Source organism: Sporosarcina sp. P16b, assembly GCF_002743065.1.
Classification (GTDB): domain Bacteria; phylum Bacillota; class Bacilli; order Bacillales_A; family Planococcaceae; genus Sporosarcina.
Map to the genome: position 1 here is coordinate 288,358 of NZ_PDYO01000001.1, position 57,671 is coordinate 346,028.

The following is a 57,671-nucleotide window of genomic DNA, read 5'->3' on the forward strand; positions in this document are numbered from 1 at the left end:
TTCCTTTGGGGAAGTCTAGAGGGGATAAGTACGCCACTTCTTTATACAGACGGCTTTAATTTCCCAGATAAGAAAGCGCGCTTTGCATTATCGGATTGGATTGAACCAGTAAAATTCCCTGAAGAGTTTGATCTTCATATCAATAATGGTCGTATGCTTGAACATTTCCATGAAGGAAATATGACGAACAAGTCAGATGGTATTCAAGAGAAAGTTCCCAATATATTTGTAGAGATTTCTCCTGAATTAGCAAAAGAACGTGGTGTAGTCACAGGTACTTATGTAAGACTCATTTCTCCATATGGTGCGTTGAAACTGCCCGCACTTGTCACGGACAGAGTACGAAAAAATGAATTATTCTTACCGATGAACTCAGTAGAGAAGCAATCTGCAATCAATTTCCTAACAGGGCCTGCTACAGATGAACGCACGAATACACCGGCTTACAAGCAGACAAAGGTTCGCATGGAAGTACTTGAAAAGCAAGGGGATAATCCACTACCTAAGAGTAACCACCGTGATAAGAAACGTCATCCGCAAAACGGTGTAGAAGTGGAGCGGAAGTGGAATCGACCAGGATATGTCCAATTAACAGATCAATAATTAGTGAGGTGAAGATCAATGGCGGCACCCATAACTTCGATTAAAAGAAAAGAACGATCCGAACTGGAAATACAGCAAGATAAGTTGGATGAACTGCAGAAAAAAATTGCTGAACAGGAAGAGTCTTTGCAGAAAATTATGGAGATCACGGGTGAGTTGCATAAGATGGGTGCGTTAGACGCACTACAAGCAATGCTTCATTCAAAGGAAAAGATTACGGGCATAGCGTTAGACCAAGTATCAAGAGAACCTGTTACAAACATGCTCAATAATTTAATGGCGGGTGCAGGAATTTTGACGGCATTAGATCCAGCTACAATTCAGCAACTCTCAAAAAGTGTTCAAAACGGATTAGCTGAAGCCGAGCAAGCAAATGAAGAAGGTCAGAAAACAGGTGTTTTACAACTGATGAAATCCATTCACGATCCTGATATCAATCGGGCGTTAACATTCGGTATGAACTTCCTAAAAGGGATGGGCAGAGGTTTAGAAAAACCACAGGAATAAGATTTTTGCGAAAAGCGTCACTTTGCTTCATACTGTATTAGAAGAGTTCACCCGATCCCTGGCCATTCTGGCTGGGGAACTTATTCTTTCAGTAACATTATTTGTAGGAGATGAAAACATGTCAGCCCAAAGTAAAATTGCAACACATTTAGAAGAACAATCAACAGCACAGAAAAACATCGGAAGACTGCTTATACAATGCCCCGATAAACCAGGAATTGTATCCGCAGTCTCAACATTTTTGCTGCAATACGAAGCCAATATCGTAGAATCTAGCCAATACTCAACGGATCCAGAGGGTGGCACGTTCTATCTACGTATCGCTTTCCATTTAGACAATTTATTGGATAAAAAAGAAGAAATAGAAGAGGATTTCAAGTACATTGCGAAACAACATGAGATGGACTATCGCTTTTCATACGCAGTGGAACTAAAGCGAACGGCCATTTTCGTTTCCAAAGAACCGTATTGTTTAATGGAATTACTATGGGAATGGCAGAATGGTGATTTAAATACTGATATCGTTGTAGTGATCAGTAACCATGAAGATGCGCGCGGAATGGTTGAAGCACTTGGTATACCTTTCCATTACATCCCGGCGAACAAGGACATACGTCAAGATGTAGAGAGACAGCAAGTGAAGTTAATGGAAGAATACGACGTAGATGTACTCGTGTTAGCACGCTATATGCAAATACTTACACCTGAATTCGTCCGTCACTTCCCGAATCAGATTATCAATATCCATCATTCCTTCTTACCAGCCTTCATCGGTGCACGTCCTTATGAAAGAGCATTTGGACGCGGTGTAAAACTGATTGGGGCAACGTCACATTATGTAACGAATGACTTAGATGAAGGTCCAATCATTGAACAAGATATCGAGCGTGTGGATCACCGGGACGATATTGTTCAATTGAAGAAAATTGGCCGCACTATCGAACGACGTGTTCTTGCACGTGCAGTAAAGTGGCATCTTGAAGATCGAGTAATTGTAGAGAACAATAAAACCATTGTCTTCCACTAAGAGACACGAAACCGCCACTCGAATGAGTGGCGGTTTCTTTAATGTATAGGTGATTTGAAGGTCGCTCCATGCGTTTCATGTGTATTCATGATGGTCAGAAAAGCATTAGGGTCTATATCAGTAGTGATTTGTTTAAGCTTGGAAATTTCTAGCCTTGTCACGACTACATAGATCACGTCTTTTTCATTGTCTGTATAGCCGCCGCGACCGTGCAACATGGTAACGCTGCGGCCGAGTCGCAGACGAATCGCCTCCTTAAGCTCATGGTATTCATCGGAAATAATAAAGACAGCCTTGGTTTCGTCTAAGCCTTGGATCACAATGTCGATCGCTTTTGAAGCGATATAGTATGTAATGATCGAGTACATCGCTTTTTCTGGTCCGAGTACAAAGCCTGCCCATCCAAAGATGAAAAGGTTGAAGAACATCACGAATTCCCCAACACTGTAGGGGATTTTTTTTGTAAGTAAAATGCCGAGAATCTCCGTTCCGTCAAGCGCCCCGCCATTCCGTATGATGGTTCCGACACCCGCCCCTAGCAACAATCCTCCAAAGACTGTAGCTAACAGTGAGTCTGTTACAAATGGACCTAGAGTTTTAAGTGGGAATTCCACAATGGCAAGCAAAGCAATCGAATAGGAAGAGGAGAAGAAGAAGTTCTTGCCGATATGTTTATACCCGAAAAATAAGAAGGGCAAGTTTAAGATCAAAATCAAAATCCCAAAAGGTACTCCAGAGATGAAATTCAATATGAGTGCGATCCCGATTATGCCACCGTCAATTACGGAGTTAGGGATTAAAAATAAATCTAACGCAACTGCTGTAATTACGACACCAATTGAGATGAATAAGTAGCGTCTAAGTATATGTCCTACAGTTTCCTTTTTATGTTGTTTGCTCATAAAACTCCCCTTTTTCAAACGTGTTTATTCTATCTTAACGGAATTTTAAAAAAGAAAGTAGTGGCAATATAAGCTTTTCAATTTTTCTTCCAATGTACGTGATGAATCTTTTACACTTCATGAACATAAGATAATACATCATAGCCTAATTGGAGGAGATATGTTGGATATCATTCGTCAGTTGCATAATTATCGCAAAGAAGAAAATCAGTTGAAGTGGGAAGGTACATTTTTGGAATATCTGGAATTAATAAAAGAGCGGAAAGAAGTTGCACAGACCGCTCATTCTCGTATTTATGAAATGATAAAAAGTGCAGGAATTGAAAAAAGAGACGGCAAGAAAATTTATAATTTCTTTGATGAAGAGTTATTTGGTCTGGAAGAGTCTATCGAACGTTTAGTAGAAGAATATTTTCATCCAGCAGCAAAGCGTTTGGATGTAAAGAAGCGTGTATTGTTATTGATGGGACCTGTTAGTGGTGGTAAATCTACTATTGTGACGATGTTAAAACGTGGGCTAGAAGCCTATTCTCGAACGGATGAAGGAGCGGTTTATGCTATTAAGGGGTGTCCGATGCATGAAGACCCTTTACACTTGATTCCGGAATCTTTAAGGAAGTCATTTTTTGAAGAGTATGGTATACGAATCGAAGGTAGTTTATCTCCTTTAAATCAATTGCGACTGGAAGAAGAATTTGAAGGTAAAATTGAAAATGTACTAGTGGAACGCATTCTGTTCTCGGAAGATCGCCGTGTTGGGATTGGAACATTTACACCATCCGATCCGAAGTCACAAGACATTGCTGATTTAACCGGAAGTATAGACTTCTCTACAATTGCTGAATATGGTTCAGAGTCAGATCCACGTGCGTACCGATTTGATGGGGAATTGAATAAAGCGAATCGTGGCATGATGGAATTCCAAGAGATGTTGAAGCTCGATGAAAAGTTTCTTTGGCACTTATTATCCTTAACACAAGAAGGAAACTTTAAAGCAGGAAGATTTGCGTTGATTAGTGCAGATGAACTAATCGTTGCCCATACAAATGAAACGGAATATCGTTCATTTATTAGTAATAAAAAGAACGAAGCGCTTCATTCAAGATTGATCGTCATTCCAGTTCCATATAATCTGAAAGTAAGTGCAGAAGAAAAGATCTATGAAAAAATGATTCGTGACAGTGATATGGCTCACGTCCACATTGCGCCGCATGCATTGCGAGTGGCTGCTATTTTTTCTGTTTTGACACGTTTGAAAGCGTCGAAAAAACAAGGCATCGATCGATTAAAGAAATTGCGCCTGTATGATGGACAGAATGTTGAAGGGTTTAACGATGCAGATGCGGTAGAACTGAAGAACGAATTTATAGATGAAGGTATGGACGGAATCGATCCACGCTACGTCATCAATCGTATTTCTTCAGCGATTATCCGAAAAGAAGTCCCAAGTATCAATGCACTAGACGTATTACGTGCGTTAAAAGACGGCTTCGATCAACACGCCTCCATTTCAAGTGAGGACCGTGACACGTATATGAATTATATTTCAATGGCGCGTAAAGAGTATGACGAAATCGCGAAAAAAGAAGTTCAGAAAGCTTTTGTTTATTCTTATGAAGAGTCTGCAAAAACTTTAATGGATAATTACTTGGATAACGTCGAAGCATACTGCAATAAAAATAAACTACGCGACACGCTGACGGGAGAGGAAATTAACCCTGATGAAAAGTTGATGCGTTCGTTAGAAGAGCAGATAGGAATTTCGGAAAATGCGAAAAAGGCATTCCGTGAAGAAATCCTTATTCGTATCTCCGCATACGCTAGAAAACACCAGCGCTTCGACTACCGTTCCCATGACCGCTTGCGTGAAGCAATCCAGAAAAAATTATTTACCGATCTAAAGGACGTCGTGAAGATTACTACAACATCTACTACACCCGACGAGACACAATTGAAGAAGATGAATGAAGTCGTAGCGCGCCTAGTAGACGAACATGGCTACAATTCCGTCTCAGCAAACGATCTTCTGCGTTACGTTGGAAGTTTGTTAAATCGGTAAGCCGAATAGGAAATATGAATAGAATTAATGTCTACGTTGGGGTTGCAACTACAGCTTGAAAAGCTTGCCGCTCGGCGTAATGACTTAAACTAGTCATCATAGGTAGTGTGTATTTTTGTTGTGACTATACTTATTACAAGTCATGTCTAAGTTCAAGTCGGAAAACGAACACAAGCCTAGCTTTAATACACATCAATAAATTATTACCCAAATCCACTGCCTAAGACTAATTCCAGCTAATGAACTTTGAATTCAGAGACCTCAATACACGAGGTCTCTTTTTAGTTTTGTTGCCGTTTTGTAAATATTCAATCAGCTGCCGCATATGATAAGGAAACAAATTGTTCGAGAGATAGGCGGGGATACGAGTGGAAGAAAACCAGAAAAGTCGATTCGTTGTCACTGAAGAAAATTGGTCTCTCCATCGCAAAGGCCACCAAGATCAGCAACGCCACTTAGATAAAATAAATGAAGTACTAAAAAGTAACTTACCTGACTTAATCAGTGAAGAGAACATTATACTATCAAATGGAAAAGACATGGTCAAAATACCAATTCGCTCATTAGATGAATTTAAAATTCGCTACAACCACGACAAGTCCAAGCATGTTGGCCAAGGTGATGGCGACAGTGCGGTAGGGGACGTAGTGGCGCAAGGAGAAAAGAAAGCACAGCCAGGTGAAGGAAAAGAAGCGGGTGATCAACCAGGGCAAGATATCTATGAAACAGAGGTCTCGATAGAAGAGTTGGAAGAGATGTTCTTTAAAGAATTGGAGCTACCGGACTTAGAGCAGAAAGAACAATCGGTAACAACGCTTGAAGACATTGATTTCACAGACATTCGTAAAAAAGGATTAATCGGTAATATTGATAAAAAACGGACATTGTTATCTGCCATTAAACGTAATGCGATAAATGGGAAAGCTGAGGTCGCACCGATTCTGGAAGACGATCTACGATTTAAAACATGGAATCCCGTAGAGAAACCACAATCTAAAGCGGTTGTCATCGCCATGATGGACACGAGTGGTTCAATGGGCAAATTTGAGAAATATATGGCACGAAGTTTCTTCTTTTGGATGACGAAGTTTTTACGGACAAAGTATGAGACGGTAGAAATCGAATTCATTGCGCACCATACGGAAGCTAAAGTAGTATCTGAGGAAAATTTCTTCAACAAAGGGGAAAGTGGCGGAACCAGATGTTCATCAGCTTATAGTAAAGCATTGGAAGTTATTAAAGAATTTTATCCACCCACTAGTTATAATATCTATCCTGTCCACTTTTCGGACGGGGAAAATATGACAAGTGACAATAAGAAATGTTTGGAATACGTGGATGAATTATTGGCGATATCGAATATGTTTGGTTATGCCGAAGTCAATGAGCATCGTAGAATGTCCACGTTGATGTCCGCGTATAAATCAATTGAACATCCCAAATTCAATTATTATATTTTGCAAAAAAACCGCGATGTCTACTTTGCGCTCAAGAAGTTCTTCGAAAAGCGAACGGAGGGATTACGCTGACTGATCAACAGGCATTATATTATGCAATTGATGAGATCACGGAGATTGCCAGTGGATTTGGACTCGACTTTTATCCGATGAGGTATGAGATTTGTCCAGCAGATATACTATATACATTTGGCGCCTATGGAATGCCTACGCGTTTTACACATTGGAGTTTTGGTAAGCAGTTCCATAAGATGAAGTTGCAATATGATATCGGATTAAGCAAGATATATGAGCTCGTTATCAATTCAAATCCGTGTTACGCATTTTTATTGAATACGAATAGTTTAATTCAAAATAAATTAATCATTGCGCATGTATTGGCGCATTGTGATTTCTTCAAAAATAATACCTATTTTTCAAAAACGCGTAAAGACATGGTTGAAAGCATGGCAGCTACAGCCGAACGAATTGCGGACTATGAAGTACGCTACGGTAAGAAATGTGTGGAAACATTTCTTGACGCGGTATTAGCCATTCAAGAACATGTGGATCCAAGTATGATGCGGGACATCATTCCGTCATCTTTTATTGACCAACAACCCCGAAGAAGCGCATATGAAGATTTATGGGACCTTGATCAACGGAAAATACCTGGACAACAAGCGATTGAAATGCACAAAAAGAATCCGAAAGAACCAGAAAAAGACATCCTATTATTTATTCTTGAAAACAGTCGTAATCTAACGGAATGGCAAGCGGACATTCTGACGATGTTACGCGAAGAGATGCTTTATTTTTGGCCACAGTTGGAAACGAAAATCATGAATGAAGGTTGGGCATCTTATTGGCATCAAACGATTCTTCGACAAATGGATTTAACGCCTTCAGAGACAATTGAGTTCGCAAAACTTAATGCTAGTGTTCTGCAGCCTTCCAAGACTTCAATTAATCCATATTACCTCGGTGTCAAAATATATGAAGATATAGAGAAACGGTACGATATACTAGCTAAGGAAGCTACTTCACGTGGTGAAGAGATGGTGACGGGACGCGAAAAAATATTTGAAGCGCGTGAAATTGAAAATGACACATCGTTCATTCGAAATTATTTGACCGATGACCTAATCAAACAAGAAGATCTGTACGTGTTTCAAAAGCAGGAAGACCAATACAAAATCTCTGATAAACAGACCGATGCTGTTCGGAATCAACTAATTGGACAGAGAGTGAACGGTGGCTTTCCTTATATAGTAGTAGACGATGGAGATTATATGCGAAATGGGGAATTGTATCTTGTTCACCGCTATGAAGACACTGAACTTGATCTCCCGTACTTGGAACATGTTTTACCGCATATTCATCAACTGTGGGGACGTATCGTGCATATCGAAACAATACTTGAGAACAAACCTTTGGTCTTTTCATACGATGGGCACAAAGTGTTTAGGAGAAGTAAATAACAAAAAAATAGACACAGATTATTCGTAGACTGAAGATAACTCCAGACATATGGAGATTACCTTCAGTTTTTTCATTTTACTACTTTTCATTTCGTGCATCTAATGTTATTTTTATAGTATACTAACTCATTAACGTACTAAAGAATTAAGAAAAGAGGAAAAATAATGAAAAAGACAACCATTGCTTTATTATTTGCAGCATTATTCCTACTGCTGGCTGGATGTTCGGGCAAGTCGTCTGAGGGGGGCAAATCACCCGCTGATGCAGATAACAAAGAAACGAAAGAAATTATCATCGGTGTAGATGACAAATTTGCACCTATGGGATTCCGTGACGATAAAAATAATTTAGTAGGTTTCGATATTGACATGGCAACAGCAGCGGCTGAGCATATGGGCGCTACTGCAAAATTCCAGCCTATTGACTGGAAAACGAAGGAAACAGAACTTAGCAGTGGAAGAATCGATTTAATTTGGAACGGCTATACCATCACAAAAGAACGTCAAGAAAAAGTATTATTCACGAAGCCTTATTTGGATAATAATCAAGTCGTTGTGACGTTAGTAGATTCTGATGTGAAAACAATTGAAGACCTAGATGGAAAAACTGTAGGTGTTCAAGCATTATCATCTGCCGGACCAGCATTAGAAAGTCACCCAATCCACGAAAAAATAAAAAACATCACAGAATTTGCAGACAATGTTCTAGCGTTAACAGATTTGAAAACAGGTCGTCTAGATGCAGTAGTACTTGATGAAGTCGTCATTGATTACTATATGACAACTGAAGAAGGGGTCTTTACGAAACTTGACGGATCATTGGCAGTGGAAGAATATGGCGTTGGAGTGAAGAAAGGCAATGAAGAATTGCTTGAAAATCTTCAAAAAGCATTGGATACGATGAATGAAGATGGTACTTCAGCTGAAATCTCCACAGAATGGTTCGGAGAAGACAAAGTTCTTCGTTGAGTTGTAAAATAAGTTATGTCAACGGAAGTTGCATTTGCGACTTCCCTTGGTATGCGTATTGTAAGAGAAGTACATAAAACCTTGAATGGTTTTTCGGAGGAATTTACTAATGAGTTATGAATATTTTATGTCTATGCTGATTCCTATGTTGGAAGGGGCTAAAGCGACTGTACTATTATTTGTAATAGCGATTGTCTTATCTATTCCACTGGGATTCTTGTTGACACTTGCCGTAAGAAGTAGTATTAAACCAATTTCTTATTTGGCGCAGACTTTTATATACGTCATGCGTGGGACTCCTTTGTTATTACAGCTATTGTTTTTTGTTTTTGGTTTACCACTTCTGCCGGTAATTGGTGAGTACTTAGTTCTTGATCGTTTTGTAGCAGCTACACTAGCGTTCATTTTGAACTATTCAGCCTACTTTGCTGAAATATTCCGAGGTGGTTTGATCTCCATTGATAAAGGGCAATACGAAGCTTCGCAAGTACTTGGATTATCGAAATGGCAAACGACTGTGCGCGTCATCCTACCACAGATGTTTCGTGTAACGCTACCACCTATTGCGAATGAATCGGTATCTTTAGTAAAGGATACGGCGCTATTATATGCGGTAGCGGTTCCAGAACTTCTACACTATGCGCAAACAGTCGTAAACAGAGACTTCACAATCATACCGTTCTTCATTGCGGCTGGGATCTACCTGCTGATTGCATTCGGATTGACTGTAGTCTTCAAGTATTTAGAAAGAAAGCTGCAATACGAATGAGGAGAGGAAATTATGTCTTTCATAGAAGTACGCAACTTACAGAAATCATTCGGTCCATTAGAAGTATTGAAGGATATATCGTTTGATGTTCAAAAAAATGATGTCATGGCAATTATCGGACCTTCGGGTTCTGGAAAGAGTACAATGTTAAGAAGTCTAATTCAATTGGAGCAAGTTGGTGGCGGTAGTATTATCGTGGATGGAGATTACCTAGTTAAAGATGGCATTTACACAAATCCTACCGATAGTAAAATGATCAACTCCAAAATGGGAATGGTATTTCAACAATTTAACCTATTTCCTCATTTAACTGTAAAGCAGAACTTGGAACTAGCACCAAAACTGGTGAAGAAAGAAAAAGCCGAAGATTATGGGCATAGAAGTATCGAATTGCTAGAAAAAGTGGGGTTGGCTTCAAAGGCTGATGAATTACCTTCGAGACTTTCGGGTGGTCAGAAACAACGTGTTGCGATTGCGAGAGCGTTGATGATGAATCCGGATATTTTATTATTCGATGAACCGACTTCCGCTTTAGATCCGCAATTGACGAAAGAAGTATTGCAAGTGATGAGAAATCTCGCGGAAGAGCATATGACGATGATTGTGGTGACGCATGAGATGGAATTCGCAAGCAATGTGGCTAATCATGTGATCTTTATGGACGATGGAAAGATCGTTGAAGCGGGTACTCCAGATGAAGTAATCAAATCACCGAAAGAATTACGTACAAAGAGATTCCTGAATTACGAGTTAAATAAATAACCAAAAATAGTGATGCGAATGGTATAATCGCGTCACTATTTTTTATGTAGATTAATTTGTTTTCCTGTAAGTTATCTTAATATATGGAGAATTATATCAGGTAGTTCATTAACTTTTGAGAATTCACACAAAATATTGAATAATACATTGACGAATAACATTGTAAAGGGTACGATTACGTATAATTATTATCTTTTCTACATACATCGAAAGGGTAATAGATCATAGTCGAGGGGGATTTACATGAAGAAACATTGGGTGACTTATGCAGCAGCACTATTTAGTATTGTGCTCATTCTCGCTGCGTGTGGTGGAAAAGGGGAGTCATCTGATCCTGTAGCAGATGATAAGAATAATGATAAAGCAAGCACTGAAGAAAAATACATAATTGGTGTGACACAAATTGTTGAACACCCGTCTTTAGATGCGGCGTTTGAAGGGTTTCAAAAGGCAATTGAAGATGCTGGATTGAATGTAGAATACGATAAGCAAAATGCGCAAAATGATAATAGTTCCAACTCAACCATTGCAAACAACTTGGCAGGCGCAGGCGTCGATTTAATATTTGCTAACTCTACACCAAGTGCACAAGCGGCAGCTAGCGCGACACAAGACATTCCGATCATCTTCACATCAGTTACAGATGCAGTAGCAGCGGAACTTGTTGCATCCAATGAAGAGCCAGGCGGCAATGTTACAGGCACTACTGATAATCATCCTGATGCCATTCCAAACACAATGAAGTTCTTGAAAGAAAACGTTGGTGCAAAAAAAGTAGGAATGATATTTAACTCAGGGGAGCAAAACTCTCGCCTACAAGTGGATCATGTAAAAGGAATTCTTGCAGATATGGATATGGAAGTTGTAGAAGCATCCGTTGCAACTTCAGCAGATGTAAAGCAAGCAGCCGAATCTTTGATTGGTTCAGTAGATTCATTTTATATCATTACGGATAATACTGTAGTATCAGCACTTGAATCAGTCATCTCTGTTGCGAATGACAATAAGATTCCGATGATGGTGGGTGAATTTGATTCTGTGAAACGTGGTGGACTTGGAGCATACGGCTTTGAGTACTACGATATCGGATATGAAGCGGGTGAAATGGCAGTAAAGATTCTAAAAGGTGAAGAAACGCCTGAATCATTACCTGTCCAATTACCACAGAACTTGAAGCTAGTGATGAATGAAGAGACTGCAGACGCAATCGGTTTGAAGATTCAAGATGAGTGGAATGCCGAGATTGCAAAATAAAAAATAGGAGATGATCTTGCATGTTTTCAGCTGTATTTGGCTCAGTTGAGCAGGGTATCATCTATGCGATCATGGCACTCGGAGTGTATCTAACATTCCGGGTGCTTGATTTTCCAGATTTAACAGTGGACGGAAGTTTTGTAACAGGCGCAGCAGTAGCGGCTACGATGATTGTATTTGATTATCATCCACTTGTTGCAACACTTACCGCAATCCTGGTTGGCTTTTTTGCTGGGTGTATAACTGGTTTATTACATACCAAAGGAAAAATCAATCCACTTCTATCCGGAATCCTCATGATGATAGCTCTTTACTCGATAAACCTTCGGATAATGGGACTGACGACAGAAAATTCAGTAGGTCGTCCGAATATTCCGCTTTTAAATTCAGAAACGATTTTCAGTAAGTTCCAAGGTTTCTGGAGTACTCTTGGAATTGATGAAACCATCAATGGTTTCCTATTGGGACTTGGCTTGGAACATTTACCATCGACTTGGGGAACATTAGTTTTGATGATCCTAGTTGTGGTTCTCATTAAATTCATAGCGGACTGGTTTTTGCAAACCGAAGTTGGTTTAGCCATCCGTGCAACTGGTGATAATAAAAAAATGATTCGTAGTTTCTCTGCCAATACAGATACTCTTGTTATTCTAGGATTAGGAATTTCCAATGCACTAGTTGCTTTCGCAGGTTCATTGATTGCACAGTATGGAAAATTCGCTGATAATGGAATGGGAATTGGTATGATCATCATCGGATTGGCTTCTGTTATTATCGGTGAAGCGATATTCGGGACGAAAACCATTTTCCGTACAACAATGGCCGTCGTGATTGGTGCCGTAATCTATAGAATCGTACTCGGACTGTCATTGAAAGTGAAGATTCTCGATTCAGGTGATATGAAATTAATTACTGCAGTCATCGTAATTGCGGCATTAATTATTCCGCAGATTCTCGAAAAAAGACGGGAAAAAGCGCGTAAAGCGAAAAGACAATCTGAACGAATGGCGATGAAATCATCACAAGGAGGTCATAGCGTTGTTGAAACTGGATCAAGTCAATAAAGTATTTAATGAATCGACTCCGGATGAGAAAGTAGCGCTGGACCAAATTAACTTACATTTACAACCGGGTGATTTCGTAACAGTCATAGGGAGTAACGGTGCAGGAAAATCTACCATGATGAATATGATATCCGGCGCATTGACACCGGATTTTGGTTCTATTTATATCAATAACAAAGATGTTACACGTTTGGCAGAGTTCAAACGATCCAAAATGATAGGACGAGTATTCCAAGATCCGATGTCAGGTACAGCACCGACGATGACGATTGAAGAAAATTTGGCGATGGCTTATTCTCGCAATCGACGGCGTTCATTGCATCGTGGAGTAGATAAGAAACGGAAAGACTTATTCCGAACCTCACTGGAAACATTGCATTTGAATCTTGAAAATCGGATGACAGCGAATGTTGGACTATTGTCCGGTGGTGAACGTCAAGCGTTGTCATTATTGATGGCGACCTTTACGCAACCTTCTATTTTGTTGTTGGATGAGCATACCGCAGCACTCGATCCGTCCCGCGCAGAGTTAATCACCGATTTAACGAAACGATTAGTTGAGAAGGATCGGCTGACGACGTTAATGGTAACGCATAACATGCAACAGGCACTTGACCTTGGAAATCGCTTAATTATGATGGATAAAGGCCAAATTATTCTTGAGGTAGAAGAAGAACAGAAACAGCATTTAACTATTGCGAAATTGATGGATGAATTTCAGCGTATTCGTGGAGAACAACTTACGAATGATGCAGCTTTACTTTCTGTATAAACAACAGCCCCCGCTTTCCAGTTGTGGAAAACGGGGGCTTTTCAATGTCTTAAGCAAGCCGTGCCATACGTTTCTTAATTTCATATACCCAACCAAATGGATCTTGTTCTTTGCCTGTTTGGATATTCGTTAACGTGTTATATAGACGAGTAGATAGTTCCCCTGTTTCACCGTTGCCAATGATCATTTTATAACCATCCCAATTCAGTTCGCCGACTGGAGAAATAACAGCAGCTGTGCCTGTACCGAATACTTCCTCAAGTTCACCGCTTTCATAGGCAGATCGGATTTCATCCATTGAGATTTGACGCTCTGCAACTGGCATATTCCAATGTCTTAGCAACTGTAAAATGGATTTTCGTGTAATTCCCTCAAGAATACTGCCGTTGATTGCAGGCGTTACAATTTCACCGTTGATCTTGAAAAAGATATTCATACTTCCTACTTCTTCCACGTATTTACGCTCGACACTATCGAGCCATAAAACTTGTGAGTAGCCTTGTTTGTCTGCTGTCTCCTGTGCCTTTAAAGCCGCTGCGTAGTTGCCAGCAGTTTTAGCGCTACCCGTTCCGCCTTTTGCAGCACGGACGAATTCATTTTCGACGAGGATTTTAACTGGATGAATCCCTTCTTTATAGTACGAGCCAACAGGGGACAGAATCATGAAAAATTGATATTTTTTAGCTGGCGCTACACCTAGGAAGGCTTCTGTTGCAATGACAAATGGGCGGATATATAATGATGTTCCTTCTAGTGTAGGAATCCAATCCTGCTCGATTTGCAACAATTGGTTCAGCGCGTACAATGCGTTCTTTTCATCAATCCGTGGCATACATAGACGATCGAGCGAATAATTCAAACGCTTCATATTTTGATCTGGACGGAACAAACGAATGGTTCCATCTTCTGAACGGTATGCCTTCATTCCTTCAAAAACCGTTTGACCGTAATGTAAAACGATTGCAGCTGGATCGAGTGTTAAAGGTGCGTAAGGAGTAATGCGATGATTATGCCAACCTTTGCCTTCCTCATAGTCTATAATGAGCATGTGGTCTGTAAATGTTTTCCCAAAAACTAAAGTGCTAGGATCTGGCTTTTCTTTTTTATTTTGTGCTAGTTGAATTTGCATAGGTAATCTCGTCATAATCATCAAAACTCCTCAAGATATAGAATATTCCGAAAGTTCAATTCCGAATAGTGTAATTATACTGCTTTTTTAGAAAAAATAAAGTGAAAAGTTTGTCGGTTTTAAAAACTATTATATAAAGGAGCAAATTTTCATGAGAAAAGTATTAATTATAGGCGGGGGTATCGTTGGTGCTTCCGCTGCTTATCATTTATCCGACCAACAAGCAGAAGTCGTACTAATCGATAGGCAAGAGCCAGGACAGGCTACAAAAGCCGCAGCAGGCATTATTTGTCCGTGGGCATCTCAAAGACGAAATAAAGCATGGTATGCCCTCGCATCAGCTGGTGCTGCGTATTATCCTGAATTCATTCGGTCATTAGAAAAGCATGGCGAAGTGGAAACAGGATATAAGAAAGTGGGTGCCTTGGCGATTCATACTGAGTTAGATCGTTTGGAGAAGAAAGTCGAGTTGTTAAATATAAGGAAAGAACAATCTCCTGAGATCGGGGAAGTGGAATTACTGGATACAATACAGCTCGCTAGCTATTTTCCGATTTTATCTGAGGAATATTCAGCTGTTCGTATTTCAGGTGCTGCCAAAGTAGAAGGGGATCAACTACTTAAAGCAATGGAGCGTGTGGCAGTTCAACGTGGTGTTCAAAGTATAAAAGGCTCTGCATCGCCGTACATAAAAGAAGGAAAAGTCTGTGGTGTTATGGTCGGGGGGCAAATTATTGAGGGAGATCAAATCATCGTAGCGTCAGGTGCCTGGGCTAGTGAATTTACAGAGCCCTTAGGTAAGAAGCTGCAAGTGACAGGACAGAAAGCACAAATACTCCATTTACAATCAAATCATGTAGCGTCAGGGGAATGGCCAGTCATCATGCCACCTGGTACTCAGTACCTCGTGCCATTCCGAGATGGCAGATTCGTTGCGGGCGCAACACACGAGGATACAGATGATTTCAATATTCAACCGACCACTGGTGGGATACTGCAGGTGTTATCGAATGCTCTACCCATTGCACCTTTACTGAGCGAAGCAGTACTGGCTGAGGTCCGTGTGGGTATTCGTCCACATACACCGAATTTTATGCCGGTCATCGGTCAACTACCTGATCACCCGCAAGTTTGGATGGCTAACGGTCTTGGTTCATCTGGTTTAACAGTAGGACCTCTTCTCGGCAAGCTTTTATCCCAGCTAGTACTAGGCGAGGAGACTGGATGGGACTTAGAAAGCTACTCTATTAACCAAATAATTGCCGACGAACATTGAATAAAGTGCGTATAATGATTATTATGAATATATAGCGATTGAACGGTAAAGGGGAAGATTCATAATGAGAAGATATGTTTCGTATTCAGAAGAAGTGAAAGAAGCGATGAAATATGGGAAGCCGCTAGTCGCATTGGAATCCACAATTATTACGTATGGCATGCCATACCCTGAAAATGTGAAAGCTGCACGGGAAGTTCAGCAGATTGTGCGCGATCATGGTGCGGTTCCGGCAACAATTGCAATTATGGACGGTAAAATAAAAATAGGTCTATCTGATGAAGAGCTAGAACGGTTCGGAGATAGCAAAGGTGTTGTCAAAGCTTCTAGACGCGATATTAGTTACTTAATTGCTACTAAAAAACCGGGTGCAACGACGGTTGCTGCATCGATGTTCTTTGCTGACTTAGCGAGAATACGCGTATTCACGACTGGGGCCATTGGCGGTGTGCATAGAGGTGTGGAACAAACGATGGATATTTCTGCAGATCTTGAAGAGTTCGCACGCACAAATGTAGCTGTTGTTTGTTCAGGAGCGAAATCTATTTTGGATCTCGGTAAAACACTTGAGTATTTGGAAACAAAAGGTGTTCCAGTCATGGGGTATCAAACAGATATATTCCCCGCCTTTTACACAAGAAGCAGCGCACATCATGTAGACTACCGGATAGATGAAATCGATATGATGGCAGAGATGTTGCGCGTTAAATGGAATTTAGGCTTGGAGGGTAGCGCGATTATCGCGAATCCGATTCCTGAAGAATATGCAATGGATCAGGAGTATATGGATGGATTGGTTTCAGATGCACTTAAAGAAGCTGAACAAATGGGCATTAGCGGAAAGTATCTTACACCACATATGTTAAAAAAGGTTCAGGAAATGACAGGCGGTAAAAGTCTGGAAGCCAATATCGCCTTAGTGAAGTCAAACGCTGAACTTGCAGCAAAACTAGCAGTGAGTTTTAACGGCAATTAATTTAGACGGGTTGTGTAAAATTGAAAGTAGTATCTTGGAACGTGAACGGTATTAGGGCATGCGTAAAAAAAGGTTTTAGTGACTTTTTTGAACAAGTACAGGCAGATATATTTTGTGTCCAAGAGATCAAATGTCAAGAAGGACAAATCGACCTTTCTTTCGATGGGTATGAATCCTACTGGAACTATGCAGCGAAAAAGGGATATTCAGGTACCGCAGTCTTTACGAAGAAATCCCCTCTTACTGTACGCTATGGATTGAATGATCTAGACCACGAAGCAGAAGGACGAGTGCTAACGCTAGAATTTGAAGAGTTTTTTCTCGTTAATTGTTATACGCCCAATTCACAACGGGACTTAGCGCGATTATCATTTCGACTGGCATGGGAAGATGAATTACTTGAGCATTTGCAGTTATTGGATGCCATCAAGCCCGTCATCTATTGTGGAGATTTGAACGTGGCACATGAAGAAATTGATATTCGTAACGTTAAATCTAATATTGGTAATTCGGGATTTACGAATGAAGAACGCGGGAAAATGACGCGGTTGTTAGATGCCGGATTCATTGATACGTTTCGCTTTATGAATCCCGATCTAAAAGATAACTATACATGGTGGTCTTATATGCGCGATGTACGGGCACGAAATATCGGCTGGCGTATCGATTACATTATTATATCAGAGCGTCTCCAGTCAGCCCTGCAAACAACAGCCATTCATTCAGAAATTATGGGCAGTGATCATTGTCCGATTTCTACAGAATTAGAAATATAATGAGAGCGAGTACCTCTCGAGTTAAGTTGTTCAGTTGAGATACAATAGCTGAAATAATAAAAATCGCATCACAAGTTTACCTTGTGGTGCGATTTATTAATTGAATCCATTCCAGTTGCCGGTACAAGATTGAATTTGGAATAGTGTGCCGGAGAGGGAACAGAATGGTGTCATGTACTTTTATCCTCGGAGTAGACGGCGATAAGTAAGACTGCCTCATCTTCTCCGATGTTTTTTACAAAGTGAGGTACGCTAGCATTCCAACTAAATGAATCGCCTTCCTCTGCAATAACAGAATCTTCGCCTTGTTCAGCAAGAACCGTGCCTTTTAGTACGACATGGCTCTCTTCACCTTCGTGGGCGATCGCTTCACCGGTCGATGTACCGGGTGGTAATTCAACGTGCATCATTCGCAGACCACTTTGCGTAGTAATATGTTCAATTTTTATACCGTTAAACGTTGTGTATACCCGATCAGCTTTCCTAATGACTTTCATATGCTTCTTTTTCTCTAGCAGCAAATAAGGAAGCGGGACGTCTAGAAAGCGAGCGATTTCTTGCAATGTATTAAGGGAGGGAGATGTATTATCATTTTCGATGTTGCTTATAAACCCTTTTGAAAGTCCTATTTGTTCGCTCATCTGTGCGATGGTTATTTTCTTTCTTTTCCGTATATCTCGTATTTTTGAGCCGATTTCCACATGGATCCCCCCAAGAGTATTGTTATGTATGTATATAATAGCACAACTACCTTGACGCTATCTTTCATTTGATGTTATCCTATAGAGAATTAATATTCACATACGAATATTAAAACCGAGTTAAATACTCACAATAAATATATTGACGTGATGCAAGAAAGAATGGTACGTGTTATGAAGTAAATATAAGTTTATAGATATATTTGTTTTAGAGAAGCGAGGAGGTATGTGTAAACCAAGTATTTTACGATGCTGAAAATCAGATGAAATAGGATAAATAATTATTTTTTTACAATCAATGTTCACCTATAGAGATATAATATCCTTAAAAAGATATAATAGTAACTTGAAATGATGCCAGCCAGTTTAAATATGATCTTCAAAGTCCAAACTCATAGAAGTAAACTTTGGTATTGATCGAGTGATATGTAATAGGAAGCGGATAAAAATTTAGATTACGCACATTAGAAACGATACAAGATGGAAGAGGGAGATTATAAAAATGAAAAACTTTCATAAAAAACCTAATACATTTGTTGGACAAGTTAATATAAATGTAATGAATTTGGATGTAGCTCTTGAATTTTACCAACAGGTTATCGGATTTCAAGTACTGGAGCAAACAAATCGAAAAGCGGTTTTAACAGCAGACGGAAAAACAGGATTATTAACGATTGAACAGCCGGTTGATGTACTACCTAAGGAGGAAAGGAGATCTGGTTTATTCCACTTTGCACTTTTGTTACCGACAAGGGCTGACTTATCCGCCTTTTTACGCCATTTATCTAAGACAGGTTCTCGATTCGGAGCATCGGATCACCTGGTAAGTGAAGCACTCTACATTTCGGATCCAGACGGAAATGGTATTGAAGTGTATATAGATCGGCCATCTTCTGAATGGAGTTGGTCTAATGGAGAAGTCAAGATGGTGTCTGACCCATTAGATGGGGAAAGTCTTCTGGCAGTAAGTGATTTGGAATGGAACGGGTTGCCGGCTGATACGATAATGGGCCACATTCATTTGCATGTAGCCGATCTTCAAAAGGCAGAAGAATTTTACACTAGGGGACTAGGTTTTACAGTTGTAAGCCATTATCCTCAAGCTATTTTTATTTCGACGGGCGATTATCATCATCATATTGCCTTAAATACATGGCAAGGAGTAGGTGCTCCCAAACCACAGAAAAATAGTGTGGGTATAAATTGGTACTCGCTTGTTTTCCCAGACGAAGCTGAAAGATCGAAAGTAATGGAACAATTACAGAACCTAGGTGTTTCGTATACGGTTGAAGGTGAGTTGTTTGTGATTGAAGATCCATCAGGAAATAAAATTCAATTAACCGTGTAAATTTCCACACTTATCCCGCCTAAAACGAAGAGCCCCAATTCGCAGATGGATTGGGGCTCTTCGTTTTATTATTGAAATGCGTTTTGTACTAGTAACCTAAGACATTAACCTCGAACGCACTTGCTTTTTTTACACATGCTGTTTTGGTTCAAGCGAAATCAAACGCTTTTTGCCTGCGTACATTCCACTTATAAATAGTATCGTTGCGACAACTATGAAGATATATAGTGGCGCTGTCCATGAACCCGTAAAGTCATGAAGAATACCGAACAACACAGGACCAATAGATGCGAGTAAATAGCCAACCGACTGCGCCATTCCGGAAATTGAAGCCGCTTGGTCTGGTGTATGGGTACGTAAAGTGAAGAACATCATAGCGAGTCCGAATGCTGAACCGCCTCCTAGACCAATGAAAATCATCCAAAGTGCAGTCAGGCTTTCGCTTCCGAATTGTACACCACCATAGCCAATTACATAACAAGCGAAAACAGCTACGACCAGAACACGTTGATCACGTACTTTATCCGCGACCACTGGTATGATAAACATCATAGGCAATTGTGCAAGTTGGACAAGGGCTAACATCCATCCAGCAGCATCAGCAGTCATGCCATTTGTTTGCAACACAACTGGAATCCATGAAGCTGTCGTATAAAATAGGAACGATTGCAGTCCCATGAAAACTGTGATGCTCCAGGCTAGTGGCGAGCGCCAAATAGGCCGAGCAGGTCCCGTCATCTTGTTTTTCTGAACTGTTTTGATAACCTCTTTCTTTTTACGTATTTGAGGAATCCATACGATAATAGCTAACAATGTAATGACTCCCCAAATTCCTAGAGCACCTTGCCAGCCGTAGACAGTTTCATTGGCGATTGGAGAAGCGATACCAGAAGCTAGCGTTGCAGATATACTCATAGAAACAGAGTACAACCCTGTCATTAATCCAATATGGAAGGGAAAGCTCAGTTTAAGAAGGCTTGGTAATAAGACGTTTGCAAAGGCAATTCCGACACCAATTAAAAATGTGCCGATCAGTAGCAAGATACTATTGCCGACAGAACGCATGACAATTCCTATTAGTAAAATAATCATTGCATAGAAAAGTGTTCGCGACATACCAAACCGTTTTGCAATGCGTGGTGTAAAAGGTGATACAATGGCAAATGCCAGTAGTGGGATTGTCGTTAGAAATCCAGCCAATGAATTGGAGATTTGCAGTTGATCGCGAATGTTTCCAATAATAGGTCCGACAGAAGTTAGTGGAGAACGGATGGTAGCAGCTAAAAATAAAATACCCACTAACAGCACCCACTGACTTTTAGGGAAATGTAAATGTTTGCTTGGTCGTTCTGTTTCCATCATGAAGCCTCCTGTATTCCTTGAAGATTGTTCTGAGAAGTATATCGCTGAATCAGCAGAAAGGAGATTCCTTTATGGAGTACTTACTCATAGTCTTTGTAAATGTTATCACACCGATGCTTATTTTATTAGCAATTGGCGTGTTTTTACAAATAAAGTTTACTTTTAATGTTAAAGCGTTAGGGAATATTCTAACCTACTGTTTGATACCCGCCGCTGTGTTCATGAACTTATATCATACCGTCATCGATATAGAAATCTTACTCGATGTATTAATGTTTGTCGTATTATTCACATCCGCTTTAATAATTACTGGCCATATATTTAGTAAATTCTTGCGTTTAAACCGCCAGCAAACCGCCGTAATGAAAAACAGTATTGTGTTGATCAATTCTGGAAACTATGGATTACCCGTCAGTCAGCTAGTCTTTCATGCCAATCCACTCGGAGTGTCCATTCAGATCGTGTTGATTGTCTATCAGAACTTACTGACGTACTCGTATGGATTGTATAATCTCGTGTCTTCCACGCAATCGGGAAAAGACATCGTGAAGCAGTTTCTTCGCATGCCGATTATTCATGCATTGTGGCTAGGTGCTGTGCTTAATTTAACAAATATCCAGCTGCCACAATTTATCGAGTTGCCGATTAGTCATTTATCGGATGCTTTTATCGCCATTGCGCTCATTACACTAGGCGCGCAGTTAGCGCAGATTAAGGTGGAAACGCTATGGAACCGTTTGATCTACCTAAGCGCTATCGGCAGACTCATTATTTCACCAACTGTGGCGTTGCTGTTGATTTTACTGTTAAGAATAGACGGTGTCACGGCCCAGTCACTCTGGATCGCCAGCTCATTTCCAACGTCAAGAAACAGCTCAACGCTGGCATTGGAATATGATGTAGAGTCTGAGCTAGCAGCCCAGATCGTCCTGTTCAATACCGTAGCTAGTAGCTTTACAGTAGGCGTAGTAATTTATCTTTCCTCACTATTTTTCGGGTAAGTAAAAAACGGGGAGTTTATTACAAAGAGAGTCTGGCGTGGGTGTTGGTAAGCGATTGGCACTACTGAGGAGACGCTTCAATACAATGCCTTCTCTTGAAATTACTATTTATCCCAATTCACGCCGACTTTTTGTCAAGAATATGTCCATGTGCTTGCCAGCTTGAAACTATCAAACTAATTGGCAAATATTCGTATTGAAAATTTGTCGAATCATGCTATACTGTTAGCATTCAGTTAAATAAGACTCATATAATCACGGGGATATGGCCCGTAAGTTTCTACCGGTTTACCGAAAATAGACCGACTATGGGGAGAATGAAAAGCAGCTTTCTTTGTCGTTCGACAAGAAATTGCTTTTTCATTTTTAAAAGCGTACATGCCGCTCTCTCATAGTTGTTATATGGGAGTATGGCATATACGCTTTTTTTATTCGGAAAAATGAAGGGAGCACAACGGTGTGGAGTTGTTAAAAAACAAGATTCGACAAGAAGGTAAAGTATTATCGGAAGAGGTATTAAAAGTAGATTCTTTTTTGAATCATCAAATTGATCCATTACTGATGCAGGAAATCGGAAAAGAGTTTGTTAAACGATTTAGCGATCAAAACATCACGAGAATCATCACGATTGAATCTTCGGGTATTGCTCCAGCGACAATGGCGGGAATGATATTGGGCGTTCCGGTAGTGTTTGCCAGAAAACGTAAATCACTTACATTGACGGATCATTTATACTCCGCGAAAGTGTATTCTTTCACTAAGAAAGAATCGAATGATATTTCGGTTTCTCAAGATTTTATTTCAAATGAAGATACGGTTTTGCTCATTGATGATTTCCTTGCGAATGGACAAGCTGCACTCGGACTCATAGATATCGCAAAACAAGCAGGTGCGACTATTGCTGGTGTTGGGATTGTCATCGAAAAATGCTTCCAACCAGGTGGAGATTTGATTCGTAAAGAAGGCGTACGTTTAGAGTCACTGGCTGAGCTCCAGTCACTGAAAAACGGTCAAGTCCAATTCGTCGGGGAGGAAAATAACGGATGAAAACAACACTGCTAGGTTTTCAGCATTTACTAGCTATGTATGCAGGCGCGGTATTGGTACCGCTTATTGTGGGGAATGCCATAGGGTTAACTCCCACACAGCTGACATATCTTGTTTCAATTGATATTTTAATGTGTGGTATCGCTACATTGTTGCAAATTTCACGTAATAAATATTTTGGTGTTGGTCTACCTGTCGTCCTTGGGTGTACGTTCACAGCTGTAGGCCCTATGATTTTGATAGGCAATGATTATGGAATTTCGGCCATTTACGGTGCAGTTATTGCTTCGGGCGTAATCATTTTCTTCATTAGCCGCTTCTTCGGAAGTCTTGTGAAATTCTTCCCTCCAATCGTTACCGGTTCTGTCGTAACAATTATTGGAATCACATTGATTCCTGTTGCGATCAATAATATGGGTGGCGGACAAGGGGCTGAAGACTTTGGCTCAATGACAAATATTTTACTTTCATTTGGAACGTTATTATTCATTGTCTTACTGTTCCGATTCACTTCAGGTTTTATGCAGTCTATTGCTATTTTGTTGGGATTAGTCGTGGGTACGATCGCGGCGATATTCCTCGGCATCGTAGATTTTTCCAACGTACAAGATGCTTCTTATGTTCATATGGTCATGCCGTTTTATCTAGCAACACCTACGTTCCATTTGCTACCGATTGCCATTATGACATTGGTTGCGATGGTGTCACTCGTAGAATCCACCGGAGTATACTTTGCGCTCGGTGATATTTGTGAAAAAGAAATCGATCAAAAAATGTTGGAAAGCGGCTATCGTGCAGAAGGTTTAGCTTCCATTATTGGAGGTATTTTCAACGCATTTCCTTACACGACATTTTCACAAAACGTGGGTTTAATGCAATTATCTGGTGTGAAGTCACGCCGTGTAATATTGGTTACCGCGATCATGCTGATTTCTTTAGGATTCTTGCCGAAAGTAGCCGCTCTTGCAACGATTATTCCTGCGGCAGTACTTGGGGGGGCTATGGTTGCTATGTTCGGAATGGTTGTTTCTCAAGGAATTAAGATGTTGAGTCCTGTTATTTCAAAAACTCAAGATAATGCAATGATCGTAGCGTGTTCTATCGGGATCGGACTTGGCGTTTCGGTTGTACCGGATCTATTCAAGGAATTGCCAGAAAGTGTACAGATCTTAACAAGTAATGGGATTGTACTCGGAAGTATTACGGCTATCTTCTTAAATATCATTTTCAATATGCTGCCTTCAAAAAAGAAGCAAGCGGTCGAACAAGCACGTCAAGCGGAGACTACGTCACGTAGCATTAAAGAAGGATCATCTTCTGTCTTGGTTAGTGCAACAGCTAATCATAAATAACAAAAAAAGAGCAACTGCTTTTTTGCAGTTGCTCTTTTTGTTATTTTATACACGATGCTGATCATATAGATGTTGCTCTGTTTTGTTTGTTACTATCGTCAGCAATTGTCGGTCGATTGGCGTGTCATAAGCTCTTAATGACTCTCGAAGCTGTTGTTGTGTTCTTGCACCAATTAAAGCAGAGGCCACAGCGGGCTCTTTAAGTGCAAAGGCAAGGGCGTATGCATGTAAGTCGCTTGTTTTCTCCGAAAGCGATTGAATTGTCTGCTGTAACTCAGACGATGTGTAAGAAACGAAGCCACTCATTTTCTTCGCACGGTCCACGCCTTCATTCGTCAATAGACCTTTTGCTAGTGTTCCTCTCGTGACAACAGATGCACCTTTTTCTGTAATCATAGAAAAATATTCTTCAGGACGTCGATCGAGCAAGCTATACTGCATCATGACAGAAACTGCATGGCTAGTATTCAGGAAACGTTCGATGACAGTGGGGCGGATACTTGAGATACCGTATTCACGTATGATGCCTTCTTTCTTTAATGTTTCAAACGCCTCGATTGTTTCTTCAGCATCATCTTCCATCGTACCACCGTGAAGTTGGTACAAATCGATATAATCGAGTTGTAATCGTCGTAAACTTTGTTTTACAGCGTTCATTATATAGGCTTTTGAAGGATCCCATGTCCAGGAATCTTCCCCATTCCACTTGTTACCGACTTTCGTTGCGATGATCAACTCTTGACGTTTTTCTTTCAATACTTTTCCTATAAGTTCTTCATTTATTCCTCTATCATACAGATCGGCTGTATCGAAATAGTTGATGCCATGATCCACTGCTTCATCGAGTACGGAACGAGCCGCTTCAAGTTCAGTCGGTAATGACATGCACCCTAATCCAAGTTCGGAAACAAGTAAATTACTAGAACCTATTGTACGCTTCTTCATGTGCTTCACTCCTTTGGTTTCATGGTACAATGAAAACGGGATATAAAACCAATGGAAAGGGTTGAGTGCTGGATGAAGTTTGAAGAAATTACCCTCTCAACAGAACAAATTTTTACAGGTAAAATCATTTCGGTGCAAGTAGACGAAGTAGAATTGCCTGATGGAAAACTAGCAAAAAGAGAATTAGTAAAACATCCAGGAGCCGTGGCGATTATCGCCTTGACTGAAGATAAAAAGCTCGTGTTAGTTGAACAGTACAGAAAGCCTTTGGAACGAACGATGCTAGAAATACCTGCGGGAAAGATTGAGCTTGGGGAAGAACCTAAACTGACGGCAATTCGTGAACTGGAAGAAGAGACAGGTTACCGTGCTAATTCATTCGAATATTTGCAGACTTTCTCAACTTCACCAGGCTTCGCGGATGAAATCATTCATTTATATGTGGCAAAAGAGCTTGAGAAAGTGGAACAGCCTGCGACAGGGGATGAAGATGAATTCATTGAAGTACTGGAGGTAACCGTTGAAGAGGCAGAGGAATTGATTGCGAATGAACGGATTTATGATGCCAAGACGGTTGTGGCTGTCTGGTATGTAAAAAACCTATAAAGGATTGAGCTATTTCTGGACGGACAAGCATATGTTATAGAAACGATGCGGAGGTGTCCTATTTATGGCTCGATCATTGTCTTTTGTATATTTATTCGTTATACTCGCAATTAGTTATATAGGAGGGGCTTTATTATTCAGAGAGTGGCCGATCACGTCACTAGAGCAGGTCATTGGTTTATATGATCAACGTGTGGTGAAGGGATCTGAAGCGGCTTTGTGGTCGCCTGTTGTGGTGACATTGAGCTTTATTCTGTTAGCCATCTTTCTGTCTAAGTATAAAAGAGTCCGTTTTATCACTATGTTTCTCGGTGCTATTAAATGTGCTTTTTTTGGTCTGTCATCCACATATTTATTGTCGACAGGCTTAAAAATGGTATCCTATACGATTTGGTGGTTTCCATTTCAATTAATCAGCTGTTTGTTGTTTTTGATTTTATGTTCGGTGTTGAACCCGCCATTTTTCGCAACACCGGCCAGCAAGAAAGATCGTCCATTAACTGCTGTGCCTCCATTAATTGCATTATTGTTCATCACACAGATACTGGAACTATCGATCTTTCATTTTATTAAGTAATATCCACTACACACTATAATGAACTGAACCTTTCCTTTCTATTGTCATCTGGAACGACAGTTTGGTATAATGGAAACAATTTGAGGGGGGCGTCGTATGGAAAGCCGAATCGAACGAATCAAGAAGCAATTGCACGGGGCCAGCTACAAGTTGACGCCTCAGCGTGAAGCGACTGTAGCAGTTCTTCTGGAAAATGAAGAAGACCATTTAAGTGCAGAAGACGTATTTTTGCTAGTAAAAGAAAAAGCTCCAGATATTGGTCTGGCGACTGTATATCGTACATTAGAATTATTAACTGAACTAAAAGTTGTCGATAAAATTAATTTTGGCGATGGGGTAGCACGTTATGATTTACGAGAAGAAGGTGCTGCAAGGTTCCACCATCACTTAATTTGTCTGGAATGTGGAACGGTTGATGAAATTCAGGAAGATTTGCTTGGCGAAGTAGAAAAGGTCGTGGAAGGTCGTTATGGTTTTACAGTCAAAGATCATTGGCTGACGTTCCATGGAATTTGTAAACGTTGTAAAACGAAAGACGAAGAGAAAGAACAAGAAGACAATGGGATGGCCTAAGCGCTGTCCTTTTTTACTTTTTACAAAAGAAAGGAGGAAAGTCTATGAAAGATGCGCAGTTTGCGTTAGAAGATTATGTGCACTTTTTAACAGTTGAAAGACAATTAGCCCAAAATACGGTGAAGTCGTATCAACGCGACCTGATAGCCTATATACGTTACATCGCAAGTTTAAACTTAGAAACTGTTAATTCTATCGAACGCGCGATGGTTCTACAGTATTTGCAGAAGTTGAAAGATAGTGGTAAATCTAGTCGTACCCTTTCCCGACACATTTCCTCCATTCGTTCATTCCATCAATTTTTAGTGAGAGAACAAATCACGACACATGATTGCACGATTCATATCGAATTGCCTAAAATCGAACAAAAGTTGCCGGACGTCCTCTCTATACCCGAAATTGAACGATTGATCCAGGCCGTTGATGGCAATACTTCACAAGGTATGCGCGATATTGCATTGCTTGAATTGTTATATGGGACTGGAATGCGGGTAAGTGAATTGATAGCGATTAATTTGGCTGATCTTCATTTGACCATGGGTTTTGTGCGGGTATTTGGAAAAGGTAGCAAAGAACGAATAGTACCACTTGGACGTTCTGCAATCGATGCCTGTACGTTGTATTTAAATGAGGGGCGTCCTAAGTTCGTCAGTGATACGGAAGCCTTGTTCCTCAACATGCATGGCAGACGACTGACGAGACAAGGCTGTTGGAAGATCTTGAAAGAAGCAGGAGTGAAGGCGGGAATTCAGAAAGTCATTTCACCGCATTTATTGCGTCACTCATTTGCCACACATTTGATTGAAAATGGGGCTGACTTGCGCGCCGTTCAGGAAATGCTCGGACATGCCGATATTTCCACAACGCAACTTTACACGCATGTCAGCAAAAAACGCTTGAAAGATGTCTACAGTCAATATCATCCGAGAGCGTAAACTACTATTACTGGAGGTTTTCATATGGAAAAATTTCGTTATAATCGTATTCATTTAATCGTACTTGACTCAGTAGGAATCGGCGAAGCACCTGATGCTGAAGCTTTTGGTGATGTTGGATCTAATACGCTTGGACATATCGGTGAAGAGATGGATGGACTGAACCTACCAAACTTGGAACGTCTCGGTCTTGCGAATATTGCACCGATCAAAGGACTTGCACCTCAAAAAGAAGCGCAAGGATATTACACAAAAATGCAAGAAGCATCTGTCGGTAAAGATACGATGACAGGTCACTGGGAAATCATGGGCTTGCGTATCGATGATGCATTCAAAGTGTATCCAAATGGTTTTCCAAAAGAATTAATAGATGAATTGGAATTGAAAACGGGTAGAAAAATCATCGGAAATAAACCAGCAAGCGGTACGGAAATCATCGAAGAACTAGGCGAAGAGCATATGAAGACAGGCGCTCTCATTGTTTACACGTCTGGTGACCCTGTACTGCAAATTGCTGCACATGAAGAAATTATTCCAATTGAAGAGCAATATCGGATTTGTGAAATTGCCAGAGAACTTACGTTGCAACCTGAATTTTTAGTAGGTCGCGTGATTGCACGTCCGTTTATTGGGGAACCGGGTACATTTACTCGAACTACAAATCGTCATGATTATGCATTGAAGCCATTTGGGAAAACGGTAATGAATGAATTGCAGGATAAAGGCTTTGACGTAATCGCCATCGGTAAAATTGCCGATATTTACAATGGTGAGGGCGTGACGGAAGCAGTCCGGACAACAGGAAACATGGACGGTGTAGATAAGCTAGTTTCGGTGATGGAAAAAGAGTTTGAAGGCCTCAGTTTCGTTAATCTCGTAGACTTTGATGCATTATATGGTCACCGTCGCGATCCGATTGGTTACGGTAAGGCACTTGAAGAATTTGATGCACGTTTGCCTGAAATTATCGATGCCGTGCAACCAGACGATTTACTGATCATCACAGCAGACCACGGGAATGACCCGGTTCATGAAGGAACGGATCATACAAGAGAATATGTACCGTTACTCGTCTATTCCCCTTCAAATAAAGGAGCAGGGCAATTGCCCATCCGTAAAACGTTCTCTGACGTCGGAGCGACAATTGCTGAGAACTTCCAGGTAGAAATGCCTGAACATGGTGAGAGTTTCTTGTCTGCATTGGTGAAGGAGGACTAATTGTATGCTGCGCATGGTAGATATCATTGAAAACAAGCGAGACGGAAAAGAACTAACTAAAGAACAGATTTGGTTTTTTGTGACGGGTTATACAGATGGCTCAATCCCTGATTATCAGGCGAGTGCTTTCTTGATGGCCATTTACTTTAAGGGGATGACTACAGAGGAACAAGGCTATTTAACGATGGCCATGGCGGAGTCTGGTGATCAAATCGATTTATCTGCAATTGAAGGAGTGAAGGTAGACAAACACTCAACGGGCGGAGTAGGAGATACTACGACACTGATCTTAGCACCACTTGTCGCAGCGTGCGGTGTACCGGTTGCTAAAATGAGTGGTCGAGGACTAGGCCATACAGGTGGCACACTGGATAAGCTTGAAGCAATTGACGGCTTCCACGTAGAGATTTCAACGGAACAATTTATTCAACAGGTCAATGATTTGAAGATCGCTGTAATTGGGCAAAGTGGTAATTTGACGCCAGCCGATAAAAAACTATATGCGTTGAGGGATGTCACAGCGACCGTCAATAGCATTCCGCTGATTGCAAGCTCTATCATGAGTAAAAAGCTAGCGGCGGGCGCAGATGCTATCGTATTAGACGTCAAGACAGGCGCGGGAGCCTTTATGAAAACAGTAGAAGAATCAAAACGACTGGCAGATGCCATGACTGCGATCGGAAATGAAGTGGGAAGAAACACAAGTGCTGTTATTTCGGATATGAGCCAACCACTAGGATTTGCTATAGGTAATGCACTTGAAGTAAGGGAAGCTATTGATACACTACAAGGAAAAGGTCCAGCCGATCTAACGGAGTTGTGTGTAGTTCTGGGTAGCAAGATGTTGCTTGCAGCGAACAAAGCAGAAACTGAAGAAGACGCACGCAAACAATTGCAGAACGTCGTAGAAAATGGTGACGCACTGCGCTTGTTCGGCGAGTTAATCAAAGCACAAGGCGGCAACGAAAAAATTATAGAGAATACCAATCTATTGCCGCAAGCACAGTATCAAATTGAAGTTCCGGCTAGTAAAAGTGGCTATGTATCCATGATCGATGCCGATGAAATAGGCGTAGCTGCCATGCTTCTTGGCGCTGGTCGTGCAACAAAAGAAGACGTCATAGATCTTGCGGTTGGGATTGTGCTGCGCAAGAAAATAGGTGACTTTGTAGAAATTGGGGAGACACTTGCTATTCTCCATGCAAACACGGAACAAGTGGATGAATCGATCAAATTACTGCAAACTCATATGCATATCACAAAGGAAAAAACTGAAGCACCACCGCTTATACATTCCTTATACTGAATAAAAGCCATGTGCCTGAAGCACACCAAGAAATTGGTTCTTCTAGGGCGCATGGCTTTTTTGTCGTTCATGTGTAAAAACAAATTCAACTGTACATACTCTTGTGTAGCTCGAAGTAGGAGCGAAGGAGAGGCTCGCTGTAAATTCAGTGCAAGGCTAACGGGTATCTTTAGCTAGTCAGTGAAGAATGTATATTCGTGTTATTCCAATTAAACACGGCACTTCAGTTGCTAGTAAGTGAAAGACAGCGAGTGCATAGAAGAGATCTAACTGCTTCGCATATTCTCCAAAATGCCGTTCTTTGTGACAGCGTTTTAGAGAGATTAGCTTGAACGCTGTGAACCTCTGGAAGGTCCGCTTGGAACGTTGATTGATACTTACCAGCCCATTTAATTTCTGTCACAACGTAAGAAGTTTTAGGGACAGCTGACTAGTTTTGTCAAAACTAAAGGATGACCGTTCTAAATGTGCGACAATGCCTTCATGAAGGAGGCGTATCTACACATGTCAACTATTACACAACTGGAAAATGGCATTGTCTTAATCACGCTAGCAGGAGAACTCGATAACCACGAAGCCAATCAAATTAGAGAAGAAGTATCTACCGCTATATTCACGGGAAAGACGCGTGCAATCATCTGGGACCTCTACCATCTAGGCTTCATGGACAGCGCAGGGATCGGACTTATTCTCGGAAGAATGCGCGATCTAGTTCCTGTTAACGGAGAAACGCTCATATTGAATCCATCTCCGACAATGCAGAAACTATTTCAATTTTCGGGTCTTGGTGATGTCGTCAGAATATGTACAGTCGAAGAAGCAATCGACGAAATCGGAGGGGTTGTACATGAAAAATGAAATGACCTTGTCGTTTCTAGCGATAGAACAAAATGAAGCACTTGCCAGAATGGCACTCACCTGTTTTATTGCACCATTGGATCCGACACTGGAAGAAATTTCGGAATTTAAAACAATTGTTTCAGAAGCTGTTACGAATGCTATTATCCACGGTTACGAATGCGATGGTAAAAGTATGGTGAAGATCCATGCGTCAATTGATGACCGCTCAGTTAAAATGACGGTCACAGATGAGGGAATGGGTATCTTTGACATTGAGCAAGCAATGGAGCCGATGTTTACGACCAAACCACAAATGGAGCGCTCCGGTATGGGCTTTACGATTATGGAAAGTTTCTCGGACGGTATCCGTGTAGATTCTACCCTTGGAAATGGGACAATCGTGACATTTGAGAAGAATTTTTCTCCGGTCACAGAAGTAAGTAGAATGAGGTGACGTATGGAAGCATCTGTTGAGAAGCAACACGCTCTATTGTCACAAGAAAAAATGCGAGAACTCATCAAAGAATCACAAGCGGGTGACAAAGAAGCTAGGCGAATGATGGTAGAAGGCAATACAAGACTTGTGTGGTCCATCGTTCAACGCTTTGCTTCGCGTGGTGCGGATTTAGAAGATTTATTTCAAATAGGCTGCATTGGCTTGATGAAATCAATAGATAAGTTCGATTTATCCTATGAGGTGAAGTTTTCAACGTATGCGGTACCGATGATTGTGGGAGAAATACAACGTTATTTACGTGATGATGGAATGGTGAAAGTAGGCCGTACCATTCGTGAGTTAAGTTATAAAATTCGTCATGCAACCGATGATTTCTTTAAGAAAAATGGACGTTCACCCTCCATTTCAGAAATGGCGGAAATATTAGAAGTAAAACAAGAAGATATTATCCTAGCCTCTGATGCGCTCCGTGATCCTGCCTCGTTGCATGAACAATTGTATGAGAGTGACGGAGACAGCCTGACGTTAATGGATCAATTGCGAGACGATAGATCAGAGAGGGTATTCGACCATATTCCGTTACGGGATGTCATTACTCGGTTGAATAAACGTGATCAGACGATCATTTATATGCGCTATTATTTAGATTACACACAAAGTGATATTGCGAAACGTATTGGAATATCACAAGTACAAGTATCACGGTTGGAAAAGAAAATTCTAGCTCAAATGAAAACATGGATGGGCGCAGATGCCGAAGAAGCGCTCGAGAAGGTGAGGAGACCGTAATTTGACCGATACACTATTTACGTCCATACGAGAAGGGGAAAGGTGGTTCATCAACCAGTTTGGCATAGACGAAACATATGATGCGACTAAACGGTTGATCCACCTATGGGATAAAGAAATACTTCTTCTGTATATGAACGGTTTAGTGGATGGAGAGGTCTTAACAACCTTAATGACAGAAATGCAGTATCGTAATGATTTATATACAAGTGAAGATGTTGAAAACATTGATCGTGCAATGATGGATTATTTTCCGTATCATTCGGTGGAAATCGTCAAGGATGAAGATCAACTCGCGAAAGTTATTTTAAGTGGGTTAGCTGTATTCATTATGAAAGATGGTTTCACATTCGCACTTGATGTGCGGTCATACCCGGGCAGAACTCCTGAGGAACCTGATACGGAAAAAGTCATACGAGGCTCAAGAGACGGTTTTACGGAAAATATCCTGACGAACACCGCATTAGTTCGAAGACGTTTACGTACAACGGAACTACGATTTGAAATGCATGAGACGTCCGTAAAAGGCAAAACGGACATTGCCATTGCCTTCATGAAAGGCGCCGCTAATGAAGGTCATTTAAATTTTGTGCGGGAGCGACTGGATGCATTGAAAACTGATGGCTTGACGATGACCGATAAATCACTCGAGGAATTTCTATTTAAACAAGGATTTCATCCGATGCCGTTCGTTCGGTATACGGAACGTGCGGATATATGTGCGGCGCATTTACTCGAAGGACATATTGCGATCATCGTGGATACGTCTCCTTCCGTCATTTTAGTACCTGTTACGCTTGTGCATCATCTGCAACATGCGGAAGAATATAGACAAGCGCCTTTGATCGGTACTTTCATCCGGATGGTACGCTTCATAGGGACATTTTTAAGTCTAGTGATGTTGCCGTTTTGGTATTTGATGTCAGTCGAAAATCAATTCGTTCCAGAAGCAATCAAGTATATCGGTCCGAATGAATGGGGAGAAGTTCCGTTATTTGTCCAATTGTTGATAGCTGATGTCGGTATAGAAGTGTTGCGGATGGCCGCAATCCATACACCTACACCGCTGTCGACCGCGATGGGACTCGTTGCTGCTATCGTCATTGGGCAAGTGGCGATTGACGTAGGCTTGTTCTCTTCGGAAGTGGTTTTATACGTGGCGGTCAGTGCTATTTTAACATTTGCCATTCCGTCATTTGAATTAAGTATTACGACAAAAGTGTTCAGGGTTTTCTTGTTAGTTTCCACGGCGTTACTAGGGGCCCCGGGCTTTTTCATAGCACTTGCTGTAATTTACTATTATTTATGTTCATTAAAACCGATGGATGTGCCATATTTGTGGCCGTTCACTCCATTCTTCCCGAAAGCTTTGTTGCGTGTGTTGATTCGTTTCCCTATGACAATCGACGATCCACGGCCGTTTATCACGGAATCGCCGAACCGTGATAGAATGTCATAGGACGATTTAGACATTCCGCATGTCGTTGCCACTTCCCGTCTTTTTGTGATAAAGTTATCTGAGAGAATTCGGGAGGGGTATGGGACATGCATCTTTATGGAACACAGGCAGTGAATGAAAACGGTCATCTGACAATCGGTGGAGTGGACGTTTCCGAACTGGCTACACAATACGGAACACCGGTTATGGTCTATGATACAGAGTTATTCAAAGAGCGTGCGCAGGCATTTAAAGAAATGTTTGAGAAAAAAGATATTAAAGCACAAGTTGCGTATGCGAGTAAAGCCTTTTCTTCAATCGCGATTTATCAACTGGCAGAACAGCAAGGGTTGTCTCTTGATGTTGTTTCAGGTGGAGAATTGTATACGGCTGTAGCCGCAGGATTCCCACGTGAGCGGATTCATTTCCATGGCAATAATAAAAGCAGAGAAGAACTAGTATATGCATTTGAAGAGAAAATTGGATGCATCGTAGTCGACAATTTCTTGGAAATCGACATGATCAAAGAAATTGCGGACGAGCGAAAGCAAACAATGAATGTCTTAATCCGTGTAACACCGGGCATTGAAGCACATACACACGACTATATTACGACAGGCCAGGAAGATTCAAAGTTTGGTTTTGATTTGAAAAATGGTCAAACGAATCAAGCATTCCTAGCTTTGCACGATCATCAATACATTCATTTCCTTGGCATGCATTGTCATATAGGCTCGCAGATTTTTGAAACCGATGCATTCAAATTTGCAGCAGAAGTGTTGATGGAGAGAATGGTTGAGTGGCGAAAGAATTATCAATTTATCTGTCCGGTCTTAAATCTGGGTGGAGGATTTGGTATTCGCTATACTGAAGAAGATACGCCGCTTGAGCCAGCTGTCTATGTAGAGGAAATGGCAGATGTAGTGAAAAAGATGGCAGAGGAATATGAATATCCAATTCCTGAAATTTGGATTGAACCCGGCCGCTCGCTTGTCGGAGATGCAGGAACGACCATTTATTCTGCTGGCAGCACGAAAGTTGTGCCGGGTGTCCGTACATACGTAGCAGTAGATGGCGGAATGTCTGATAATATTCGCCCGGCTTTATATGACGCGCACTATTCTAGTGCACTTGCGAACCGGATGAACGAACCACATGACCAGCAATGGACAGTTGCAGGAAAGTGCTGTGAGTCAGGTGATAAATTAATTGAAAAAGCCCATTTGCCCAATGTGGAAACCGGTGATTTACTAGCTGTCTTTTGTACAGGAGCCTACACGTACTCCATGGCCAGCAATTATAACCGTTTGCCTCGACCTGCCGTTGTCTTTGTAGAAAAAGGGCAACATCAGTTAGTGGTAAGACGCGAAACTTACGAAGACATCATTAAATTAGACCTTCCGTTGCAATCAGATGAGAAGGAGAGTTTCTGATGAAAAAGAAAAATGTCATTCTTTTCGTTTCAATTGTTGCGATGGCTATAATTTGGGGAGTCATCTATTGGTATTTTGTTGTTCCTGTAATTGATCCGCGTTATAAATAATGCGCGAGTTGAAGAAAACGGTGTAATGGTGTAAACTGTAAAAAGGATTTCTGAAAAGAAGGGGTTACTATTGAATCTTATTCGATTTAAGAAGGCACAAGAGAAAATTGCTATGGGCTTTTTATCTTATATCCCTAGTGAGAAGATGTTATGCAAATTGCAAGAGACTGTTCAGCAATATCTGTGTGACGAACAGTGGCAGCTATTTCTTTACAAAGAAGCAGAAGATTACATCGGATTAATAGGGGTAGAAGTCAACGACAATGACAAGGTGTACACTATTCAGCATATTTCGGTCAACCCATCTTTTCGGGGAGAAGGAATTGCCTTTAAGATGGTGAAGGAATTGCAGGAGATCTATCCAGGATACGGCTGTAAAAGTACGGACTTTACAGAGCCATTTATACAAAGTTGTTTAAGAAAAGAAGAAGGCGCAGATCTTTAACGGCTGCCCTTCTTCTTTTCTTCACGTTGTAAAAGAATATCTGTCCTGTCTCGTTGCATATGCTTATGAATAACAGACGTGCTGTTTTTAGGTAGTAATACCATCCGAGGCTTGGATTTCTCTGCTTCCACTTGCAACCCTGGAGAGACTGGAAGCTGAAATGAATAGAAATCTTCACCTGTTTCAATGCGTGTAAGGCAATGCTCTAGTTGCATGATGATTTCAGCAATAGACACTTCTTTAAGATAGTCATCAAATTGTACAGGCATCTCGCGGAAGCGTGTGATGGCCTTGTTCAAAGTACGCGAAGCACCTGCTGTATTTCCTCTGCGCCAATGATATAATCCAGTAGCCATAAGAATATAGCCTGTTAGCGGATGGTCTTTTGAAAAGTTCTCTTGTTCTTTCCAATATTCCTCCAGCACTTCATGGCACTCGAAATAATCTTGATTGTCATTGAAATACACAATAAACTGTAGAAAAAGAGGATGGTAGTAAGGGTGCATCCGAATCATTCCTTTCTGGTTAGGTAGGTTGGTGAAAATGAGTTATAGTGTAAAACTCGAAGTCTTCGAAGGACCGCTTGATCTGTTATTGCATTTGATCAATCGGCTCGAAATTGATATTTATGACATCCCCATGGCGGAGCTAACACAGCAGTACATAGAACATTTGCATGCCATGCGCGTTCTTCGATTGGATGAATTAAGTGAATACCTTGTACTGGCAGCGACGTTGCTTGAAGTAAAAAGCAAAATGCTGTTGCCGGTCAATGAAGAAGAAGCGTTCATCGAAGAATTCGGTTATGAGGAAGACCCGCGTGAAGAATTGATTGCTCGATTAATGGAATATCGAAAGTTTAAAGAAGCGGCCAACTCTCTTCGTGAATCCGCAGCATATCGTGATGAGCATTTCACCAAGGAGCCTGAAGACTTAACGGATTATGGTGAACCGCTTGTAACCGAGACGGAAGATCAGCTAAATGTTTTTGACTTGATTGGTGCATTTCAGAAAATGCTACACAGAAAGAAACTCAAGCTGCCTCTTACAGCGAGTATAACAAAATCTGAACAATCTGTCGGGGATAAGATGTCATCGATCATGAGTAAGTTAGAACTATGTGGTGGAGAATGTGATTTCCATGCACTTTTTGAAACGACAACTGTACCTGAGCTCGTATTAACATTTTTATCATTGCTCGAACTAATGAAATTGCAAGAAGTGAAAGTACGACAAAGTAATAATTTTGAAGAATTACGAATCTCGTTGATCTGAAGGGATGATAGGAATGGACATCGAAACCCGTTTCATTGGGATGACGGAAAGTTTTTTATTCGTTGCAGGTGAAGAGGGGTTAACTCTTGCACAGTTAGCCACATTGTTAAAATGCGGAGAGCAAAAAGCAGAACAAGTACTGAATTTGTTACAAGAGGCATATGACGAAGATGACACACGTGGCATAACGTTAAAAAGTTATGGCGGAAGTTTCCGCTTAATGACGAAGAGTGAATGGGCAGATGACATCAAAAGAATGTTAGAAGATCCAAAACCGTCTACGTTCACACAAGCGGCACTCGAGGTGCTTGCCATCATTGCTTACAAGCAACCTGTAACGCGCGTAGAGATCGATGACTTGCGTGGTGTAAAGTCTGAGCGTGCATTGTCTTCATTGGCAGGTAAAGGCTTCGTAGAGGAAGTAGGGCGCATGGATGGACCTGGCCGGCCTATTTTATATGGTACGACAACTTTTTTCCTAGATCGTTTTGGACTGACATCGCTCGAAGATATGCCCCCGCTGTCACTTGACGAAGAACAGGAAACATCGGAGGAAACGGATTTATTCATGACAAAATTCCAAGAGGCATTTTCCATTACAGAAGAAGGAGGACATGATGCTTGAGAAAGATTTTGGTCATCGTTCTACTGATAGTTGGATTATTGATGAATCCCGTAAGTAGTCAGGCGGCAGGTTCGTCTTTTGCAGTGATAGATGGAGAGAATGGTAGGTTGTTGATGGGATCAAATGAACATGAACCACTACCCATCGCAAGTTTAACTAAAATGTGGACGGCTTATACTTTTTTGGAGTTAAAGCCCCATGAAGAAGAGACGGTCATTTCCTCAGATGCCGCAACGGCAGAAGGGTCATCTATTTATCTTGAAACGGGTCAAGTAATGAAGACGAAAGATCTGTTATACGGTCTCATGCTTCGTTCAGGTAATGATGCAGCGTCGGCACTGGCTGAACATGCAGGTGGGTCACTTGAAGGATTCGTCTATCTAATGAATGAATTGGCGCAAAGTCACGGATTGGAGCAGACGCATTTTATGAATCCGTCCGGTTTGCACGGTGAGCATCATCTGGCGTCTGCATATGACACGGCTAAAATGTTGTACTTTGCCATGAAGAATCCGGAATTCCGTAAAATAGCTTCAACAAAGAACTATCCTTTTGAAACGGAACATGGTAAAAACAGTTGGCAAAACAAACATCGCCTAGTGCTATCTGAACCTACTGCTGTTGCAGGCAAAACAGGTTTCACAAAAGCAGCGGGACGTACATTGGCTACTTATTTTGAAAAGGATGGAAAGTCTGTCATTGTCGTTACGCTAAATAATGGAGACGATTGGCAAGTCCATAAACAGTTATCTCAGCAAGTGTTTTCCGAATATCAATCGTATACAGCAGTGAAAAAAGGGAAGTATCAAGTATTTCCTCATATGACCGCAAAGTTAGATCAATCTGTTAAAGTACTTCTAACGAAAAAAGAGAAAAAAATGTTGTCCAATGTGTTACAGATTCCACAAGCAGATGAACAACAGAAAAAAGGCTATTGGTCTATTTATTTAGGTACAGAACCCATTAAGACGGTAGCGGTAGATATCGTGACCGAAAAGTGAATAGAAAACACACTATTTCGAAGATTGTCCTACACAGGTCAGTCTTCTTTTCATTTGCCCCAAAGTGTGACATAATTTTTTCAGTATGTAACATCAAGGAGGAACCCATGGAAAGATTACAAAAGGTATTGGCACAAGCCGGCGTGGCATCAAGAAGAAAGTCAGAAAAACTAATATTGGACGGTTTAGTTAAAGTGAATGGTAAAGTCATAACGGAACTAGGCACAAAAGTTAGCAGAATGGACACAATTGAAGTAGAAGGCGTTCAACTGACAAAAGAAACACCTGTCTATTATTTACTTTATAAACCACGCGGTTATATCTCGACTGTAGATGATGAAAAAGGTCGTAAAACCGTAATGGATCTAATTCCTGAAGTCAGCCAGAGAATATTCCCTGTCGGTAGACTGGACTATGATACATCAGGCGTATTGCTGATGACGAACGATGGAGATTTCTCGTATTTAATGACTCATCCAAAATTCGAAATTAAAAAGAAATATGTGGCTAAAGTAAAAGGAATTCCTTCTCGTGATGATCTCAAGAAATTGGAGACAGGAATCGAACTAGAAGACGGAAGTACTGCTCCTGCGCGTGTGAAAATGACGAGCTCAGATAAAAAAACGAATTCTGCGATTGTCGAGATCACAATCCATGAAGGGCGTAACCGTCAAGTCCGAAGAATGTTCGATGCAATTAATTGTCCCGTGCAAAAATTAAAGCGTGAAGAGTTTGCTAACTTGACAACTCGCGGATTGAATGCCGGAGAAGCGCGTGAACTAACAAGGCATGAATTGAAACAACTACGCGTGTTAGCAGAAACAGGAAAGATCGGCTAAGAAAGTGTCAAAAGTTCACAAACCTATCACTAGTGCCGGGCCAACTGATTTTATGTTTTGCTATAATAGCAGTTGGAACATAAATTAGACAGGAGGTTATATGATTGGCCAAAAATAAAAAGACTATCAGGCTAATTAGCAGAACAGCCCTTCTATTAATTTTAGCTGCGATTATTGTCTACGCAATTACTTCAAAAGATAAAGTGAAAGTTTTGGCGGAAGGGGATACAGCGCCTGATTTTGAGCTTGTAGATTTAGAAGGAAATAAACATCAGTTGTCGGATTACAAAGGGCAAGGCGTATTCCTGAATTTCTGGGGCACATGGTGTCCACCTTGTAAAAAGGAAATGCCTCATATGGAGGATCTCTATAAAGACTTTGAAGCGAAGGGTGTACATATCCTGACTGTCAACGTAGGAGAACCAAAAGTGAAAATAGAACTTTTTAGAGACGACATGGACCTTTCATTCCCGATGTTATGGGATAAGAACAAAACTGTTATGGATTTGTATAATATCAAACCATTACCTACAACTTTCCTCATCAATTCAGAAGGAAAGATTACGAAAGTCATTAAACAGGGAATGACAGAACAGCAAATTTACGAGTATTTAGAAAGCATTCAACCAAAGTAAGGAGATTGTTACTCAATGAGCAAAATCAAATGCCAATGCGGGCATGAAAATCCTTATGGTACAGAGCTTTGTGAGAAGTGTGGTCGTCCCTTATCTGAAAAAGCAAAGAAAAGTGATATTGTAGATATGCGCTACGAGGGATCTTCTAGAAGATCCCAAACCTATAAGAGTTCCATTATCGATAAAATTTGGAACTTCTTCTCCAGTGTGAAGATTGGTGTCAGTATTATTGCAGCGGTATTAATCGCGTCAGCAATTGGAACCATCTTTCCGCAGAAGTTCTATGTACCTGCCACTACGCCGGAAGGCTATTTGGAATACTATGAGCGTCTGTATGGTACGGTAGGAAAGCTTTATTATGAGCTAGGATTTTATGATATGTATAATAGCTGGTGGTTTAAAGTACTAGTCGGTATGCTTGCAACGTCTATTATCATCGCAAGTATTGACCGTGTGGTTCCGCTTTATAAATCACTTAAAAAGCAACGTACACGGCGTCATCCTTCCTTTATGAAGCGTCAGCGGATTTTCGGAGAAGGCGATGTCCGAAATACGAAAGAATCACTTGCAAAAGCAGAAGAGAAACTACAAGCAATGCGTTACAATGTGAAAAGAGAAAATGGTGCGATTTTAGCTGAAAAAAATCGTTTTTCACGCTGGGGCCCATATGTTAACCACGTCGGATTAATTATTTTCATTTCTGGTGTTTTGCTTAGAGGAATTCCGGGCTTTTATGTTGACGAAGCGATGTGGCTTCGTGAAGGAGAAACACGTAATATCGTTGGAGCACCGGGTTATGTACTTGAAAATAAAAAGTTCACGTTAGAGAATTATACAAAAGAAGAAGCAGCGGAAGTCTTCGGTGAGGCGTTGGAGAAAAACGGTATGATTGCTAAATCGTATACAACAGATGTTACGTTGTATAAACAAGATGAGGGAGCACTACCTGGTAGTGAAAGCCTTAAAAAAGTGAAAGATTACGCTATCAATGTAAACAAACCATTGAAGTTTGATGGATACAATGTTTTCCAGATGGATTATAAACTGGACGAGCTTAAAAACATGACATTTCATTTGGTGAATAAATCTTCTGAAGAATCTCTGGGAGAATTCACGGTAAATTTAAGTGATCCGGCGAAAGTATATGATCTTGGAAATGGATCTACTGTCAATATGCTAGGTTTTTATCCGGATTATGATGGAATTAAAGACGGGGAACCCTATTCAAAGTCACCTGTTCCAAATAATCCAGCATTCATTTTTCAAATGAACACACCGGATAAGCCAGAAGGTGAAAAGAGTTTCGTTGCAATTCGTCAAACGCTAGAAGTAGAAGAGAACGACTATGCGATTAAGTTTGCAGCTGCAGAGACTCGAAACATTTCCGGTTTAACAATTCGCAAAGATAAAACTTTATATATCCTCTTACTCGGTGGTCTAGTATTTATGATTGGTGTTATTCAAGGTATGTACTGGCAACACCGTAGAGTATGGATCCAAGAAGATACAGAAGGACATCTATTGATTGCTGCACATACGAACAAAAACTGGTTCTCATTGCGTAAAGAGCTGGATACATTACGAGAAACAGCAGACTTGCCTGCTTATATAGATCGTCAGGATCCTGAGTTGGACAAGCCGGAACAGGAAGGGTACGAGGAAATATGGACTTAGTTACCATTAGTAGTAACTTATTATTTGTTTCATTTGTTGCTTATTTAGTAGCGACGCTCTTTTTTGGGGGCGCTATAAAAAAGTCGAAATCAGAAAAAGCTTATCATAATAGTAAGTGGGGAACGATCGGTTTAGTTATTACTATCATCGGGTTCCTTTCTCACTTGGGCTATTTCTTTACAAGATGGGCTGCATCAGGTCATGCACCACTTAGTAATATGTTCGAGTTTACAACTGCGTTCGGCATGATGCTCGTAGGGGCATTCATCATGTTATATATTATTTACCGAACACCATCACTTGGATTATTTGCGTTGCCAGTTGCGATTATTATTATTTCATATGCAACGATGTTCCCAACGGAAGTCACCCCACTAATTCCCGCACTTCAAAGTAAATGGTTGTTCATTCACGTAATTACGACGGTTATTGGTGAATCGATCCTGGCGATCAGTGCGATAGCGGGTCTTGTATTCTTAGTGAAGAATATCGATATGACAAAAAAATCTAAATCACGCTTTTGGATAGAAGCGGTTATGTATACGTTAGTTCTAGTTCTTGGTTTTGTTGTATCTTCAACGACTTTCAACGTCATGAACTATGAAGCAGAATTCACGTATATAGATAAAGATGAGGCACCAGCGGAAATTACGTATCACATACCTCCATTATTCGGAATGAATGAGTATGAAGCTATGACACCGGAGAAAATGACACCTTGGGTTGAATTGCCTCCGATTATCAATGCACAAAAACTGTCTTCTCTTGTTTGGTCTATAGCTGTAGGGTCAGTGCTTTATGTATTATTACGCCTAATTGCACGCAAGCCTCTTGCCGCGGTATTCCAACCGTTAGCGAAGAAGGCGAATTCTCAACTGATGGATGAAATTGGCTATCGTGCTGTATTGATTGGTTTTCCAGTCTTTACGCTCGGTGCGTTGATATTCGCCATGATTTGGGCACATGAAGCCTGGTCACGATTCTGGGGTTGGGATCCGAAAGAAGTGTGGGCACTCATTACATGGTTGTTCTATGCTGCATTCCTTCACTTGCGTTTATCAAAAGGTTGGGAAGGTAAAAAGTCTGCATGGCTTGCTGTCATCGGATTTGTTATCATCATGTTTAACTTAATTGCTGTAAATTTAATTATTGCAGGTTTACACTCATACGCATAATCTTCGACTGCATGACTTTCATTGTCATGCAGTCTTTTTATTTCTTTTTATAGGTCAGTAATTGTACAATGGTGTTAGAAGGTTGTCGAAAGGGGTAATGAATTGTGGAAGAAACTGTGAAGCTCTTAGTGGTGGATGACGAGGATCGCATTCGTCGCCTGTTGAATATGTATTTATCTAGGGAAGGTTATGAAATTGAAGAAGCGGTCGATGGAGCCGATGCTTTAGAAAAAGTGTTTGCTGGACAATACGATTGTATACTGCTCGACGTGATGATGCCTGAGAAAGATGGCATGGAAGTATTAGCTGAACTGCGTGAAAATAAAATTATGACACCTGTTATTTTATTGACAGCAAAAGGTGAAGAAGCAGACCGTGTAAGCGGGTTTGAAAGCGGTGCAGATGATTACATCGTGAAACCATTCAGCCCAAGAGAAGTAGTCTTACGCGTAAAAGCTATGCTCAGACGTTCAGTTGCATTTCCGAATGTATCGTCTAACACAACATCGAAAGACTTAGTCGTCTTCCCGCAGCTGACGATCGATCATGACGCTCACCGTGTCACAGCTGAAGGTAAAGAAGTTAATTTAACACCGAAAGAATATGAGTTATTATATTTCCTAGCGAAATCACCGGACAAAGTATTCGATCGTGAACAATTACTAAAAGAAGTATGGCATTACGAATTCTTTGGAGATTTGCGTACAGTGGATACGCATGTCAAACGGCTACGTGAAAAATTGAGCCGTGTTTCAGAAAGGGCAGCGAAAATGATTGTCACCGTTTGGGGTGTCGGATATAAGTTCGAGGTTCCAAACGAATGATGAGAATATGGAATTCAATTGTCGGGAAGCTATGGGCCACCATATTGCTTCTCGTTTCCTTTGTCTTGTTTATCGTGACACTGTTCCTACTCGAGTTTCTAGATAATTTCCATACAAAACAAGCAGAAGAATCTTTGCAAAGGGAAGCAGCCACCATCAGTAAAATTGTCAATGATCAGAGCGGACAAACGGCCGATTCCATGCACCAAATTATAGAGGATATTCTCGACATGGAGACGAATGCCATTGTAGTGGATCAACAAGGTGATATTTTGTATTCATTTCATACGTCCTCAAGTAAAGAGGAGATTGAAGATAAATTGCTGTCCGAAAGCAGTTTATATGAGTTACCGGAACTTGGGAAGCAAAAAATGAAAGAAATGATATTGCCTTCATTGACTGAGCAAGACGTCATGGAGCAATTTTTGATTCTATCCTATCCATTCGAACAAGCTAGCGGTGAGCAAGCGAGTGTACTCATGTATCAAAGCCTCGATGCCGTGCACCGTACGACGAAAAGTACAACCAATATTGTCTTCCTCTCCGCATTCATCGCGTTTATTTTGACTACATTCTTTGCATTTTTCTTATCTACGCGGATTACCTTGCCATTGCGTAAGATGAAACAAGCGGCGTTTGAGTTGTCTAAAGGAAATTTCGATACACATTTACCTGTTGCGCAAAAAGACGAAATTGGTCAGTTAGCAACTGCATTCAATCAGATGGGACGTCAACTAAAATATAATATTGAATTGATTAAGCAGGAGAAAGAACAGCTTTCTAGCATTCTTACATCTATGACAGATGCAGTCGTGACGTTTAATCAAGATTATTCAATTCTTTTGAAAAACCCGCAAGCTGAGTTACTGTTGAAGAAATGGTATGGTTACAATCAGAAAAGTCATCATCCATTGCCTAAAGATGTTTTCCATATGCTTGAGCATGCCATTTCATTCGCAGAGGAAGTGGAAGACGAGTTGGAATTGGGCGGACAGTTTTATGTGATCTCTATTAGCCCTTTATACAGTGAAAATAGTATCCGGGGAGCGGTGGCAGTATTTCGTGATATGACGGAACAACATAAACTGGATAAATTACGTTCGGATTTCATCGCTAACGTATCGCATGAATTACGAACACCCATTTCGATGTTGCAAGGATATAGTGAAGCCATCATAGATGATGTAGTGAGCAGTGAAGAAGAACGTATGGAAATGGTCCAGATTATTCATGATGAATCCAAGCGTATGAGCCGCCTCGTCACGGATTTGTTGAATTTAGCAAGAATGGAGTCAGGCTATATTCAATTGAATAAAAGCCCCCTATCAATTGTGGAGTTTTTAGAACGTATAGTGACAAAGTTCTCACAAGTGGCAAAAGACGCGAAAGTGGACTTGTCTTTGAAAACAGATGAGTTGAATACCCTAATAATAACGGCTGATGAAGATCGTCTGGAGCAAGTATTCACTAATTTGATCGACAATGCCATTCGTCATACTCCGGACGGTGGAGCCGTGACGCTATCCGTCTACCGGTCTACCGGAATGCTTGATATAACAGTAGCTGATACAGGTGTCGGTATTCCTGAAAAAGATTTGCCATTTGTTTTTGAGCGTTTCTATAAGGCGGATAAAGCTAGAACAAGAGGAAAAGGCGGTACAGGACTTGGTTTGGCAATCGCAAAAAATATTATGGAAGCCCATAACGGTTCGATTTTAGCGACACGTGGAGATGAAAAAGGAACCATCTTTATTTGTTCACTACCATTTGAAGCATTAAACACATGAAACTTCTCTTAGATTGAAACGACTACTATAGAGCGAGGGGATTGAATGGATGACTCCGTTTTTCAACGATTATATGAAGACTATAACCGTGACGTATTCAACTTCCTCACTTATTTGACTCGCAATCGGGAGGTAGCGGAAGATTTGATGCACGAGGTATATGTGCGTGTTCTCAAATCATACGGCCGTTTTGAAGGGAAGAGTTCTGAGAAAACTTGGTTATTTGCGATTGCGAAAAATGTCTCCATCGACTTTTTCCGAAAACAATCGACCAGCATGAAACATACAAATATTCATTTCAATTGGGAAACAGAGCAATTAATTTCAATAGACCACTCGCCCGAACATTTAGTGGAAGCGGGCGAAGAGCAGAAACAAGTGCTTGAAGCGTTACACACATGTACGGGTGATCAGAAAATGGTCATCCTTATGCGGTTCTTCCAGGATCTATCGATTGCTGAAACGGCTGAGGTTTTAAGCTGGACCGAAAGCAAAGTGAAAACAACACAACATCGGGCAATCAAAGCATTAAAGGCGAAATTGGAAGCAGGTTCGGTCAGGGAGGATAGATGACATGAGCAGAGATAAATGGAATGAAGACAATCTCGAGAAACGTTTACGTGACATGCCGGTCGTGAAAGATCAGCGTTCTAAAGATGAGATTATGCAGCGGTTAAAAAGTGATTCAAGACTCTCTGGAGCGAATCAGCCTATAAAAAAGCCTTTCAAACCTAAATGGTCTTCACTTATTGCAATTGTTGCAGCGATTTTATTGCTCACCATCATCCTGCCGGTATTCATTCAACAGAATAATGAAGTATCACTGGATAAAGCAACGACGGAAGATTCAGCTGATGCTATTAAGATGGAGAGTAATGAAGAAATGCAATCGAGCGAAGCAAGTGATGCATCTGTGTTTACAAGACAGGTCACAGCACCACTGTCGTACGCGGCCTATCCTGCTAATGTCGTGGATCACACAGCGTTTCATATTGGCCTTGTCACCGATCAGGCGACCGTTGTTCCAGTTACGTTCCTACTACCGAATGAAAGCTTGCATGAACGCTTAGGAGGCTCTTCGGATGCAGTGACACTTTATAACGAGTATGCAAATAAAATAGATGAAGAGGCGCTTGGATTTATAGAATATCATCCTTATAAAGCGATCATTTCTTCACATGGTCATCAAGTTCAAATGAAGTTTGCCACAGATCATACTTATGACGTGTCGAGTGCGACACTTGAGATGTTAAATTTGTCTCTACTAGATACGTTTCAAGGATATGATGAAATCGTGTGGCTACAAGAAGATGCTTCTGCAATTACATTGGATCAAGTAGGTCAAGTAGAGGAACCGATCACTTTGTTAGGTACGGTTTCGCATCAAGCATACTATCGATACATGAAGTCAGATGGGGAAGTAGTACTGTCCACTAATTTCGGCAAAACTTCCCTTACGGTAGAGCAAGCATTGATTGACATGAAAAAGTCACCGAATGATATGTATTCGACTGTGGTCCCTGAAGGAATTGACTTCACGGTTAAAGTAGAAAAAGATATGGTTAACGTGAAATTCACTGAAGTACTTGATTTAGAAAAGATGCAACAAGAAGAAGCGCTGCAATTAATAGAAGGCATCTTGATGACAGCGGCAAGTTTCGATAACTACGTAAAATTCGAACGAGTCGTACAAGAACAATGGATGAGATTTGATTTCACTCAGCCATTGGAAAAACCCATTGGTGTAAATCCAAAGTATTTAATTAACGAATAATTCTGTTTTGTAAACTTGTGAAGTTTACAAAACAGTTTTTTTGCGTTATAATAGGTTCATAACTAAATATTGATTCATCTTCGGGGCAGGGTGTAATTCCCGACCGGCGGAAATGAAGTAGAATACTACTTTTAGCCCGCGAGCTTAACAGCTGATTCTGGTGAGATTCCGGAGCCGACAGTATAGTCTGGATGGGAGAAGGTGAAGGTGCAGCCATCTTTTTGTGTACGCAAAAGTGGTGCTTGTTACCTGACGGATAAGTTTGTGTGATTTATCTGTTCTTAACAGTGCATTTTATTCTCCCTAAAGCATAATTTGCTTTAGGGATTTTTAGCGGAACAATGGATGAGCCAGCCTTTCCTCTTTTGAAGTGAATCGCAAAAGGAGAGAGGAACAAATGAATAATAAGAAGTTACGTAAGCTAATTTTGGTGGCTATTTTGGGAAGTATTTCAACTGTGTTAATGCAGTTCAACTTTCCAATCCCGGCAATGCCTGGATTTTTGAAGATCGATTTCAGTGAGATTCCTGCTGTACTGGCTATCATGACAATGGGACCTGTTGCAGGTATAGGCGTAGAGTTATTGAAAAACGTCATGCATTGGTTCTTATCAGGAAGTCCAACAGGCGTACCGGTAGGGGAAGTCGCAAACTTTGTGACAGGTGTATTATTTATTATGCCAATCTACTGGATCTTTATGAAGTATCGTTCAGCTAAAGGTCTTGCATCAGGTTTGATCGCAGGTACAGTAGCGATGGCAGTAGGTATGAGCATATTAAATTACTTAGTGTTCTTGCCGATGTACACATATTTCCTAGGTATGCCAGCAGTTACAGGAGATTCGCTGTATCAGATAATCGTATTGGGGATCTTACCGTTCAACTTAATCAAAGGCGTAATGCTATTAGTCATCACGTTGATGTTATATAGAAGCATGGAGAAGTGGATTAATCAGCAACAAAAGAAATTATCGTTCTAAACAAATAAACGCCAGTCATCCTGAATATACGGGAGGCTGGCGTTTTTACTGTAAATAGAGGATTGGCAAGTGAGTACGAAGGAGTGAAAGCGCCACCTGAAGACGCTTTCCGAAAGAGCAAGCTGGGGTCGACCGAGTTTTTTGACCGAAACTTACGTTTGTAGTGGATGGACATAGTGCACTCACTTTCTACGGTGGGTTACGCATTGTGCTCTTTGAACGTATTTCAGTGAAAATCCCGATCCCAACATCTCGTCAGTTTATTCTATATACGGGAATTTGTTATGCACTCGCTAACTAGTGGCGGCTATATTTTATTCAACAAGTAAAAAACAACACTTCCATATGGGAGGAAGTGTTGTGAGGACTGAATCAATCTTCATATTTTAATGGATCGCCTTCGAAGGCTTCATCCGCAATTTTAATTGAATCTGTAGGGCAGCCATCGTATGCATCCTCGAGATCCTCCATCAGTTCTTCTGGAACTTCAGTGTTTCCCATGTTATCATCTAAAATAACAAATGCAATTCCCTCATCGTCATAATCATAGATATCCGGCGCAGCAGCTCCGCAGGCCCCGCAGGCTATACACGTATCCTGATCGACAATCGTAAACTTTTTGCTAGACATTTGTCTTTCTCCCTTCTTCCATTCACTCAACCTATTTTGTATCTACTCTATTCTAAAGCTGTTTTCATCACTTTTCAACAAAAATACGCAATTTCTTCAAGGAGGGCGCGCAAATGAGTTTGGATTCAATCTTATTAACGATCTTTCAACGCCTCCATGGTGAACGTTCAGCGCAAGGTGTCTATCATATACTTCGCGGAAAACGGTCAGGGCAGACGTTACAAGACGTTGAATATTATCAAGTTAAATCATACTATGCATTGTTGCCACAATTGACGGCAAGCGAATTCCAGCAAGCGTTAGAGCGAATGCAGGCTGACGGACTGATCTTAATAAATGAACTCGTCTATGTGACAGCAAAAGGTCAGATGGCGACGGGTAGTGAAATGTGGCGATTTAATGGCTGGAATTACCGAGGACGTGAAAGAGAGTTCGGAAGACGGTTGGCCTTGCTAGTACAGACGTTGTCCAATTTACGCAGCGGTGAGACGATGTTCATGCCAATTCAAAAGGAGTTGCCTACCCAGCAATTTATCAAAGGACTTTTACGTAATCAATCAAATAGCATGACTAATCTATCCACATCATTGCGAAAAGAATTGGAACACGCGCTAATTCATTCCTCATTATCAGATTTGCAACGTACGATAGTGACTAGTCGATTGACGGGATACGGGCTTACTGCGTCTACTTGGGAACAGCTGGCGGCTAGTCTAAACGTATCGGCTAAGACTATACAACTTTACTATTTAGAAGCATTACATATCTTGCTCGATTTCCTACTCCAGCAACCGAACATGCCTTTGCTGACAGAATTAGCAGCGGACTGCAGAGTGGACACATATTTGACACAATCTGCTGAACGGACACGGAAACTATTCGAGCGAGGCTATTCGCTGGAGCAAATTGCCTCACTACGAAATTTGAAATTGAGTACTATAGAGGATCATTTCATTGAATTAGCGGCCAATATGGATAACTTTCCATATGAAGAATTTGTAACGAAAGAACAAATGGTTACGGTTTGGCGTCATGTTGAACAGTTGCAGACTAAACGATTGCGTTTGTTGAAACAGCAATGCCCGGAATTGTCGTATTTTCAACTGCGATTAATCATCATCATGGAAAGGAGAGAGAGCTGATGGAACTTCAGAAAGTATTGCATCAAAAGTTTGGTTATGAATCATTTCGACCTGGCCAACAAGAAGTGATTACGGAGTTATTGGCTGGACGAGATACTGTGGCAATTTTTCCAACGGGTATGGGGAAGTCACTTTGCTATCAATTACCCGCCTATATGCTTGATGGAATAGTGATCATCATCTCTCCGCTCGTTGCGTTGATGGAAGATCAAGTGGCCAATTTGAGAAAACATAAAGAAAAACGTGTGGTCGCTATCAATTCATTTTTATCTAGGAAGGAAAAGGAGTTGGCGCTCTCTACTATGGCGCAGTATAAGTTCATTTTCTTATCGCCTGAAATGATGATGCAACAACATGTCCGACAGCTAGTTCAACAACTGCAAATTGCTTTTTTTGTAGTAGATGAAGCTCATTGTATTTCGGAGTGGGGGTTTGACTTTCGGCCAGACTATTTACGGCTAAAAGAACTGTTCTCATTCACAGAAAGAGCACCTGTATTGGCATTAACTGCTACTGCGAATAAAAAGGTAGTAGAAGACATCATCACTTACTTACGCTTAAGAAATCCTCACATACAACGACAGCCGATGGATCGTCCTGCTATATCCTATCGTATTGTGCATGTGGATAATGAATCGGCAAAGACTGAGTGGATTAGTGAAAGACTAGCTACGACGATTGGGCCTGGCGTTATTTATGTGGCGTCACGAAAACGTGCGGATGAACTTTCGGCCATAATTCGAGAGAGAGGAATCCCAACAGCAAGTTATCATGGCGGCAAAGAACAGGATGAACGATCCATTATTCAAGAACAATTTATACAAGGTGAGCTCGAGTGGATTTGTGCTACCAATGCATTTGGTATGGGAATTCATAAAGATGATATCCGGCAAGTTATTCATGAACATCTACCTGCTACGCCAAGCGCATACATTCAAGAAGTAGGACGTGCAGGACGTGACGGGGATAAAGCCGCAGTCACTCTTTTGTATAGTGAGCGTGATAGTCAGAAAGTAAAGTTCATAGTTTATGAGGATCTGCCAGATGAACAGCAAATCTTGTATTATCATTCTTTACTGCAATCGGGTACGGGGAGTCAATTGGCTGCCGAGCAAGCTGGACTATCGGAAATAGCTAGTCGTTTACTTGATTATTATTTGGAACAATATGATGTGGAAAATGTTATTCGACAAATCCAACAAATATATCAAGTGAAAGAGAAGCAAATTGCGGAAATGGAGAGCTATGTAAAAAGTGATAGTTGTTTGCGTGAAAAATTGGTACAATTTTTCGGTGAAAATATTTTTCCGGCAGAAAAAGATTGCTGTTCAAACTGTCAAAATCTTGATGATGACTGGCTGATTAAGTCAGAAGCATCAACTAAACAAGAAACTGAAACGTTACAATGGCATGAACGTCTGCACCAGTTATTAGGTTGAAGCAGGCTGTGTGTATTTACATTCTAGACAAAATTCGGCATAATAGAAGAAGATGAGTTTGTGAACGGACGTACTTTTCACGGATGAATAAAGGAATTGCATCATATAATAGCAACAGACATTATGCGGTGTGAAGGAGAAATTAGATATGTTAAACGATCAGTATAAAGTGGATTTTGAACAGCAGCGAAAAGAGATTAAAGAAAAAGTGACTGTCGATAAACTTCCTTCCCGTGCAGAAGTACATGGAAAGAAGAAAGAAGAAAAATATGGCCGTGTGAAAGTCATCAATATTTTTCTGGCGATTTTCACTTTAATACCTATTATTATACTACTCTATGTATTATCGGATCTTTATTCTCCTGATGTTCCAGATCAAGTACCTGTTGAAAAAGTCGAGTTGTCGGTTGGGTTTTATCCGTCTGCAACACATTTCATACATGCCGTTTCCTAAGCGCAGAACAATAGTGGGGATTTTCTTGAAATCTTGCTATACTACTAATGAAAATTACTACACAAAAGCAAAGTAGACGCTTTGCTTTTTTCTATGGGAGTTGACTAATGAAAAAAGTTCGAATAGCGGGATTATCAGTTCTAATATCAGCGATGACTATGCTGACTTATATGTACGCCTTGGCCCATCGGAATCGTGTGCTTACCCATACATTATATAGTACATCGACCCCAACTAATAAATTGAACGTGTTCTTTATTTCAGATATCCATAAACGCAGTATTCCAAAGCGACTGATAGATGATTTGCGTACGCGTTCTATTGACGCAGTTATCGTAGGTGGGGATGTGGCGGAAGGGGGCGTGCCGATTGAGCGAATTGAACGCAATATGCAATTACTCGCTTCAATAGGACCGATTTTTTATATTTTTGGAAATAATGACCAAGAAGTAGGCACAGAAAATATACTACGTGTGATGAAACAAGTTGGTGGCAAAGTGTTGATCAACAGTACTACATCGATACCGAACCATCCAGCTTTCGGCATATGTGGATTGCAAGATCCGAATAACGGGAAAGTAGAGATCGATAAGGCGGTGGATTCTGCAAGCGGTTATGATCACCTGATCCTAGCTGTACATAATCCATCTTTTGTCCGAAAGTTTGAAGAGAATCGACAACCGGATTTATCTGTTGCCGGCCATACACATGGAGGCCAGATTAGACTTGGACCTTTTGGGATGCAAGACCTGGGTTGCTTCGAGACGGTGGGAAACCGCGCGAAATTAATTAGTAACGGCTATGGAACAACAATGGTGCCGTTGCGTTTCGGTGCGAAACCTGAATGTCATGTAGTGGAAGTTCATTACTAGAACGCAAGAAATTAGGAGAGTAGATGTCATGAATTCTGTAGATGCAGTAATTGTCGGGGGCGGTCCATGTGGCTTGTCAGCGGCAATTGAATTGCAAAATATCGGTTTGTCGGTAGTAGTGATCGAAAAAGGAAATATCGTGCATTCGATTTATAATTATCCGACCCACCAAACCTTTTTTAGTTCCAGCATGAAATTATCGATAGGCAAGACGCCATTCATTACAGCTGTAGATAAACCAAAACGTAATGATGCACTCGTGTATTATAGAACCGTTGCACAAATCGAAAACTTGCGGATCAACAGTCATGAGCGAGTGGAAGATATAAATAAGCAGCATGATAAATTTATCGTGACGACGAATAAAGCGGTCTATGATGCGCGATATGTCGTGGTGGCAACAGGTTATTATGATCAACCTAATCGTTTACATGTCGAAGGAGAGAATTTGCCTACTGTCTATCACTACTTCAAAGAAGCGCATCCGTACTTCAATAAAAAAGTGACGGTCATTGGCGGGAAAAATTCTGCCGTTGACGCAGCACTGGAATTACAACGTGCAGGTGCGCATGTAACTGTTGTTTATCGAAACGAAACGTATTCGAAAAGTGTAAAACCATGGATACTTCCTGGTTTTGATAGTTTGGTCCGTAATGGTCAAATCGATATGCATTTTAACGCATATGTAACGAAAATCACTGAAAAACATGTCACCGTTCATAAACAAGGTACCCTATTTAATCTTGAAAGTGACTATGTCTTTGCGATGATCGGCTATCATCCCGATCATGCATTTTTACGTAAAATAGGAATTGAAGTAAATGAACAATCTGGACGGCCTGTTTTCAATGAAGAGTCGATGGAAACAAATATTGATAATTTATTCATTGCGGGTGTTATTGCAGCGGGGAATAATGCCAATGAAATTTTTATCGAAAATGGACGATTCCATGGTGGAATGATTGCACAGTATATTGCACAAAATATGTGAATGGATAAGTCGCTTACCTTACAGGTCAGGCGGCTTTTCTCATATATGATGTGATATACTAGCGACATGAGGAGGCGCCTATGTTTATTTTACTGACAGTCGCAATAGCGCCGGCGCTGGCACTTTTTAGTTATTTGTATTTACGTAAGCAAATTGCTAAAGAGCCATCCAAAACGCTATTCCATGCATTCATTTACGGTGCAATCATGACATTTCCTATTTTGTTTATCCAGCATGTATTTGAAGAAGAGAATGTATTTACTAATGAATTTTTCCGCAATGTCATATTTACGAGCAGTTTAGAGGAATTTTTTAAATGGATTATTATTTTTATTCTCGTATATAAAACCATTGAGTTTGAAGATGCCTATGATGGAATTTTATATGGTGCGAGTGTCTCACTTGGATTCGCTACAGTAGAAAATATTTTATATTTACTATCTTTCGGTTTGGATACAGCATTTCTGCGTGCATTACTGCCTGTTTCAAGTCACGCATTATTTGGAGTCGTCATGGGCTATTATTTTGGTAAAGCTAAGTTTTCTGCTATGTCAGAAAAAGCAAAATGGATAGCTATTGCATGTTTGGCGCCATTGCTGCTTCATATACTGTACAATTCCATTTTATTCACGAATGATTATTGGCTGTATTTAATGATCCCATTTATGCTATTCCTATGGTGGTTTGGGCTGACACGAGTGAAGTACGCGCATACTTTTGCGATGCAACAATTCAGAAAACGAAATCAATCAAACTTTTAAGAAATCCATCTGAGTTCTTCAGATGGATTTTTTGCCTTATAAAATACTCGAAATTGGACAAACTACGAGGAAGCACAATTTTATGGAGGTGGATGTCTATGAAGCGAATTACAAAACGCTTCCTATTTTTATTACTGGCAGGCATCATGATGTTTTCTTTCTTTGCGAGTCATAGTGAAGCGTTCAGTGGACGTGATTTGGCAAAAGGCGCAAAAGGAGATGACGTCATTGAATTGCAAGCAAGACTTCAATATATCGGTTTCTATCATGGGGATATTGATGGTAATTTCGGTTTTGGGACTTACTGGGCATTACGTAATTTTCAAGAACAATACGGTTTACCACTAGACGGGATTGCCGGTAAAAGTACCCAGAAAAAATTGCGAGGAATTACAGATTACGATGAAAAGTATGTAAAAGGACAGATTGCGAAAGGAAACCAATTTACCTATTACGGCGGTCAGTCACTAGAATCCCAAGTGAAAAAGGGAAGTGCCCCACACAAGAAGTCGCAAACCCAAATGCAAGCACCGCCTAAATATACTGATCAAGATATTAATTTATTAGCCAATGCAGTGTATGGTGAAGCTCGTGGCGAACCATACGAAGGACAAGTAGCGGTAGCGGCAGTTATTTTAAACCGTGTCGAACATCCAGATTTTCCCGATTCAATTGGTGGTGTCATCTTTCAACCAGGAGCGTTTACTGCAGTTGCGGATGGACAGATTTGGTTGACACCGAATCAGCGTGCGAAAGAAGCGGTTATCGATGCAATCAACGGTTGGGATCCTTCTGAAAATGCAATTTACTATTTCAATCCAATCACAGCTACTAGTAAATGGATTTGGTCAAGGCCACAAATTAAGAAAATCGGTTTACACATATTTTGTGACTAATAGAAAGGAGACCTAGCTTATTATGAAACGAATGATTTTCATTCTGACCTATTCATTTATTGTATTGGGAATATATACGTTTGGAACGGTACGTGAAAATGAAGAATTATCAATCGCGTTGAATGGCCAGTATTCCAAAAGTATGACAGATGCTTCACAAAAGCTTGGTGAATTGGAAGAAGCGGTAAACAAGTCATTGCTTTTTGAGGATCAAAAAAGTTCAGCAAAGGAAAGAGAAGATATTTGGCGTTTATCTTCAGATATTAAGTCATCCATTTCCGCACTACCTGTAGATGAAAGTTTCTCTACTTCCTGGATGAATTATTTAGGAAGGCTAGGAAATTTCGCAAAGGAATCTACAGAGAATGGCGACCCTGACAAATACTACGGCGTGATGCAACGCGCTTCAGAAAATCTGGATGAACTAACGAGTGAATGGCAGTTGGCGACGAAGGATATGTTTTCAAGTAAAATGTCGATTAGTAACTGGGAAAAAAAGTTGCGTGACTCACCTGATGGTAAGGCGAATTGGTCGAAAATGGGAGAGTCTGTCATGGGATATACAGAAGCGGTATTCCCTTTAACGGCTAGTGAGTCTGATGCCCAGAAGAAAAAAGAGTTGCGTGATATTAAAGAAAAGAAAATTAGCGAGGACGAGGCAATTCAGAAATTCAAAAAGCTTCTGCCGACTGTTTCAAATGATATCATTGCGGCGGAAAGAAGTAGAAAAGGTGCCCCATATCCATTTTATCATATCCGTTATGCAGAAAATTCATCAATCGGTTATATAGATATCACTGAAAAAGGTGGGCATGTTCTGTCATATCTCATGGAGCGGCGCATGGGTAAGCCTACAGTATCGTATGAAGAGTTAGAGAAGTTGGCTAATGAGTTTTTAAAGAAGGCTGATTATACGGATCTGGTTTTGGAAGAGGCTAGAGAGAATGATAACGCATGGCATTTTGTTTTCGTTCGGGTATATCCTGAAAATGAAGCCAAAGTATTCTCTGATCCAATTCATATTAAATTAGCGAAAGACAACGGCGAAGTGATCGGTTTGGATGCATCGGAATACATTCGTAAAGAGCAACCGAAACCACAGCCTATTCGTACAGCGGAGTGGCACACGTTCTTCAGACCAGATGTTACCGTAATGGCTCAGGAGCTTGCCTACGTAGAAAATAGTCAAATGGAGCAACGCCTTGCGCATTATTTAACAGTCGTTTCAGGAAAAGAGAACCTGGAGACATATAAGATTCTCGTTGACACGGAGACATTAGAAGTGATTACGACGGAAAAACAATAAAAAAGATTGGAAAAATTTACTCCACATGACATAATGAAAGAATAGGACGAATGGCAGGTGGAGAAATGAGACTAAGTATCGGGACAGTATTAACGTTAGAGAAAGATTATACGGAGGAATCGGAAAAATTCAAATGTCGTGTAGTGGATATTGAAGATGACGAGCACTTCATGATGGATTACCCTATCAATATAATGACGGGTAAAACAGCGTTCTTCATAGATGGTACGCAGCTTCTCGTGACATTTGTAGATGAGTATAAGATGTCTTATGCCTTTCGTACGGAAGTGCATAGCCGGGTCAATCAAACGATACCTATGCTTAAACTGAAATATCCCGGTGATAAG

Annotated in this window: 59 protein-coding genes and 2 riboswitches (2 of these 61 only partly in view); of the genes, 52 read left to right on the forward strand and 7 right to left on the reverse strand. The window is 40.7% G+C overall.

The genetic code is table 11. From position 1 onward, the window contains the following. From fdhF to purU, 3 genes are all read left to right on the forward strand, one after another. On the forward strand, positions 1–603 hold the 3' end of the coding sequence (gene fdhF / locus CSV77_RS01430) for a formate dehydrogenase subunit alpha (protein ID WP_099672017.1). Its footprint begins 2,322 nt before the window's first position; 603 of the gene's 2,925 nt are visible here — the last part of the coding sequence; the start codon falls outside the window, past its left edge; it ends in the stop codon at positions 601–603. An 18-nt stretch (positions 604–621) separates the two neighbouring features. Next, positions 622–1,110 carry a helical membrane plugin domain-containing protein gene (locus tag CSV77_RS01435; RefSeq protein WP_099672018.1) on the forward strand — a complete coding sequence of 163 codons (489 nt, stop codon included), beginning with the start codon at positions 622–624 and terminating at the stop codon, positions 1,108–1,110. Positions 1,111–1,228: 118 nt separating this feature from the next. Next, complete coding sequence (purU, locus tag CSV77_RS01440; protein ID WP_099631007.1) at positions 1,229–2,137, forward strand: formyltetrahydrofolate deformylase; 909 nt, start codon at positions 1,229–1,231, stop codon at positions 2,135–2,137. 38 nt (positions 2,138–2,175) lie between these two features. Here the strand turns inward: purU and CSV77_RS01445 are convergent, their stop codons facing one another. Next, positions 2,176–3,039, reverse strand: coding sequence for a YitT family protein (locus CSV77_RS01445; protein WP_099635986.1), 864 nt, complete (start codon positions 3,037–3,039; stop codon positions 2,176–2,178). 160 nt (positions 3,040–3,199) lie between these two features. On the opposite strand from CSV77_RS01445, the gene CSV77_RS01450 reads away from it, so the two are divergent. The 9 genes from CSV77_RS01450 (at position 3,200) to CSV77_RS01490 (ending at position 13,605) form a co-directional block, all read left to right on the forward strand. Further along, on the forward strand, positions 3,200–5,098 hold the full coding sequence (locus tag CSV77_RS01450; protein WP_369802712.1) for a PrkA family serine protein kinase: 1,899 nt from the start codon (positions 3,200–3,202) through the stop codon (positions 5,096–5,098). Between the two features lie 368 nt (positions 5,099–5,466). Continuing rightward, the gene (yhbH, locus tag CSV77_RS01455) at positions 5,467–6,627 is read left to right on the forward strand and encodes a sporulation protein YhbH (protein ID WP_099672020.1); all 1,161 of its coding nucleotides are present in this window, start codon (positions 5,467–5,469) and stop codon (positions 6,625–6,627) included. After that, positions 6,624–8,015 carry a SpoVR family protein gene (locus tag CSV77_RS01460; RefSeq protein ID WP_099631011.1) on the forward strand — a complete coding sequence of 464 codons (1,392 nt, stop codon included), beginning with the start codon at positions 6,624–6,626 and terminating at the stop codon, positions 8,013–8,015. The genes yhbH and CSV77_RS01460 overlap by 4 nt, the downstream gene beginning before the upstream one ends. A gap of 165 nt (positions 8,016–8,180) precedes the next feature. Further along, a complete protein-coding gene (locus CSV77_RS01465) occupies positions 8,181–8,984 on the forward strand; it encodes an amino acid ABC transporter substrate-binding protein (RefSeq protein WP_099631012.1) in 804 nt (267 codons plus the stop codon). 109 nt (positions 8,985–9,093) lie between these two features. After that, positions 9,094–9,753, forward strand: a complete 660-nt coding sequence (locus tag CSV77_RS01470; protein WP_099672021.1) for an amino acid ABC transporter permease — start codon at positions 9,094–9,096, stop codon at positions 9,751–9,753. Between the two features lie 12 nt (positions 9,754–9,765). Further along, positions 9,766–10,515, forward strand: a complete 750-nt coding sequence (locus CSV77_RS01475) for an amino acid ABC transporter ATP-binding protein (RefSeq protein ID WP_099672022.1) — start codon at positions 9,766–9,768, stop codon at positions 10,513–10,515. A gap of 243 nt (positions 10,516–10,758) precedes the next feature. Next, entirely contained in the window at positions 10,759–11,769 is a 1,011-nt protein-coding gene (locus CSV77_RS01480; protein WP_099672023.1) for an ABC transporter substrate-binding protein, read from the forward strand. Positions 11,770–11,789: 20 nt separating this feature from the next. Next, positions 11,790–12,833 carry an ABC transporter permease gene (locus CSV77_RS01485; protein ID WP_099672024.1) on the forward strand — a complete coding sequence of 348 codons (1,044 nt, stop codon included), beginning with the start codon at positions 11,790–11,792 and terminating at the stop codon, positions 12,831–12,833. Further along, the gene (locus CSV77_RS01490; protein ID WP_099631017.1) at positions 12,808–13,605 is read left to right on the forward strand and encodes an ABC transporter ATP-binding protein; all 798 of its coding nucleotides are present in this window, start codon (positions 12,808–12,810) and stop codon (positions 13,603–13,605) included. The genes CSV77_RS01485 and CSV77_RS01490 overlap by 26 nt, the downstream gene beginning before the upstream one ends. Positions 13,606–13,654: 49 nt before the next feature. Here the strand turns inward: CSV77_RS01490 and CSV77_RS01495 are convergent, their stop codons facing one another. Continuing rightward, a complete protein-coding gene (locus CSV77_RS01495) occupies positions 13,655–14,755 on the reverse strand; it encodes a branched-chain amino acid aminotransferase (RefSeq protein ID WP_369802713.1) in 1,101 nt (366 codons plus the stop codon). Between the two features lie 130 nt (positions 14,756–14,885). Here CSV77_RS01495 and CSV77_RS01500 point away from each other — a divergent pair, with 130 nt between their 5' ends. From CSV77_RS01500 to CSV77_RS01510, 3 genes are all read left to right on the forward strand, one after another. Next, positions 14,886–16,010, forward strand: coding sequence for an NAD(P)/FAD-dependent oxidoreductase (locus CSV77_RS01500; RefSeq protein ID WP_099635991.1), 1,125 nt, complete (start codon positions 14,886–14,888; stop codon positions 16,008–16,010). A 64-nt stretch (positions 16,011–16,074) separates the two neighbouring features. Beyond that, on the forward strand, positions 16,075–16,986 hold the full coding sequence (locus CSV77_RS01505) for a pseudouridine-5'-phosphate glycosidase (RefSeq protein ID WP_099672026.1): 912 nt from the start codon (positions 16,075–16,077) through the stop codon (positions 16,984–16,986). 20 nt (positions 16,987–17,006) lie between these two features. Beyond that, complete coding sequence (locus CSV77_RS01510; RefSeq protein ID WP_099672027.1) at positions 17,007–17,762, forward strand: exodeoxyribonuclease III; 756 nt, start codon at positions 17,007–17,009, stop codon at positions 17,760–17,762. Between the two features lie 170 nt (positions 17,763–17,932). Here CSV77_RS01510 and CSV77_RS01515 read toward each other — a convergent pair whose 3' ends face one another. After that, entirely contained in the window at positions 17,933–18,463 is a 531-nt protein-coding gene (locus tag CSV77_RS01515) for a helix-turn-helix domain-containing protein (RefSeq protein WP_099631515.1), read from the reverse strand. 502 nt (positions 18,464–18,965) lie between these two features. On the opposite strand from CSV77_RS01515, the gene CSV77_RS01520 reads away from it, so the two are divergent. Then, positions 18,966–19,811 (forward strand): VOC family protein, encoded by an 846-nt coding sequence (locus CSV77_RS01520; RefSeq protein ID WP_099672028.1) that lies wholly within the window; start codon positions 18,966–18,968, stop codon positions 19,809–19,811. 129 nt (positions 19,812–19,940) lie between these two features. Here CSV77_RS01520 and CSV77_RS01525 read toward each other — a convergent pair whose 3' ends face one another. After that, positions 19,941–21,170, reverse strand: a complete 1,230-nt coding sequence (locus tag CSV77_RS01525; protein WP_199203689.1) for a CynX/NimT family MFS transporter — start codon at positions 21,168–21,170, stop codon at positions 19,941–19,943. A 74-nt stretch (positions 21,171–21,244) separates the two neighbouring features. Between CSV77_RS01525 and CSV77_RS01530 the strand changes: the two genes are divergently transcribed. The 3 genes from CSV77_RS01530 (at position 21,245) to CSV77_RS01540 (ending at position 24,573) form a co-directional block, all read left to right on the forward strand. Then, entirely contained in the window at positions 21,245–22,174 is a 930-nt protein-coding gene (locus tag CSV77_RS01530) for an AEC family transporter (protein WP_099672030.1), read from the forward strand. A gap of 227 nt (positions 22,175–22,401) precedes the next feature. Beyond that, positions 22,402–22,503: riboswitch (purine riboswitch) on the forward strand. A 130-nt stretch (positions 22,504–22,633) separates the two neighbouring features. Beyond that, complete coding sequence (locus CSV77_RS01535) at positions 22,634–23,221, forward strand: xanthine phosphoribosyltransferase (protein ID WP_099672031.1); 588 nt, start codon at positions 22,634–22,636, stop codon at positions 23,219–23,221. Continuing rightward, on the forward strand, positions 23,218–24,573 hold the full coding sequence (locus tag CSV77_RS01540; RefSeq protein WP_099672032.1) for a nucleobase:cation symporter-2 family protein: 1,356 nt from the start codon (positions 23,218–23,220) through the stop codon (positions 24,571–24,573). Before CSV77_RS01535 ends, CSV77_RS01540 begins: the two co-directional genes overlap by 4 nt. Positions 24,574–24,618: 45 nt before the next feature. On the opposite strand, the gene CSV77_RS01545 is transcribed toward CSV77_RS01540, so the two are convergent. Further along, positions 24,619–25,518: an aldo/keto reductase gene (locus CSV77_RS01545; RefSeq protein ID WP_099672033.1), complete on the reverse strand. Its 900-nt coding sequence runs from the start codon at positions 25,516–25,518 to the stop codon at positions 24,619–24,621. A gap of 72 nt (positions 25,519–25,590) precedes the next feature. On the opposite strand from CSV77_RS01545, the gene CSV77_RS01550 reads away from it, so the two are divergent. From CSV77_RS01550 to CSV77_RS01605, 12 genes are all read left to right on the forward strand, one after another. Beyond that, complete coding sequence (locus CSV77_RS01550; protein ID WP_099672034.1) at positions 25,591–26,124, forward strand: NUDIX hydrolase; 534 nt, start codon at positions 25,591–25,593, stop codon at positions 26,122–26,124. A 64-nt stretch (positions 26,125–26,188) separates the two neighbouring features. After that, entirely contained in the window at positions 26,189–26,701 is a 513-nt protein-coding gene (locus CSV77_RS01555; protein WP_099672035.1) for a hypothetical protein, read from the forward strand. 96 nt (positions 26,702–26,797) lie between these two features. Beyond that, entirely contained in the window at positions 26,798–27,274 is a 477-nt protein-coding gene (fur, locus tag CSV77_RS01560; RefSeq protein WP_099631523.1) for a ferric iron uptake transcriptional regulator, read from the forward strand. A 44-nt stretch (positions 27,275–27,318) separates the two neighbouring features. Further along, positions 27,319–28,209, forward strand: a complete 891-nt coding sequence (gene xerD, locus CSV77_RS01565; RefSeq protein ID WP_099672036.1) for a site-specific tyrosine recombinase XerD — start codon at positions 27,319–27,321, stop codon at positions 28,207–28,209. A 24-nt stretch (positions 28,210–28,233) separates the two neighbouring features. Then, positions 28,234–29,427: a phosphopentomutase gene (gene deoB / locus CSV77_RS01570; RefSeq protein WP_099672037.1), complete on the forward strand. Its 1,194-nt coding sequence runs from the start codon at positions 28,234–28,236 to the stop codon at positions 29,425–29,427. A gap of 7 nt (positions 29,428–29,434) precedes the next feature. Next, complete coding sequence (locus CSV77_RS01575; protein ID WP_099672235.1) at positions 29,435–30,733, forward strand: pyrimidine-nucleoside phosphorylase; 1,299 nt, start codon at positions 29,435–29,437, stop codon at positions 30,731–30,733. 504 nt (positions 30,734–31,237) lie between these two features. Next, complete coding sequence (locus CSV77_RS01580) at positions 31,238–31,591, forward strand: STAS domain-containing protein (RefSeq protein ID WP_233212150.1); 354 nt, start codon at positions 31,238–31,240, stop codon at positions 31,589–31,591. After that, the gene (gene spoIIAB / locus CSV77_RS01585; RefSeq protein WP_099631527.1) at positions 31,581–32,027 is read left to right on the forward strand and encodes an anti-sigma F factor; all 447 of its coding nucleotides are present in this window, start codon (positions 31,581–31,583) and stop codon (positions 32,025–32,027) included. Before CSV77_RS01580 ends, spoIIAB begins: the two co-directional genes overlap by 11 nt. A gap of 3 nt (positions 32,028–32,030) precedes the next feature. Next, entirely contained in the window at positions 32,031–32,819 is a 789-nt protein-coding gene (locus CSV77_RS01590) for a SigF/SigG family RNA polymerase sporulation sigma factor (protein WP_099631528.1), read from the forward strand. A gap of 1 nt (position 32,820) precedes the next feature. Further along, positions 32,821–34,278 carry a spore germination protein gene (locus tag CSV77_RS01595; protein WP_099672039.1) on the forward strand — a complete coding sequence of 486 codons (1,458 nt, stop codon included), beginning with the start codon at positions 32,821–32,823 and terminating at the stop codon, positions 34,276–34,278. Between the two features lie 86 nt (positions 34,279–34,364). Beyond that, entirely contained in the window at positions 34,365–35,690 is a 1,326-nt protein-coding gene (lysA, locus tag CSV77_RS01600) for a diaminopimelate decarboxylase (RefSeq protein ID WP_099672040.1), read from the forward strand. A gap of 180 nt (positions 35,691–35,870) precedes the next feature. Then, positions 35,871–36,245, forward strand: coding sequence for a GNAT family N-acetyltransferase (locus tag CSV77_RS01605; RefSeq protein WP_233212151.1), 375 nt, complete (start codon positions 35,871–35,873; stop codon positions 36,243–36,245). Here the strand turns inward: CSV77_RS01605 and CSV77_RS01610 are convergent. Further along, entirely contained in the window at positions 36,242–36,751 is a 510-nt protein-coding gene (locus CSV77_RS01610) for a DUF309 domain-containing protein (RefSeq protein ID WP_099672041.1), read from the reverse strand. The genes CSV77_RS01605 and CSV77_RS01610 overlap by 4 nt on opposite strands. A 37-nt stretch (positions 36,752–36,788) precedes the next feature. Here CSV77_RS01610 and CSV77_RS01615 point away from each other — a divergent pair, with 37 nt between their 5' ends. The 12 genes from CSV77_RS01615 to CSV77_RS01670 all read left to right on the forward strand — a co-directional run bounded on the left by CSV77_RS01615 (position 36,789) and on the right by CSV77_RS01670 (position 48,833). Then, positions 36,789–37,520, forward strand: a complete 732-nt coding sequence (locus CSV77_RS01615; RefSeq protein WP_099631532.1) for a segregation/condensation protein A — start codon at positions 36,789–36,791, stop codon at positions 37,518–37,520. A gap of 13 nt (positions 37,521–37,533) precedes the next feature. Further along, positions 37,534–38,145, forward strand: coding sequence for an SMC-Scp complex subunit ScpB (gene scpB, locus CSV77_RS01620; protein ID WP_369802714.1), 612 nt, complete (start codon positions 37,534–37,536; stop codon positions 38,143–38,145). Further along, the gene (locus CSV77_RS01625; RefSeq protein WP_233191592.1) at positions 38,142–39,146 is read left to right on the forward strand and encodes a D-alanyl-D-alanine carboxypeptidase family protein; all 1,005 of its coding nucleotides are present in this window, start codon (positions 38,142–38,144) and stop codon (positions 39,144–39,146) included. The genes scpB and CSV77_RS01625 overlap by 4 nt, the downstream gene beginning before the upstream one ends. Before the next feature lie 107 nt (positions 39,147–39,253). Beyond that, positions 39,254–39,985, forward strand: a complete 732-nt coding sequence (locus tag CSV77_RS01630; protein WP_099636002.1) for a pseudouridine synthase — start codon at positions 39,254–39,256, stop codon at positions 39,983–39,985. A 104-nt stretch (positions 39,986–40,089) separates the two neighbouring features. After that, a complete protein-coding gene (gene resA / locus CSV77_RS01635) occupies positions 40,090–40,620 on the forward strand; it encodes a thiol-disulfide oxidoreductase ResA (protein ID WP_099631535.1) in 531 nt (176 codons plus the stop codon). A 15-nt stretch (positions 40,621–40,635) separates the two neighbouring features. Further along, on the forward strand, positions 40,636–42,294 hold the full coding sequence (resB, locus tag CSV77_RS01640) for a cytochrome c biogenesis protein ResB (protein ID WP_099672042.1): 1,659 nt from the start codon (positions 40,636–40,638) through the stop codon (positions 42,292–42,294). After that, positions 42,285–43,469 carry a c-type cytochrome biogenesis protein CcsB gene (ccsB, locus tag CSV77_RS01645; RefSeq protein WP_099631537.1) on the forward strand — a complete coding sequence of 395 codons (1,185 nt, stop codon included), beginning with the start codon at positions 42,285–42,287 and terminating at the stop codon, positions 43,467–43,469. The genes resB and ccsB overlap by 10 nt, the downstream gene beginning before the upstream one ends. A 104-nt stretch (positions 43,470–43,573) precedes the next feature. Next, positions 43,574–44,293, forward strand: a complete 720-nt coding sequence (locus CSV77_RS01650; protein ID WP_085133365.1) for a response regulator transcription factor — start codon at positions 43,574–43,576, stop codon at positions 44,291–44,293. Further along, positions 44,290–46,080 (forward strand): ATP-binding protein, encoded by a 1,791-nt coding sequence (locus CSV77_RS01655; protein WP_099672043.1) that lies wholly within the window; start codon positions 44,290–44,292, stop codon positions 46,078–46,080. The genes CSV77_RS01650 and CSV77_RS01655 overlap by 4 nt, the downstream gene beginning before the upstream one ends. A gap of 45 nt (positions 46,081–46,125) precedes the next feature. After that, on the forward strand, positions 46,126–46,653 hold the full coding sequence (locus CSV77_RS01660) for an RNA polymerase sigma factor SigX (protein WP_099636006.1): 528 nt from the start codon (positions 46,126–46,128) through the stop codon (positions 46,651–46,653). A gap of 1 nt (position 46,654) precedes the next feature. Beyond that, positions 46,655–47,854 carry a hypothetical protein gene (locus tag CSV77_RS01665; RefSeq protein WP_099672044.1) on the forward strand — a complete coding sequence of 400 codons (1,200 nt, stop codon included), beginning with the start codon at positions 46,655–46,657 and terminating at the stop codon, positions 47,852–47,854. 72 nt (positions 47,855–47,926) lie between these two features. Further along, positions 47,927–48,061: riboswitch (FMN riboswitch) on the forward strand. A gap of 190 nt (positions 48,062–48,251) precedes the next feature. Further along, complete coding sequence (locus CSV77_RS01670) at positions 48,252–48,833, forward strand: ECF transporter S component (protein WP_099672045.1); 582 nt, start codon at positions 48,252–48,254, stop codon at positions 48,831–48,833. Between the two features lie 372 nt (positions 48,834–49,205). On the opposite strand, the gene CSV77_RS01675 is transcribed toward CSV77_RS01670, so the two are convergent. After that, the gene (locus tag CSV77_RS01675; protein WP_099631542.1) at positions 49,206–49,463 is read right to left on the reverse strand and encodes a ferredoxin; all 258 of its coding nucleotides are present in this window, start codon (positions 49,461–49,463) and stop codon (positions 49,206–49,208) included. Positions 49,464–49,576: 113 nt separating this feature from the next. Here CSV77_RS01675 and CSV77_RS01680 point away from each other — a divergent pair, with 113 nt between their 5' ends. The 9 genes from CSV77_RS01680 to CSV77_RS01720 form a co-directional block, all read left to right on the forward strand. Beyond that, a complete protein-coding gene (locus tag CSV77_RS01680) occupies positions 49,577–50,605 on the forward strand; it encodes a YpbB family protein (protein ID WP_099672046.1) in 1,029 nt (342 codons plus the stop codon). Further along, a complete protein-coding gene (locus CSV77_RS01685) occupies positions 50,605–52,044 on the forward strand; it encodes a RecQ family ATP-dependent DNA helicase (RefSeq protein WP_158231998.1) in 1,440 nt (479 codons plus the stop codon). The genes CSV77_RS01680 and CSV77_RS01685 overlap by 1 nt, the downstream gene beginning before the upstream one ends. 148 nt (positions 52,045–52,192) lie before the next feature. Then, positions 52,193–52,498 carry a hypothetical protein gene (locus CSV77_RS01690; RefSeq protein WP_099631545.1) on the forward strand — a complete coding sequence of 102 codons (306 nt, stop codon included), beginning with the start codon at positions 52,193–52,195 and terminating at the stop codon, positions 52,496–52,498. A gap of 107 nt (positions 52,499–52,605) precedes the next feature. Then, positions 52,606–53,370, forward strand: a complete 765-nt coding sequence (locus CSV77_RS01695) for a metallophosphoesterase (protein ID WP_099672048.1) — start codon at positions 52,606–52,608, stop codon at positions 53,368–53,370. 28 nt (positions 53,371–53,398) lie between these two features. After that, complete coding sequence (locus CSV77_RS01700; protein ID WP_099672049.1) at positions 53,399–54,361, forward strand: YpdA family putative bacillithiol disulfide reductase; 963 nt, start codon at positions 53,399–53,401, stop codon at positions 54,359–54,361. A gap of 80 nt (positions 54,362–54,441) precedes the next feature. Next, positions 54,442–55,122 carry a glutamic-type intramembrane protease PrsW gene (prsW, locus tag CSV77_RS01705; RefSeq protein ID WP_099672050.1) on the forward strand — a complete coding sequence of 227 codons (681 nt, stop codon included), beginning with the start codon at positions 54,442–54,444 and terminating at the stop codon, positions 55,120–55,122. Between the two features lie 98 nt (positions 55,123–55,220). Further along, positions 55,221–56,018 (forward strand): spore cortex-lytic enzyme, encoded by a 798-nt coding sequence (gene sleB, locus CSV77_RS01710; RefSeq protein ID WP_099672051.1) that lies wholly within the window; start codon positions 55,221–55,223, stop codon positions 56,016–56,018. Between the two features lie 22 nt (positions 56,019–56,040). Then, positions 56,041–57,324: a PepSY1/2 domain-containing protein gene (locus CSV77_RS01715; RefSeq protein ID WP_099672052.1), complete on the forward strand. Its 1,284-nt coding sequence runs from the start codon at positions 56,041–56,043 to the stop codon at positions 57,322–57,324. Between the two features lie 65 nt (positions 57,325–57,389). Beyond that, positions 57,390–57,671, forward strand: partial view of a flagellar brake protein gene (locus tag CSV77_RS01720; RefSeq protein WP_158231999.1) — the start only. 360 nt of this gene lie beyond the right edge of the window; only the first 282 of its 642 coding nucleotides appear in the window; its start codon is at positions 57,390–57,392; the stop codon falls past the right edge of the window.

Excerpts from the sequence above, each read along its gene's own strand:
- CSV77_RS01435 (WP_099672018.1), top strand. The coding sequence starts at position 622 with ATGGCGGCACCCATAACTTCGATTAAAAGAAAAGAACGATCCGAACTG.
- purU (WP_099631007.1), top strand. The coding sequence starts at position 1,229 with ATGTCAGCCCAAAGTAAAATTGCAACACATTTAGAAGAACAATCAACA.
- CSV77_RS01445 (WP_099635986.1), bottom strand. The coding sequence starts at position 3,039 with ATGAGCAAACAACATAAAAAGGAAACTGTAGGACATATACTTAGACGC.
- CSV77_RS01450 (WP_369802712.1), top strand. The coding sequence starts at position 3,200 with ATGTTGGATATCATTCGTCAGTTGCATAATTATCGCAAAGAAGAAAAT.
- CSV77_RS01465 (WP_099631012.1), top strand. The coding sequence starts at position 8,181 with ATGAAAAAGACAACCATTGCTTTATTATTTGCAGCATTATTCCTACTG.
- CSV77_RS01470 (WP_099672021.1), top strand. The coding sequence starts at position 9,094 with ATGAGTTATGAATATTTTATGTCTATGCTGATTCCTATGTTGGAAGGG.
- CSV77_RS01475 (WP_099672022.1), top strand. The coding sequence starts at position 9,766 with ATGTCTTTCATAGAAGTACGCAACTTACAGAAATCATTCGGTCCATTA.
- CSV77_RS01480 (WP_099672023.1), top strand. The coding sequence starts at position 10,759 with ATGAAGAAACATTGGGTGACTTATGCAGCAGCACTATTTAGTATTGTG.
- CSV77_RS01485 (WP_099672024.1), top strand. The coding sequence starts at position 11,790 with ATGTTTTCAGCTGTATTTGGCTCAGTTGAGCAGGGTATCATCTATGCG.
- CSV77_RS01495 (WP_369802713.1), bottom strand. The coding sequence starts at position 14,755 with ATGATTATGACGAGATTACCTATGCAAATTCAACTAGCACAAAATAAA.
- CSV77_RS01500 (WP_099635991.1), top strand. The coding sequence starts at position 14,886 with ATGAGAAAAGTATTAATTATAGGCGGGGGTATCGTTGGTGCTTCCGCT.
- CSV77_RS01505 (WP_099672026.1), top strand. The coding sequence starts at position 16,075 with ATGAGAAGATATGTTTCGTATTCAGAAGAAGTGAAAGAAGCGATGAAA.
- CSV77_RS01520 (WP_099672028.1), top strand. The coding sequence starts at position 18,966 with ATGAAAAACTTTCATAAAAAACCTAATACATTTGTTGGACAAGTTAAT.
- CSV77_RS01525 (WP_199203689.1), bottom strand. The coding sequence starts at position 21,170 with ATGGAAACAGAACGACCAAGCAAACATTTACATTTCCCTAAAAGTCAG.
- CSV77_RS01530 (WP_099672030.1), top strand. The coding sequence starts at position 21,245 with ATGGAGTACTTACTCATAGTCTTTGTAAATGTTATCACACCGATGCTT.
- CSV77_RS01540 (WP_099672032.1), top strand. The coding sequence starts at position 23,218 with ATGAAAACAACACTGCTAGGTTTTCAGCATTTACTAGCTATGTATGCA.
- CSV77_RS01545 (WP_099672033.1), bottom strand. The coding sequence starts at position 25,518 with ATGAAGAAGCGTACAATAGGTTCTAGTAATTTACTTGTTTCCGAACTT.
- CSV77_RS01550 (WP_099672034.1), top strand. The coding sequence starts at position 25,591 with ATGAAGTTTGAAGAAATTACCCTCTCAACAGAACAAATTTTTACAGGT.
- CSV77_RS01555 (WP_099672035.1), top strand. The coding sequence starts at position 26,189 with ATGGCTCGATCATTGTCTTTTGTATATTTATTCGTTATACTCGCAATT.
- fur (WP_099631523.1), top strand. The coding sequence starts at position 26,798 with ATGGAAAGCCGAATCGAACGAATCAAGAAGCAATTGCACGGGGCCAGC.
- xerD (WP_099672036.1), top strand. The coding sequence starts at position 27,319 with ATGAAAGATGCGCAGTTTGCGTTAGAAGATTATGTGCACTTTTTAACA.
- deoB (WP_099672037.1), top strand. The coding sequence starts at position 28,234 with ATGGAAAAATTTCGTTATAATCGTATTCATTTAATCGTACTTGACTCA.
- CSV77_RS01580 (WP_233212150.1), top strand. The coding sequence starts at position 31,238 with ATGTCAACTATTACACAACTGGAAAATGGCATTGTCTTAATCACGCTA.
- spoIIAB (WP_099631527.1), top strand. The coding sequence starts at position 31,581 with ATGAAAAATGAAATGACCTTGTCGTTTCTAGCGATAGAACAAAATGAA.
- CSV77_RS01590 (WP_099631528.1), top strand. The coding sequence starts at position 32,031 with ATGGAAGCATCTGTTGAGAAGCAACACGCTCTATTGTCACAAGAAAAA.
- lysA (WP_099672040.1), top strand. The coding sequence starts at position 34,365 with ATGCATCTTTATGGAACACAGGCAGTGAATGAAAACGGTCATCTGACA.
- CSV77_RS01610 (WP_099672041.1), bottom strand. The coding sequence starts at position 36,751 with ATGCACCCTTACTACCATCCTCTTTTTCTACAGTTTATTGTGTATTTC.
- CSV77_RS01615 (WP_099631532.1), top strand. The coding sequence starts at position 36,789 with ATGAGTTATAGTGTAAAACTCGAAGTCTTCGAAGGACCGCTTGATCTG.
- scpB (WP_369802714.1), top strand. The coding sequence starts at position 37,534 with ATGGACATCGAAACCCGTTTCATTGGGATGACGGAAAGTTTTTTATTC.
- CSV77_RS01630 (WP_099636002.1), top strand. The coding sequence starts at position 39,254 with ATGGAAAGATTACAAAAGGTATTGGCACAAGCCGGCGTGGCATCAAGA.
- resB (WP_099672042.1), top strand. The coding sequence starts at position 40,636 with ATGAGCAAAATCAAATGCCAATGCGGGCATGAAAATCCTTATGGTACA.
- ccsB (WP_099631537.1), top strand. The coding sequence starts at position 42,285 with ATGGACTTAGTTACCATTAGTAGTAACTTATTATTTGTTTCATTTGTT.
- CSV77_RS01655 (WP_099672043.1), top strand. The coding sequence starts at position 44,290 with ATGATGAGAATATGGAATTCAATTGTCGGGAAGCTATGGGCCACCATA.
- CSV77_RS01660 (WP_099636006.1), top strand. The coding sequence starts at position 46,126 with ATGGATGACTCCGTTTTTCAACGATTATATGAAGACTATAACCGTGAC.
- CSV77_RS01665 (WP_099672044.1), top strand. The coding sequence starts at position 46,655 with ATGAGCAGAGATAAATGGAATGAAGACAATCTCGAGAAACGTTTACGT.
- CSV77_RS01670 (WP_099672045.1), top strand. The coding sequence starts at position 48,252 with ATGAATAATAAGAAGTTACGTAAGCTAATTTTGGTGGCTATTTTGGGA.
- CSV77_RS01675 (WP_099631542.1), bottom strand. The coding sequence starts at position 49,463 with ATGTCTAGCAAAAAGTTTACGATTGTCGATCAGGATACGTGTATAGCC.
- CSV77_RS01680 (WP_099672046.1), top strand. The coding sequence starts at position 49,577 with ATGAGTTTGGATTCAATCTTATTAACGATCTTTCAACGCCTCCATGGT.
- CSV77_RS01685 (WP_158231998.1), top strand. The coding sequence starts at position 50,605 with ATGGAACTTCAGAAAGTATTGCATCAAAAGTTTGGTTATGAATCATTT.
- CSV77_RS01690 (WP_099631545.1), top strand. The coding sequence starts at position 52,193 with ATGTTAAACGATCAGTATAAAGTGGATTTTGAACAGCAGCGAAAAGAG.
- CSV77_RS01695 (WP_099672048.1), top strand. The coding sequence starts at position 52,606 with ATGAAAAAAGTTCGAATAGCGGGATTATCAGTTCTAATATCAGCGATG.
- CSV77_RS01700 (WP_099672049.1), top strand. The coding sequence starts at position 53,399 with ATGAATTCTGTAGATGCAGTAATTGTCGGGGGCGGTCCATGTGGCTTG.
- prsW (WP_099672050.1), top strand. The coding sequence starts at position 54,442 with ATGTTTATTTTACTGACAGTCGCAATAGCGCCGGCGCTGGCACTTTTT.
- sleB (WP_099672051.1), top strand. The coding sequence starts at position 55,221 with ATGAAGCGAATTACAAAACGCTTCCTATTTTTATTACTGGCAGGCATC.
- CSV77_RS01715 (WP_099672052.1), top strand. The coding sequence starts at position 56,041 with ATGAAACGAATGATTTTCATTCTGACCTATTCATTTATTGTATTGGGA.